General features: G+C 63.4%; 54 protein-coding genes and 1 other RNA gene (2 of these 55 running past the window's edge). 15 read left to right on the forward strand and 40 right to left on the reverse strand.

Annotated elements, in window-relative coordinates; translation table 11 throughout:
* A protein-coding gene (locus tag KIT02_RS05870; protein ID WP_297583471.1) for an acetolactate synthase 3 large subunit crosses the window boundary here: on the reverse strand, positions 1–377 show its beginning. It extends 1,393 nt beyond the left edge of the window; only the first 377 of its 1,770 coding nucleotides appear in the window; its start codon is at positions 375–377; its stop codon lies off the left edge, out of view.
* A gap of 380 nt (positions 378–757) precedes the next feature.
* On the opposite strand from KIT02_RS05870, the gene KIT02_RS05875 reads away from it, so the two are divergent.
* Complete coding sequence (locus KIT02_RS05875) at positions 758–2,257, forward strand: inorganic phosphate transporter (RefSeq protein ID WP_297583473.1); 1,500 nt, start codon at positions 758–760, stop codon at positions 2,255–2,257.
* Here the strand turns inward: KIT02_RS05875 and KIT02_RS05880 are convergent.
* From KIT02_RS05880 to KIT02_RS05895, 4 genes are all read right to left on the reverse strand, one after another.
* Positions 2,247–2,717, reverse strand: a complete 471-nt coding sequence (locus KIT02_RS05880; RefSeq protein WP_297583481.1) for an NUDIX hydrolase — start codon at positions 2,715–2,717, stop codon at positions 2,247–2,249. The genes KIT02_RS05875 and KIT02_RS05880 overlap by 11 nt on opposite strands.
* Before the next feature lie 107 nt (positions 2,718–2,824).
* Entirely contained in the window at positions 2,825–3,040 is a 216-nt protein-coding gene (locus tag KIT02_RS05885) for a cold-shock protein (protein ID WP_297583484.1), read from the reverse strand.
* A 287-nt stretch (positions 3,041–3,327) separates the two neighbouring features.
* The gene (locus KIT02_RS05890; RefSeq protein ID WP_297583487.1) at positions 3,328–3,603 is read right to left on the reverse strand and encodes a glycine zipper domain-containing protein; all 276 of its coding nucleotides are present in this window, start codon (positions 3,601–3,603) and stop codon (positions 3,328–3,330) included.
* Positions 3,604–3,667: 64 nt separating this feature from the next.
* On the reverse strand, positions 3,668–4,042 hold the full coding sequence (locus tag KIT02_RS05895) for a DUF423 domain-containing protein (RefSeq protein ID WP_297583490.1): 375 nt from the start codon (positions 4,040–4,042) through the stop codon (positions 3,668–3,670).
* A 74-nt stretch (positions 4,043–4,116) separates the two neighbouring features.
* Here KIT02_RS05895 and KIT02_RS05900 point away from each other — a divergent pair, with 74 nt between their 5' ends.
* Complete coding sequence (locus KIT02_RS05900; RefSeq protein ID WP_297583492.1) at positions 4,117–5,535, forward strand: MATE family efflux transporter; 1,419 nt, start codon at positions 4,117–4,119, stop codon at positions 5,533–5,535.
* Here the strand turns inward: KIT02_RS05900 and miaA are convergent.
* Positions 5,532–6,425, reverse strand: a complete 894-nt coding sequence (gene miaA / locus KIT02_RS05905; RefSeq protein ID WP_297583494.1) for a tRNA (adenosine(37)-N6)-dimethylallyltransferase MiaA — start codon at positions 6,423–6,425, stop codon at positions 5,532–5,534. The genes KIT02_RS05900 and miaA overlap by 4 nt on opposite strands.
* A 27-nt stretch (positions 6,426–6,452) precedes the next feature.
* Here miaA and serB point away from each other — a divergent pair, with 27 nt between their 5' ends.
* Positions 6,453–7,325 (forward strand): phosphoserine phosphatase SerB, encoded by an 873-nt coding sequence (gene serB, locus KIT02_RS05910; RefSeq protein WP_297585124.1) that lies wholly within the window; start codon positions 6,453–6,455, stop codon positions 7,323–7,325.
* Positions 7,326–7,469: 144 nt separating this feature from the next.
* Here the strand turns inward: serB and KIT02_RS05915 are convergent, their stop codons facing one another.
* From KIT02_RS05915 to KIT02_RS05925, 3 genes are all read right to left on the reverse strand, one after another.
* Positions 7,470–8,597, reverse strand: a complete 1,128-nt coding sequence (locus KIT02_RS05915; RefSeq protein WP_297583496.1) for an SPFH domain-containing protein — start codon at positions 8,595–8,597, stop codon at positions 7,470–7,472.
* A 2-nt stretch (positions 8,598–8,599) separates the two neighbouring features.
* The gene (hflK, locus tag KIT02_RS05920) at positions 8,600–9,694 is read right to left on the reverse strand and encodes an FtsH protease activity modulator HflK (protein WP_297583499.1); all 1,095 of its coding nucleotides are present in this window, start codon (positions 9,692–9,694) and stop codon (positions 8,600–8,602) included.
* A gap of 63 nt (positions 9,695–9,757) precedes the next feature.
* Positions 9,758–10,276 carry a dihydrofolate reductase gene (locus KIT02_RS05925; RefSeq protein WP_297583525.1) on the reverse strand — a complete coding sequence of 173 codons (519 nt, stop codon included), beginning with the start codon at positions 10,274–10,276 and terminating at the stop codon, positions 9,758–9,760.
* A 182-nt stretch (positions 10,277–10,458) separates the two neighbouring features.
* Between KIT02_RS05925 and KIT02_RS05930 the strand changes: the two genes are divergently transcribed.
* Entirely contained in the window at positions 10,459–10,788 is a 330-nt protein-coding gene (locus KIT02_RS05930) for a GIY-YIG nuclease family protein (protein ID WP_297583528.1), read from the forward strand.
* 105 nt (positions 10,789–10,893) lie between these two features.
* Here the strand turns inward: KIT02_RS05930 and KIT02_RS05935 are convergent, their stop codons facing one another.
* From KIT02_RS05935 to KIT02_RS05950, 4 genes are read right to left on the reverse strand one after another with little or no spacing between them, the layout of a single operon-like run.
* A complete protein-coding gene (locus KIT02_RS05935) occupies positions 10,894–11,382 on the reverse strand; it encodes a GNAT family N-acetyltransferase (RefSeq protein ID WP_297583531.1) in 489 nt (162 codons plus the stop codon).
* Entirely contained in the window at positions 11,379–12,431 is a 1,053-nt protein-coding gene (locus KIT02_RS05940; RefSeq protein WP_297583534.1) for a DUF4424 domain-containing protein, read from the reverse strand. The genes KIT02_RS05935 and KIT02_RS05940 overlap by 4 nt, the downstream gene beginning before the upstream one ends.
* A gap of 57 nt (positions 12,432–12,488) precedes the next feature.
* Complete coding sequence (locus KIT02_RS05945; RefSeq protein ID WP_297583536.1) at positions 12,489–12,809, reverse strand: hypothetical protein; 321 nt, start codon at positions 12,807–12,809, stop codon at positions 12,489–12,491.
* Entirely contained in the window at positions 12,806–13,600 is a 795-nt protein-coding gene (locus KIT02_RS05950; RefSeq protein WP_297583538.1) for a thymidylate synthase, read from the reverse strand. Before KIT02_RS05950 ends, KIT02_RS05945 begins: the two co-directional genes overlap by 4 nt.
* A gap of 153 nt (positions 13,601–13,753) precedes the next feature.
* Here KIT02_RS05950 and KIT02_RS05955 point away from each other — a divergent pair, with 153 nt between their 5' ends.
* Positions 13,754–13,993 carry a YdeI/OmpD-associated family protein gene (locus tag KIT02_RS05955; protein ID WP_297583540.1) on the forward strand — a complete coding sequence of 80 codons (240 nt, stop codon included), beginning with the start codon at positions 13,754–13,756 and terminating at the stop codon, positions 13,991–13,993.
* On the opposite strand, the gene KIT02_RS05960 is transcribed toward KIT02_RS05955, so the two are convergent.
* Positions 13,990–14,541 (reverse strand): hypothetical protein, encoded by a 552-nt coding sequence (locus KIT02_RS05960; protein ID WP_297583543.1) that lies wholly within the window; start codon positions 14,539–14,541, stop codon positions 13,990–13,992. The genes KIT02_RS05955 and KIT02_RS05960 overlap by 4 nt on opposite strands.
* A 48-nt stretch (positions 14,542–14,589) precedes the next feature.
* Positions 14,590–15,135, reverse strand: coding sequence for a thermonuclease family protein (locus KIT02_RS05965; RefSeq protein ID WP_297583545.1), 546 nt, complete (start codon positions 15,133–15,135; stop codon positions 14,590–14,592).
* 62 nt (positions 15,136–15,197) lie between these two features.
* Between KIT02_RS05965 and ssrA the strand changes: the two genes are divergently transcribed.
* The 3 genes from ssrA (at position 15,198) to KIT02_RS05980 (ending at position 16,360) form a co-directional block, all read left to right on the forward strand.
* Positions 15,198–15,555, forward strand: a transfer-messenger RNA (tmRNA) gene (ssrA, locus tag KIT02_RS05970).
* 109 nt (positions 15,556–15,664) lie between these two features.
* Positions 15,665–16,141 (forward strand): SspB family protein, encoded by a 477-nt coding sequence (locus tag KIT02_RS05975; protein ID WP_297583546.1) that lies wholly within the window; start codon positions 15,665–15,667, stop codon positions 16,139–16,141.
* A gap of 12 nt (positions 16,142–16,153) precedes the next feature.
* Positions 16,154–16,360, forward strand: coding sequence for a ribbon-helix-helix domain-containing protein (locus KIT02_RS05980; RefSeq protein WP_297583549.1), 207 nt, complete (start codon positions 16,154–16,156; stop codon positions 16,358–16,360).
* A gap of 372 nt (positions 16,361–16,732) precedes the next feature.
* Here the strand turns inward: KIT02_RS05980 and KIT02_RS05985 are convergent, their stop codons facing one another.
* The gene (locus KIT02_RS05985; RefSeq protein ID WP_297583551.1) at positions 16,733–20,362 is read right to left on the reverse strand and encodes an AsmA family protein; all 3,630 of its coding nucleotides are present in this window, start codon (positions 20,360–20,362) and stop codon (positions 16,733–16,735) included.
* Positions 20,363–20,625: 263 nt separating this feature from the next.
* Here KIT02_RS05985 and KIT02_RS05990 point away from each other — a divergent pair, with 263 nt between their 5' ends.
* Positions 20,626–22,959: a UvrD-helicase domain-containing protein gene (locus tag KIT02_RS05990; protein WP_297583554.1), complete on the forward strand. Its 2,334-nt coding sequence runs from the start codon at positions 20,626–20,628 to the stop codon at positions 22,957–22,959.
* Between the two features lie 16 nt (positions 22,960–22,975).
* Here KIT02_RS05990 and KIT02_RS05995 read toward each other — a convergent pair whose 3' ends face one another.
* A complete protein-coding gene (locus tag KIT02_RS05995) occupies positions 22,976–23,266 on the reverse strand; it encodes a putative quinol monooxygenase (protein WP_297583555.1) in 291 nt (96 codons plus the stop codon).
* A gap of 90 nt (positions 23,267–23,356) precedes the next feature.
* Between KIT02_RS05995 and KIT02_RS06000 the strand changes: the two genes are divergently transcribed.
* Complete coding sequence (locus KIT02_RS06000) at positions 23,357–24,226, forward strand: 50S ribosomal protein L11 methyltransferase (RefSeq protein WP_297583557.1); 870 nt, start codon at positions 23,357–23,359, stop codon at positions 24,224–24,226.
* Positions 24,227–24,423: 197 nt separating this feature from the next.
* On the opposite strand, the gene KIT02_RS06005 is transcribed toward KIT02_RS06000, so the two are convergent.
* Positions 24,424–24,555, reverse strand: coding sequence for a hypothetical protein (locus KIT02_RS06005; protein ID WP_280114011.1), 132 nt, complete (start codon positions 24,553–24,555; stop codon positions 24,424–24,426).
* Positions 24,556–24,674: 119 nt separating this feature from the next.
* Positions 24,675–24,809, reverse strand: coding sequence for a hypothetical protein (locus KIT02_RS06010; protein ID WP_297583559.1), 135 nt, complete (start codon positions 24,807–24,809; stop codon positions 24,675–24,677).
* Positions 24,810–24,929: 120 nt separating this feature from the next.
* Here KIT02_RS06010 and KIT02_RS06015 point away from each other — a divergent pair, with 120 nt between their 5' ends.
* A complete protein-coding gene (locus KIT02_RS06015; protein ID WP_297583562.1) occupies positions 24,930–26,753 on the forward strand; it encodes an aminopeptidase P family protein in 1,824 nt (607 codons plus the stop codon).
* A 73-nt stretch (positions 26,754–26,826) separates the two neighbouring features.
* Here KIT02_RS06015 and KIT02_RS06020 read toward each other — a convergent pair whose 3' ends face one another.
* The 6 genes from KIT02_RS06020 to ftsZ form a co-directional block, all read right to left on the reverse strand.
* Positions 26,827–28,104: a hypothetical protein gene (locus KIT02_RS06020; protein ID WP_297583564.1), complete on the reverse strand. Its 1,278-nt coding sequence runs from the start codon at positions 28,102–28,104 to the stop codon at positions 26,827–26,829.
* 18 nt (positions 28,105–28,122) lie between these two features.
* Positions 28,123–30,333: an NAD-dependent DNA ligase LigA gene (gene ligA, locus KIT02_RS06025; RefSeq protein WP_297583567.1), complete on the reverse strand. Its 2,211-nt coding sequence runs from the start codon at positions 30,331–30,333 to the stop codon at positions 28,123–28,125.
* A gap of 184 nt (positions 30,334–30,517) precedes the next feature.
* Positions 30,518–32,188, reverse strand: a complete 1,671-nt coding sequence (recN, locus tag KIT02_RS06030) for a DNA repair protein RecN (RefSeq protein ID WP_297583568.1) — start codon at positions 32,186–32,188, stop codon at positions 30,518–30,520.
* Positions 32,189–32,381: 193 nt separating this feature from the next.
* A complete protein-coding gene (locus KIT02_RS06035; RefSeq protein ID WP_297583569.1) occupies positions 32,382–33,227 on the reverse strand; it encodes an outer membrane protein assembly factor BamD in 846 nt (281 codons plus the stop codon).
* A gap of 90 nt (positions 33,228–33,317) precedes the next feature.
* Complete coding sequence (gene lpxC, locus KIT02_RS06040) at positions 33,318–34,274, reverse strand: UDP-3-O-acyl-N-acetylglucosamine deacetylase (RefSeq protein WP_297583572.1); 957 nt, start codon at positions 34,272–34,274, stop codon at positions 33,318–33,320.
* Positions 34,275–34,385: 111 nt separating this feature from the next.
* Entirely contained in the window at positions 34,386–36,044 is a 1,659-nt protein-coding gene (ftsZ, locus tag KIT02_RS06045; protein ID WP_297583575.1) for a cell division protein FtsZ, read from the reverse strand.
* A gap of 224 nt (positions 36,045–36,268) precedes the next feature.
* Between ftsZ and KIT02_RS06050 the strand changes: the two genes are divergently transcribed.
* Positions 36,269–36,730 (forward strand): VOC family protein, encoded by a 462-nt coding sequence (locus KIT02_RS06050; RefSeq protein ID WP_297583577.1) that lies wholly within the window; start codon positions 36,269–36,271, stop codon positions 36,728–36,730.
* Positions 36,731–36,907: 177 nt separating this feature from the next.
* Here the strand turns inward: KIT02_RS06050 and ftsA are convergent, their stop codons facing one another.
* The 13 genes from ftsA to rsmH form a co-directional block, all read right to left on the reverse strand.
* A complete protein-coding gene (gene ftsA, locus KIT02_RS06055; RefSeq protein WP_297583579.1) occupies positions 36,908–38,221 on the reverse strand; it encodes a cell division protein FtsA in 1,314 nt (437 codons plus the stop codon).
* The gene (locus KIT02_RS06060; RefSeq protein ID WP_297583581.1) at positions 38,218–39,096 is read right to left on the reverse strand and encodes a cell division protein FtsQ/DivIB; all 879 of its coding nucleotides are present in this window, start codon (positions 39,094–39,096) and stop codon (positions 38,218–38,220) included. Before KIT02_RS06060 ends, ftsA begins: the two co-directional genes overlap by 4 nt.
* Positions 39,084–40,004 (reverse strand): D-alanine--D-alanine ligase, encoded by a 921-nt coding sequence (locus KIT02_RS06065; protein WP_297583583.1) that lies wholly within the window; start codon positions 40,002–40,004, stop codon positions 39,084–39,086. The genes KIT02_RS06060 and KIT02_RS06065 overlap by 13 nt, the downstream gene beginning before the upstream one ends.
* Positions 40,001–41,419: a UDP-N-acetylmuramate--L-alanine ligase gene (gene murC, locus KIT02_RS06070; RefSeq protein WP_297583586.1), complete on the reverse strand. Its 1,419-nt coding sequence runs from the start codon at positions 41,417–41,419 to the stop codon at positions 40,001–40,003. Before murC ends, KIT02_RS06065 begins: the two co-directional genes overlap by 4 nt.
* 3 nt (positions 41,420–41,422) lie before the next feature.
* Positions 41,423–42,538, reverse strand: a complete 1,116-nt coding sequence (gene murG / locus KIT02_RS06075; protein ID WP_297583590.1) for an undecaprenyldiphospho-muramoylpentapeptide beta-N-acetylglucosaminyltransferase — start codon at positions 42,536–42,538, stop codon at positions 41,423–41,425.
* A complete protein-coding gene (locus tag KIT02_RS06080; RefSeq protein WP_297583593.1) occupies positions 42,535–43,695 on the reverse strand; it encodes a putative peptidoglycan glycosyltransferase FtsW in 1,161 nt (386 codons plus the stop codon). Before KIT02_RS06080 ends, murG begins: the two co-directional genes overlap by 4 nt.
* A 189-nt stretch (positions 43,696–43,884) precedes the next feature.
* Positions 43,885–44,673: a DUF4394 domain-containing protein gene (locus tag KIT02_RS06085; RefSeq protein WP_366520588.1), complete on the reverse strand. Its 789-nt coding sequence runs from the start codon at positions 44,671–44,673 to the stop codon at positions 43,885–43,887.
* A 143-nt stretch (positions 44,674–44,816) separates the two neighbouring features.
* Complete coding sequence (gene mraY, locus KIT02_RS06090) at positions 44,817–45,902, reverse strand: phospho-N-acetylmuramoyl-pentapeptide-transferase (protein ID WP_297583596.1); 1,086 nt, start codon at positions 45,900–45,902, stop codon at positions 44,817–44,819.
* Positions 45,903–45,929: 27 nt separating this feature from the next.
* Complete coding sequence (murF, locus tag KIT02_RS06095) at positions 45,930–47,324, reverse strand: UDP-N-acetylmuramoyl-tripeptide--D-alanyl-D-alanine ligase (RefSeq protein ID WP_297583600.1); 1,395 nt, start codon at positions 47,322–47,324, stop codon at positions 45,930–45,932.
* Positions 47,325–47,333: 9 nt separating this feature from the next.
* A complete protein-coding gene (locus KIT02_RS06100; RefSeq protein WP_297583603.1) occupies positions 47,334–48,776 on the reverse strand; it encodes a UDP-N-acetylmuramoyl-L-alanyl-D-glutamate--2,6-diaminopimelate ligase in 1,443 nt (480 codons plus the stop codon).
* 3 nt (positions 48,777–48,779) lie between these two features.
* Positions 48,780–50,516 carry a penicillin-binding protein 2 gene (locus tag KIT02_RS06105; protein ID WP_297583606.1) on the reverse strand — a complete coding sequence of 579 codons (1,737 nt, stop codon included), beginning with the start codon at positions 50,514–50,516 and terminating at the stop codon, positions 48,780–48,782.
* Positions 50,516–50,899, reverse strand: coding sequence for a hypothetical protein (locus tag KIT02_RS06110; protein WP_297583609.1), 384 nt, complete (start codon positions 50,897–50,899; stop codon positions 50,516–50,518). The genes KIT02_RS06105 and KIT02_RS06110 overlap by 1 nt, the downstream gene beginning before the upstream one ends.
* Positions 50,896–51,897 carry a 16S rRNA (cytosine(1402)-N(4))-methyltransferase RsmH gene (gene rsmH / locus KIT02_RS06115; RefSeq protein ID WP_297583612.1) on the reverse strand — a complete coding sequence of 334 codons (1,002 nt, stop codon included), beginning with the start codon at positions 51,895–51,897 and terminating at the stop codon, positions 50,896–50,898. The genes KIT02_RS06110 and rsmH overlap by 4 nt, the downstream gene beginning before the upstream one ends.
* Before the next feature lie 202 nt (positions 51,898–52,099).
* Here rsmH and KIT02_RS06120 point away from each other — a divergent pair, with 202 nt between their 5' ends.
* Genes KIT02_RS06120 through KIT02_RS06130 form a run of 3 tightly spaced genes read left to right on the forward strand, consistent with a single transcriptional unit; the run spans position 52,100 to position 55,080 of the window.
* Positions 52,100–53,602 carry an ATP-binding protein gene (locus KIT02_RS06120; protein ID WP_297583615.1) on the forward strand — a complete coding sequence of 501 codons (1,503 nt, stop codon included), beginning with the start codon at positions 52,100–52,102 and terminating at the stop codon, positions 53,600–53,602.
* Positions 53,599–54,042, forward strand: coding sequence for a response regulator (locus KIT02_RS06125; RefSeq protein WP_297583620.1), 444 nt, complete (start codon positions 53,599–53,601; stop codon positions 54,040–54,042). Before KIT02_RS06120 ends, KIT02_RS06125 begins: the two co-directional genes overlap by 4 nt.
* A 6-nt stretch (positions 54,043–54,048) precedes the next feature.
* Positions 54,049–55,080, forward strand: a complete 1,032-nt coding sequence (locus tag KIT02_RS06130) for a histidine kinase dimerization/phosphoacceptor domain -containing protein (protein WP_297583624.1) — start codon at positions 54,049–54,051, stop codon at positions 55,078–55,080.
* Here the strand turns inward: KIT02_RS06130 and KIT02_RS06135 are convergent.
* Together KIT02_RS06135 and KIT02_RS06140 are read right to left on the reverse strand one after the other, a co-directional pair.
* Positions 55,032–56,066 (reverse strand): NAD(P)-dependent alcohol dehydrogenase, encoded by a 1,035-nt coding sequence (locus KIT02_RS06135; protein WP_297583626.1) that lies wholly within the window; start codon positions 56,064–56,066, stop codon positions 55,032–55,034. The genes KIT02_RS06130 and KIT02_RS06135 overlap by 49 nt on opposite strands.
* 72 nt (positions 56,067–56,138) lie before the next feature.
* A protein-coding gene (locus tag KIT02_RS06140) for a helix-turn-helix transcriptional regulator (protein ID WP_297583629.1) crosses the window boundary here: on the reverse strand, positions 56,139–56,184 show its 3' portion. Its footprint extends 191 nt past the window's final position; the window shows 46 of its 237 coding nt (coding positions 192–237); its start codon lies off the right edge, out of view; its stop codon occupies positions 56,139–56,141.

The following is a 56,184-nucleotide window of genomic DNA, read 5'->3' on the forward strand; positions in this document are numbered from 1 at the left end:
CACGAGCGGGTGATGCCGACCGTGTCGCATTCCTGGAAGCCGTCAGTGCCGATGAGGGTGGTCGGCACCTGTGCGGTGATGCAGACCAGGGGAATGGAGTCGAGGAGTGCGTCGGTCAGCCCGGTCACCGCATTGGTCGCGCCCGGACCGGATGTCACCAGCACCACGCCCGGCTTTCCGGTGGAGCGGGCATAGCCCTCTGCCATATGCGTGGCGCCCTGTTCGTGGCGCACGAGGATGTGCTGGACGAAGTCCTGCTGGAACATGGCATCGTAGATCGGCAGGGCTGCGCCGCCGGGATAGCCAAAGATATGTTCAACACCCTGATCCGTCAGCGCCTGGATCACCATTTCCGCGCCGGTCATTTTCTCGGCCATTTGCGCTCTTCCTACTCCTCGGGCCCGCCGTACCGGGCGTTACGTTCTTTCAGCCTTAAAACCGCTTTGCCGGAAAAAAGGCAATAAAAAAGGCCCCGTTTGGGACCTGTTTTCGGCGCACCAGCTTTCGCGCGGGGTTTTACCCCACGTTGCCGATGCGCCTACCTACTACGAGAATGAGTGCCCGCACGGGACCTCTCCACAAAATTAGACGCGGCATTGATAGAGACATTCGACCGCTCAAGTCAAGCCGAAGCGGCCATGGCGCGCAAAACGGACACATATTGGGCCGGTCTATTGCCCGGAAACGGGGTTTGGGGGTGGCATTCGGCGCAGGGAATGTTACACGCCTGCGACGCCAACTGTGACACTGTGATGACATGAGCAAAAGCACCCTGGACAAGGACCTCCAGCAGGTTACCGGCATCGAGGATGCGACCCATGACCTGTCGCGCCGCTTCGCGGCTCCGGGCATTGCCCTGGTCTTCCTGCTCCTGGCTGCCGTCTGGGGCGGGTTTGCCACGACCGGTGGCCCGGGCACCTATGTCATCGTCATCGGCGCGGCAATCGCCGGCTATATGGCTCTCAATGTCGGCGCCAATGACGTCGCCAACAATATGGGTCCCGCCGTCGGTTCCCGGGCCATCTCGATGGGCGGCGCACTCATTATCGCCGCCATTTTCGAGGCGGCCGGAGCCCTCTTGGCCGGCGGCGATGTGGTCAACACCGTGGCCCGCGACCTCCTGGTGTCCCATGAAATCGAAAGCCGCACCTTCATCATTGTCATGATGTCTGCACTGCTGGCCTCGGCCCTGTGGGTGAACCTGGCGACCTTCATCGGCGCTCCGGTGTCCACGACCCATGCGGTGGTGGGTGGCGTGGTCGGCGCCGGTGTGGCCGCGCTGGGTATCGGCATCGTCAACTGGCCGACCATCGGCGCAATCGCCGCCAGTTGGGTGATATCTCCTGTCCTTGGGGGTGTCTTCGCTGCAGCTTTCCTCGCTGTCATTCAGACCACGATCACCAACCGGCTCGACAAGATTTCCGCGGCACGGATATGGGTGCCCATTTTCGTCGCGGTCATGACCGGGGTGTTTGCAAGTTATCTCGCCACCAAGGGCCTGAGCCGCATCTGGAAGCCCGGCCCGGCCATCACCGTGGTCCTGGCCATCGCGTGTGGCGCCCTGGGCTGGGTCGTGGCGATGCCATGGGTGCGCCAGCAGTCAAAGCACATGGAGAACCGCAAGAAGCATGTGGCCATGCTGTTCCGTTTGCCGCTGATCATCTCGGCGGCCCTGTTGTCCTTCGCCCACGGCGCCAACGACGTGGCCAATGCGGTCGGCCCATTCGCCGCTATCGTCAGCGCCCTGACGACCGGCCATAGCGACGTCGCCGGCATCACCCTGCCCCTTTGGGTACTGGCCATCGGCGCCATCGGCATCTCGCTGGGTCTAGGCCTGTTCGGACCGCGCCTCATCCGCACCGTGGGTGAGCAGATCACCAAGCTCAACGAAATCCGCGCCTTCTGCGCAGCCCTGTCCGCGGCAATAACCGTGCTCGTGGCCTCGGCGCTGGGCATGCCGGTCTCCTCGACCCATATCGCGGTGGGCGCCGTATTCGGCGTGGGCTTCCTGCGCGAATACGTTTCGCGGCGCGACATGGAAGGCTCGGCCGTACCTGTCAATGCGCGTTTCGTGGATCCCGGTCAGCTCAACGCCACGCCCGAAGACGCGCTGTCCAGCGCCCGCAAGGTGGAGCGCCGGTTGCTGGTGCGGCGTCACCACGTCTATTCGATCGCAGCAGCCTGGGTGGTGACCGTGCCGGCCTCCGCCGCTCTTGCGGGGGTGCTGTTCCTGGTGCTGCGGCTGTTTATTGGCTGACAGCCATTCCAAGGTGGGCATGCAGCCGGTTGGCCAGCCGCGCCATTGATCGGTCTGCGAGCAGACGGTGCGCTTCCGACAGGGTCACCCAATGGCGCATGCGCTCGTTCTGTTCGAGCCAGCTGTCATGCTGCTGCGTCACCTTGAGCGGAAACAGATCCACGTCGACAAGCGTCACGCCGTCATTACCGATGCTGGCGCGATAGGAACCCACCGCATTGGGGTCGATCTCGCCTGAAACGCCCGCTTCTTCGATAGCCTCCAGAGCCGCGCTTTCCCACGCGGTCATTCCCGATTCCACCGCACCCTTGGGAAAAATCCACTTGCCGCTGCGCCGCGACGTTACCAGCAGGATGGCCAGGCGCCCTTCGACGATCGCATAGGGGATCGCTCCCGCCTGCCGCAGGGTGTCGGGTGTTTCAACCCTCGGACTCCAGTGCTTGAGGAACTCGCGGACCATATGGGACTCCCGTTTCGTCCAGCCTGTTTTGCATGGGGGCCACCGGCTGTAAACCGCCCAAAAAGAAAGGGCCCGGAGGCCCTTTCCATACCAGCTATGCGCCGGGATTAGCTCAGCAGGGTCAGTTCCGCAGCCGAAACCTTGCCGTCGCGGCCGGTCTGCAGCTCGAAGCTGACCTTGTCGCCTTCGTACAGGCCCTGCAGGCCCGAGCGCTGGACAGCCGAAATATGGACGAACGCATCCTTCTCGCCGTTGTCGGGAGAAATGAAGCCGTAGCCCTTGGTCGTGTTGAAGAATTTCACAGTGCCGGTGATTGCGGCCATGACTGGTCCTCTTGGTCTGTTGTGCCGAAAATCGGCGGAAGGGTTTGTCCTGGTTGTGCAAGCCAGGACTTACGATTCACGAGATCAGGAGGTAGCCAAGTTTCCGGGATACCGGTCGTCAGATAGCGCAAGACTAGTGGCACGTATGGCCCATATATTGCCGTTTGTCCGAGGATTTTCAAGGCACTTCAATGCCATGAAAAAGAACACCCGGCTGGGGGCAGCCGGGTGTCTGGCGCCTGGGGGCGCTTGGCCGCAGGGGGCGCTGCGGCATTCAAATGTTGCGCTTAGCCCTGCGGGCACAAAGCGATGTAGCGCGTGCCATCCGCACGCTGGTAGACGCAGCGGTCAGGGCTGCCTTCAACCCGGCCGAGAATGTCGCCAGCAGCTGCGCCGGCAACGGCACCGATACCAGCGCCGACGGCCGTGCCAACCAGGTTACCGCCGGTTGCCGCAGCGCCGACCACAGCACCGCCAACGGCACCCACGGTCGCACCCTGCTGGGTGGTCGTGCAGGCTGCAAGGGAAAGAGCGGTAGCGGCGATGATCAGGATCTTGTGCATGTATTCCTCCAACGAGATGCTGCCGGATGAAATGCACTGGCCCGCTAATGGTTCCGATCAATTTTTAGTCTTTGTTAATTCGATCCTCGGGCATCGCCACAAGCGCACCGGCTGCGAGGCCAAGCCAGGCAAGGATCATCAGCCCGCCGCCCAGCGGCGCGGCTCCCGGGAACAGAGGATGTCCGAGCCATTCCCGCATCCCCAGATCGCCGGCAAACACCGCCGTTCCAAGCGCCAGGAGCAGCCCCGCGACCCCGTACCACCGCGACCGGGCATGAAGACCCAGGGCCAGCAGCGCCGGGCCGTGCGACAGGCAGATCGCAGCAATCGACACCAGATTTCGGGCATCACCGCCATGTGAGGCCGCAGCCGCGGCGGCGACACCGGCCGCGCCAGTTAGTCCGGCCGCCAGCAGGATCATCCGTCGGACTATGGTCATGTCTTGCTCCAGTGCCATGCTTTCCCCCAGCCGCAAACTGCACTAGACGATGCAGGCGAGTGTGAGAAACAACCATGAGTGACAATGCCGCGTCCCCAGCCGGGATGCCACCCAATGTGCTGCCGCCGGGAAGCTGGCGTCGAGAGCTTGCGGCCACTTTTCATCTGGCCTGGCCACTGGTTGTCGCCCAGGTCGCGCAGAATGCCCTGCAGGCGACCGACGTGATCATGATGGGCTGGCTTGGACCGGAATCGCTGGCGGCCGGCACGCTCGCAAACACCTTTCTCATGCCATTTTTCCTCCTCGGAGTCGGCATTGTCGGGGCCGTGGCGCCCCTGACCGCTCAGGCGCGCGGTGCGCGCAATATCAAGGCCGTCCGCCGGATCGTGCGGCAGGGATTTTGGGCCGCAATCCTGCTTGGCGCCCTCCTCGCGCCGATTGTGCTGCAGATCAGGACGGTGTTCGGTTGGCTGGGCCAGGACCCGTTTCTGGCGGCCCGCGCGGAGGAATATGTACAGATTGGCGTGCTGATGCTGTGGCCGGCCCTCGGCGTCATCGTCCTGCGGTCCCTGCTCTCGTCGTTCGATTCCACGCGCGTCATCCTGCTGATTACCATTGGCGGCGTTATCCTGAATGCCTGCGCCAATTACCTGCTGATGTTTGGCCATTTCGGCCTGCCGCGGCTGGAACTGCGCGGTGCGGCCATCGCCACCGTGCTGACCAACTTTGCCATGCTTGCGGCCTTCCTGACCTTCGTGCTGCGGCATCGCCGGTTCCGCCGGTTCAACATTCTCATCCGCTTCTGGAAGCCGGATTGGCAGCGGTTTCGGGAGATTTTTCGCATCGGCACGCCGATCGGCCTCACGGTGCTGGCCGAGGTCGGCCTGTTTACGGCGGCTGCCCTGCTCATGGGGCGCCTCGGCACCGATGAAGTTGCCGCCCATGCCATTGCCCTGCAATGTGCTTCGCTGGCTTTCATGGTACCGCTGGGGCTTGGCATCGCCGCAACCGTGCGGGTCGGCTTCGCCTATGGACGGCGCGACGCCGACGGCATTCGGCTTGCGGGCTGGACCGCTTTTGCCATCGGCACCGGGTTCATGGCGATTTCCGCCCTGGCTTTTCTGGTATTCGGCCCGGCCATTGTCACGGTGTTCCTCGATCCGCAGAAGCCGGAAAACCTGCATGCCCTGGCCCTGGCTGCGTCCTACCTCGCCATCGCTGGGGTGTTCCAGCTGGTCGATGGCGCCCAGGTCGTTGCCGCCCATGCGCTCCGCGGCCTCAGTGATACCGCCATCCCCATGCTTATGGCCATCTTCGGCTATTGGCTGGTTGGCCTGCCGGTTGCCTATGTCCTTGGTTTCATTTTTGAAATGCGCGGCGTCGGCATCTGGCTGGGGCTCGCGAGCGGCCTCGCCTTTGTCGCCCTGCTCCTCGTCACCCGCTTCGCCATGCGCGAAAAGCTGGGCCTATTGCCGAAGGCGATGGCGCCTTAGATCGGAGCGCCACCAAGGCCCAACCGGGGCCAGCCAGCCATGCGATTGCGGAACCAGGTGCGCTGCCGCTTGGCATATTGGTGCGTGGCGGTGACCGAAAGGGCAATTGCCTCTTCACGGCTGATCACTCCATCCAGCCAATCCGCAATTTCCCGTACGCCAATCGCCTTGAGCGCCGGCAGCGACGGATCGAGGTTCATCCGCTGCAAGGCCTCGACTTCTTCCACCGCGCCGTCCGAGAACATTGTTTCGAACCTTTTGGCGATACGGGAGCGAAGCATGTCCCTGTCTGGCCAGAGTACCATCCGCTCGGTGGCCCAGTTCTGCAAAAGCGCGGGCTGAACCTGCTGCTGAAAGTGCGAGAGCGGCTTTCCCGTGGCGCGCTTGACGGCGATGGCCCGCGTGACCCGCTGTGGATCGGCGACTTTGAGGCGGCTGGCTGTTTCCGGATCCTCCCTCTGCAACAGGGCCATGCGCCCGGCTTCGTCCATGCCATCCATTTCGAATTCTACCCGCGCAATCTCGGCCGGGGATATCTCCGGAACATCGGCGAATCCATTTGTCAGCGCCTCGAAGTAAAGCCCTGTTCCACCAACGAAAATGACCTCACGATCCGGCGCGACCTGATCCAGCAGCGACGCGACGGCGCGCACCCAGGCGCCGGTCGAAAAGCGTTCGCGCACCGATACGGTGCCGTAGAGGCAATGCTCGGCAGAAACCATATCCTGGGGCGATGGCCGCGCCGTGATCACCCGCAACGTGTCGTAAACCTGCATGGAATCGGCATTTATGATCACGCCGCCACTTGCACTTGCGCGCTTGAGGGCCAGCATCGACTTGCCGCTGGCAGTCGGACCCGCTATCAGCACAGCGCGCCTCTGGCCCGACATCAAATGTCCCCGAAAGTTGCTGCCGACATGCCCGTCCTATCCCTGATCGCCAATCCTGCCGATTCCGAGCTCGACCCGGCCCTTGCCGATGCGATCGTGGCCAAGGTAGGCGGCGAGCTGAACTGGCTCAACCCCGGCATCGCCTGCGATATCCTTGAACCGCGCGATCCTCAAGCCCTTGAAGCGGCACGCGATATTGCCCAGGGTCGCAAGGTGGACATCAACCTGGTGCCGACCGAGGACCGCCGCAAGCAAATCCTGGTGGCCGACATGGATTCCACCATGATCGAACAGGAATGCATCGACGAACTGGCCGCGGCGCTGGGTCTCAAGGATCAGGTCGCCGATATCACCGAACGCGCCATGCGCGGCGAACTGGATTTCGGCCAGGCACTGGACACACGGGTCGCGCTGCTCAAGGGGCTAGAGCGTTCAAAAATCGAGGAAATCCGGCGCGAGGCGATCACGCTGACGCCGGGTGGCCGGGCGCTGGTCAATACCATGAAGGCCTACGGCGCCTATACGTCGCTGGTCTCGGGCGGCTTCACCTTCTTTGCTGACTATATTGCCAAGCGGATCGGCTTCGACGAGGCCATCGCCAATGTCCTTGAGTTCGACGGCGACCGATTGGCCGGCACCGTGGCCAAGCCAATCGTCGACAAAAACACCAAGCGGGAGAGGCTGTTAGCGCTGTCTGTTGAACGGAGCGTGGATGTGTCCCGGACGCTCGCCGTGGGTGATGGCGCCAACGATCTCGACATGATTGCCATTGCCGGCTTCGGCGTCGCGCTCCATGCCAAACCAGCCGTGGCGGCCGCTGCCGGGCTGCGCATCGACCATGGCGACCTCACCGCCCTGCTCTACCTCCAGGGCTATTCCGAAGACGACTTCGTGCGCTGAATACGACCGCATGGTCTCGCGTTTCGCCCCTCGCGGGTAACGCACTGCTGACCTTTGCCACCGCGTATCGTGACATTTGCCCACAAAATGCGAAGGCCGGCGCGAAATCTCGCGCCGGCCTTCTCGTGTACGGATTGAACCTGATTACTGACCGCTGGCGGGAGTCGCCTCGTCAGCCGATTCAGGGGCCTCGGTTTCGGCCGGAGTGGCCTCCTCGACCGGAGCCGGAGTTTCGACACCCATGGTGGGCTCGAGCGTGGTGCCATCCTCGAGCGTGATGCTGGGCGGGGTGGCTTCCTCGATGCCGATGCCATCCAGAGCCGGCTCATCGGTCGTGCTCGGAACCTCGACAGACGCTGCCGGCGGCAGAGGCGTCGAGAAGTTCGTGCTGGCTTCGGGCAGCTGACCCTCGGAGCCGAAGTAGCGGAAGAAGGCGCTATCGGGCGAGAGGACCATGGTCGTGCCGGAATTCGGCAGGGCATTGCGGTAGGCTTCCATCGAGCGATAGAACTCGAAGAATTCCGGATCCTGACCATAGGCCGCAGCGTAGAGACGGTTGCGTTCGGCATCGCCCTGACCGCGGATGATTTCGGCATCGCGGGTCGCGGCGGCGACGATTTCAACGGCCTGACGATCGGCGATGGCGCGCAGGCTCTGGGCCTGTTCCTGACCACGGGCACGCAGCAGGGCTGCTTCAGCCAGACGCTCGGCGCGCATACGCTCGAAGGTCGTGGCCGAAACCTCGGCATCGAGGTCAGTCCGCAGGATGCGGACGTCGACAATGTCGAGGCCCAATTCTGCAAGGTCCGGACGGATCAGGTCACGGGTTTCCTGCATCATCTGGGTGCGCTCGTCGGACAGGGCGTCGGTGAACTCCCGCAGACCATAGACCTGGCGAAGCGCGGCATCGAGGCTGGCCCCGATACGATCCTCGGCCACCGACAACGAACCGGTGGCGCGTTCGCGGAACAGCCGGGCATCGGAGATGCGATAGGTCAGGAAAGCATCGACCTGGTAGAAGGCGTTGCCCGAAACCTGCACGCGCATATTGGCGATGTCGTAGCGCAGCAGGCGATCATCGACGATCTGCACGCTGTCGACCACATCGGTCGGGATCTTGAAGTAAAGACCCGGTTCGGTGCGGATATCGGTGATCTGGCCAAAGCGCATGACAATGGCCTGCTCGCGTTCGTCCACGATGTAGATCGAGGAGAAGAACACGTAGATGGCGGCGACGATGACGGCACCGATGATAAAGAGACGGTTTGTCATGGTCAGTTCCCCGTCGAGCTGGTTGCGCGCGAACGCAGTTCAGGCAGCGGCAGGTATGGCACGACGCCAGACCCATTCGCACCGCTCTCGACCAGGACCTTTTCAGAACCGCCCAGCACCTCTTCCATGGTTTCCAGGAACATGCGCTGACGGGTAACGCCCGGCGAATTGACATATTCGGCATAGACCGAATTGAAGCGCTCGGCCTCACCGGTTGCTTCCTGCACCACGCGGTTGGTGTAGGCGGCTGCCTCTTCGCGCAGGGCCGCGGCACGGCCACGCGCATCACCCAGAAGGGTGTTGGCATAGGAGCGGGCTTCTTCCTGGAGGCGCGTTTCGTCCTGGCGGGCACGCTGCACTTCGTTGAAGGCGTCGATGACTTCAGACGGCGGGCTGGCGTTCTCGATCAGGATCTGGCTGACGGTGACGCCCAGGCCATAGGCCTGCAGGGTCGACTGCGTGATCCGCAGCACATCGGCCTGAATGCCGGCGCGGTCATCGGAATAGACTTCCTGGGCAGGACGGCGGCCGACCACTTCGCGCATGGCGCTTTCAGCGGCATAGCGGACCATCGAATCCTGGTCGCGGACGTTGAAGATATAGGCGGTCGGATCGCTGATGAACCAGAAGACCGAGAACTGCACATTGACGATGTTCTGGTCGCCCGACAGCATCAGGCCTTCATTGCCCGAGGAGGCGCGCGAACTGGTCGTGGCGACGCCGATCTGCGTCTGGTTGACCGTGGTGACGACGCGCTCGACCGTTTCGACCGGCCACAGCATGAAGTGCAGGCCCGGACCGGACAGTTCCGGCTTGGGCTTACCGAAGCGCAGCTCGACGCCGACTTCCTGCGGGTTGATCGTATAGACCGAATTGACGCCCCAGAAGGCAAGGAGCGCGAGCACGCCACCGACGATGGCCCACCGGCCACCGGGGACGCCACCGCGGAACTGATCCCGGCCCCTGTTCAGAATGTCTTCCAAATTGGGAGTATTTCCACTCGGACGGCGCGGGCCGCCGCCACCTCCCCCCGGTGCCTGGCCCCAGGGGCCGCCATTGTTGCGGCCGCCTCCACCACCATTATTCTCCCAAGGCATCGCATTCCTTTCGGTGTCTAAGAGAAATCGTTGCAGTCATATATAAGGAAGGCGGAGCCGCGATCAATGCGCGGAGCCGTGATCCCGTTCGTACACTTTGATGGTGTAGGCCGCCGGGTCGCGCTCGGAGGGGGTGACCTCGGGCGAAGCCACCACCCGCCAGATTCCGGGGTCGATCGGGGGGAAAAGGACATTGCCTTCCGGTGCCATGTCCACATGGGTGATGTAGAGCCGGTCTGCCACGGCCATGGCCTGCGCGTATATGTCGCCGCCTCCGATGACCATGATCTCATCGACCCCACCCTCCCGCGCCAGCGCCTCTGCGGCCGCAATGCCCTCTTCGAGCGAATGGCGCACGATGACGCCTTCGGGCGCATAGCCCTCCTGGCGCGTGACCACGATATGCGGCCGGCCCGGCAACGGTCGCGGAAAGGTCTCGAACTGCTTGCGGCCCATGACCATGGGCTTGCCCATTGTGGTCTTCTTGAACCAGGCAAAATCGGACGGAATGTGCCAGGGCATGGTCCCATTGGCCCCGATGACATTATTGCGAGCGACGGCGGCTATAAGGGAAATGGGCATGGGGTTTCCGGTTTTCTTGAGTGGTAGCGCGCGAGGTTCGACAAAACCAGAGGTTCCCGCTTTCGCGGGAATGACACGGTGGAGGTGGGAATTTCGCGGTGGACGGGAAAAGTCCGAATTGATCCAGGGCAGATGCAAACACAGAGTCATTCCCGCGAAAGCGGGAACCTTTGGTTTGGACCATGTCATCCAGCTACTTCGTCTACATCCTCGCCAGCCGAAAGTTTGGCGCTCTCTATATTGGCGTGACCCGCGACCTGTTGCAGCGCGTGCAGATTCACCGGGACGAACTGCTGCCCGGTCACACCACACGCTATCATATCCATCTGCTGGTGCACTTCGAGGTCTTTGACGACCCGGAGCGGGCGATCCTCCGCGAGAAACAGTTGAAGAAATGGCGCCGGAGCTGGAAGATCGACCTGATTGAAACCGCCAATCCGGCCTGGGATGACCTTTATCCTGGACTGTTCAGCACGGGTGAAAACCAGAGGTTCCCGCTTTCGCGGGAATGACACGGTGGAGGTGGGAGTTTCGCGGTGGGATGGGAAAAGACCGAATTGATCCTGGGCAAGTACAAACACAGGGTTTCGCACGGCCGGACACGGCCCTCGCCGCCATCAACCCGCCAGTCGCGCCAGGGCTTCGCCTTCGACCCGCACCTTAGTCCATTCATCCTGCATCACCCCGCCCTGACTCTTGTAGAAGTCGATGCTCGGCTCGTTCCAGTCGAGGACCCACCATTCGAAGCGGCCGAGATTTTCGGTGATGCAACGGCGGGCGAGGTTGACGAGGAGGGCCTTGCCGATGCCCTTGCCGCGCATGACCGGGTCGACATAGAGGTCTTCGAGCCAGATGCCATGGCGCCCCTGGAAGGTGGAAAAGGTATAGAACCAGAGGGTGAAACCAACCGGTTTTCCGTTCCACTCGGCGATTTCGCAAAAGACCTTCGGGTGATCGCAGAACAGCTCGCGGGTGATGTCCGCCTCGGTGGCGACGACCTCGTGGGCGAGCTTTTCGTAGTCGGCAAGCGCGCGGACGAAGTCGAGAACCAGGCCGGCATCCGCGGCAAGCGCGGGCCGGATGGTCAGGGCCGTCTCAGAACTCATTCGTCGTACCAGTCGACCCGGTTGAGCAGCAGGATTTCGAGCTCCTGATCCCAGGGCGGATACCAGTCGTTCGCGGTCATTTCGAAAGTGGTGGGACCGATCTTTTTGACGTTTTCGCCGCAGAAGGACACGAGGCTATCGCTCGAGCCCTTGTCGACGGTCAGGGTAAAGGTGCCGATGGGTCCGGCCCAGTTGTTGCCGGTCGACCAGATGTAGGAAATCCATGACTCGGTGAAGGGATAATTGGTCCAGCCATCCTCTTCGATCGCCGTGCGCTCCACCGCGGCGATGAAGGCGTCGTCCATGCAGTATTTCTTCCGATATTCAGCCAGTTGCTCGGCCGAATAGTCGTCCTCCTCGCTGTGCGGCATGAACGAAGCGGCGACGGTGCCGCCGATGCTGGGGGTATAGGTATGGATGACCTCCGACGTGCCCGGCGGAAAGGTCGCCTCCCAGCTATAGGTCGAGCGCAGGGTCCAGATCGGCGCATAGTCGGTCTTGGGGCCCTCCCCATCGTCATAGTCCATGCCATAGACCATGCCGCGATGCCTGAGATCGGCGAGCGCCGTATCCGACAGACCGGCCAGCGCCGCATAGGTGGCTTCGCCGAAGGGAAGCAGCGGCACGCCCAGCTTGGTCAGCTGCTTGGTGTAGTCGATATTGTTCTTGAAGGCATATTGGTGGAGCTCGGCCGCGACCGGGGCGCCGTTGAACGTGGTCCTGAAATTGAAGATGTTGTTGGGGTCCGAAACGGCTTCGCCATTGTAGGCGGCCTCTTCCACCGGAATGGCCACCATGGACTCGGGGCTGCCCTCGATATCGGGCATGGGGAAGGCCACGAGAATGTGCTGGGGCTCGGAAGAGGTATTGTTGAACTCGTAAACGACCTTGATCTCGGTGGGCGAGACGAAGAGATGTTCGGAGGTCATGGAAATGGTGTCGTTGGTGACGAAGACCAGCCCGCCTGTGCCCAATTGCGCGGTCGTGTCATTGGCCAGTGCCGGCGCGGATACCATCGCCGCCAGCGCGGCCGCGTGAAACACCCTCATCGTTCCCTCCAAATGCCGGGCGCCCTGCACGGCGCCGCAAGGCTTATCTAGCCGGTTTCACGGCTTTTCCGAAAGATAGCCGAACCACTTTCTCTCAAGCGCGGCATCGAGATCGATGCCGGCATGGCGGGCATAGAGCAGGAGGAAGGCCAGAAGATCGGCGGCCTCGTCCTCCCGGGCCTCGGCGATTTCAGCCTCGGAGCGATCCTTGGTGCGGCCACGCTGGGTAAGGCGGAGATGCTCGGCGGTGAGCTCGCCTAGCTCTTCCTGCAGCTTGAACAGGAACCAGTCGGCATCCCGCTCGATGCGGTAGATATCGGCATAAATGTCCGAAACTTTTGCGGCAAGCGCGGTGAGTTCGTCCAGCGACCGGCTCATACCGCAATCGGCGCCTGGATGCGCGGGTGCGGATCATAGCCCTCGAAAGCGAAATCCTCGAACACAAAGTCCTCGATGCGCTTGCGGTCCGGGTTCATCACCAGCTTGGGCAGCGGCCGGGGCTCACGGGTCAATTGCAGCCGCGCCTGCTCGAAATGATTGCTGTAGAGGTGGGCATCGCCCAGCGTGTGGACGAAATCGCCGACCCCCAGATCGCAGACCTGCGCCACCATGTGGGTGAGCAGCGCATAGGAGGCGATGTTGAAGGGCACGCCCAGAAAACTGTCGGCAGAGCGCTGGTAGAGCTGGCAGCTCAGCTTGCCATCGGCAACATAGAACTGGAACAGCGCGTGGCAGGGCGGCAGGGCCATATTATCGACCTCGGCCGGGTTCCAGGCCGATACGATATGGCGGCGGCTGTCGGGGCGGGTTTTTATCGCCTCGATCACACCGGCGAGCTGATCGATATGGCGGCCATCGGGCGCCGGCCAGCTGCGCCATTGGCTGCCATAGACCGGGCCGAGATCGCCGTTGTCGTCGGCCCATTCGTCCCAGATGGACACGCCGCGCTCCTGCAGCCAGCGCACATTGGTCTCGCCGCGAATGAACCAGAGCAGTTCGTAGATGATCGATTTGAGATGCAGCTTCTTGGTGGTGACCAGCGGGAAGCCCTGCGAAAGATCGAAGCGCATCTGGTAGCCGAAAATGGAGCGCGTGCCGGTGCCGGTCCGATCGGACTTGTCGGTGCCGGTTTCCAGGATGTCCGAGAGAAGTTTCAAATAGGGCTGCATGGGGCCAAGCTACTGCGATTCGCGCCCGCACGCGCCCTGCCCCGCTATGGTTATGCAAAGTCTCGTGACGGTATCCTAATACCGGCACAATTGCTGCCAGACTGTGGCACCATGGCTGGGCGAGATTGGCGTGACACCATTTGGAGACCAAGGATGAGCCCTGCCCTTCGCCCCCTCCGCAAGCGCGAAGCCATGCCCGAATTCGTGCGGCTGGCGCTCGAAGAGCGTGGCCTGCGGGCCCGGTATGACGCCCGCCCGCCTTATCAGCGCAACGACTACCTCCTATGGATCAACAAGGTGAAGCGCGAGGAAACCAAGCGCAAGCATCTCGAACAGATGCTCGACGAACTCGAAGCGGGCGGGGTCTATATGGGGATTGATTGGAACGGCTAGGCGAGATCGGAGCGCAGGACCGTCTCGTCGCGCTCCCAGCTATGGCTTTGGTCGATATGGGCCAGTGACCAGGCAAAGACCTTCTGCATGGCACGCAGATCGCGGGCGGCGACGGCCTCCTCGAGCAATTCGTTGACCCGCATCTTGGCCGGCAGGTGACCTTCCGGGCCCAGCCGCTCGAATTCGACGCCGACTCCCTGCTCGACCCAGGCGCCGACCATGCCGGCAAATTCCTCGGACACGAGAAACGGTGACAAACGCAGGATGAGAAGGGTCACCGCGTCATGGTCGAGATGTTCGGAGCGGATGACGACGCCGCTGTTATTGGGGTGCCAGTCCTCGCCGAGGTCTTCGAGGAAGAACCAGCCGCAGTAAAAGCCGCGACAGACCGTCGGGCGGGCCTCGTAAACCGTGCAGCCCCGGCCTTCGGCGCAATGCGGGCACATGGTGTTGGCCGGCTTTTGCAGCTCTTGCGTGCGAATGGGCGGGAAGGCGCAGCAGGCGGTGCAGCCGTCGCAGCTTCTATCCTCCAGAACCGCAAGGGGCACGCTGATCCTCCACCGCTGCCTGAGATACAGCTAACCGCAAACCGGTGGTCAGCACCAGCTTTCGCGGCGCCCGCGCCATTCATGCGCCAGCCCTTCGGCCACCAGGATCGGACCAATCGAGCGGCCATCGCGCTCGACCAGGCGCAATTTGCGGCCATATTGGTCCTCATCCCGATCAATATGGGCCAGCGAGAACGGGCCCGCGCCCAGCAATTCGGCCAGGCGGCTGGTGGCGCGGCGCCCCAGGCTCGCCTCGGCGGCGCAGGATGGCTGGCCCACCTCGGGCGTGTTGATATCGGCAATGCGGTATTTGACCCCGTCCAGCCAGAAGGTGTCGCCATCGACCACGCAGGTGACACGCACCGATCCGGCGCAGACGGGGAAGCTGCGGGAATAGACCGGCGCTGTGGAAACGGCTTGCGGGGCGTCGAGCAGGCGGGTGGCAAAGCCGGTATCGCGCAGACCAATGGCGGCGACGCCGCCAATGCCGAAGGCCACGAGCAGCATGGGCACGAGCGGCCACTGATCGAAGCGCGACGCAGGCCGGCCACGCCGGCTGCGCCCCCGGACTGCCCAATATCTGCTGTCTGCCATGCCGCTCTCCCCGATGCGGGAAGATGGGCGATGCCGAATTAATGACCGGTGAATCCGCGACTGGGTTTGCAACCGGATGCCGGGTCACCTATATTGGAGATGCCCGCAAGGGCTATGGCGATAAACGGTCATTGTAATAAACCCATCGGACCCGGGGGCAGTACCCGGCGTCTCCACCATCTCCCCCCTGCCGGGAGGAGCCAATGGGGACGAAACAGGATCGACGAGGGCGTAAAGAGTGTGCTTTTGCTCGGTGAGGTACCACCGTTATCGGTCCGAAACTTATAGTTGCTAATGACAACAATAAGGCTCCGGTCGCTCTCGCCGCGTAAGCGGTGCTAGCACTGGGAATTAAAGTCCTCCGCTCCTAGCCGGGCGGCAGGCGGGGTTCGCAGGCACCTGGCAACAGAAGCCTGCACTTCACCCCAGCCCGGTGCCGATCCTCGCCTTTGTCCTTGAAATATTAGGGAACGTAGGGCTGATATGGGCCGTTCGGGATTCTATCCGAAGACTATGAGATGAGGGCACCATGGCCGAAGACCACATGCGATACGACATTCTCGCCCAGGAAGCCCTGCGCGGCGTCGTGCGCAAGGTTCTGGCAGAAGTCTCGCGCACCGGCCTGCCGGGCGAACACCACTTCTTCATCTCCTTCGCGACCCGCGCCCCCGGCGTCCGCATCAGCGAAGAATTGCTCAAGCAGTACGATCAGGAAATGACCATCGTGCTGCAGAACCAGTTCTGGGACCTCAAGGTGTCCGAGAGCACGTTCGAGGTCGGTCTCAGCTTCAACGGCCAGCCCGAAATGCTGGTGATCCCCTTTGCGGCGATCAAGGGCTTCTTCGATCCCTCCGTGCAGTTTGGCCTGCAGTTCGACCCGGCCACCGCCAACGCCGAATCCGCCGATGACAAGGCCGAGGCCGAAGAGGACGCAGCGCCCGAAGAGGGCAGCGCGCAGACCGGCGAAAAGGTCATCAGCCTCGACGCCTTCCGCAAGAAGCCCTGATCGACCAGGGGCATGGAAAAACGCTCGTTTTCCATTGCCGGTCATCGCACCTCCATCGCGCTTGAACCGCAATTCTGGGCCGGCTTCGAGGCCCTTGCGAGCGAACGCGGGCTGAGCCAGGCCGCATTGCTGCGACACATCGACGAAACGCGCGACACAATGAACCTGTCATCGGCCGTGCGCTTGGCGGTGCTGGCGTTTTATCGGGATGGGAATTAGACCACTTCACGCTAGGACAGAAACGACGGAGCGTTTCCCTTCTCCCCTGAGGGGAGAAGGTGGCGCGAAGCGCCGGATGAGGGGTTCACACTCACGGTTTTGCCGAGAGGCTTTCACCCCTCACCCCATCCCTCTCCCCTGAGGGGAGAGGGGGCGATGGAGGCGATGGTTCAGTTCAAGGGGGAAACGCTCTAGGTCAACGCTCAGGTAACCAGAGGCTCCCGCTTTCGCGGGAGTGACATCGTGGGAGAGTGACCTGGTTGGGGAGTGACTTGGTGGGGGAGTGACCTGCGGGGAATGACCTGTGGGGAAAGACTTGGGGGGAGTGCCCCGGTGGTCGCTCGACCGATTGGCCCCTGTGAGGCCGGTGCCTCAGGGAAAGAGTTGCAGCGGTTGATTGACGGGGTCGCCGATCGGCTGGTTGACGCCGGGCTGGAAGCCGAGATCCAGGGGGGTCAAAGGCTGATTGACGACCTCCTCCTCGGGCAGGGGCTGGGGATTGAGCAACTGCTCCTCCTCAAGCCGGCGCGCCTCTTCCTCGGCGCGGAGACGGGCGGCCTCCTCGGCCTGACGCAATTGCTCCTCGACCAGCCGGTTGCGCTCTTTAGCGGCGGCGCGCTGGCGCGCTTCTTCCGCAAGACGCAGAGCTTCGAGCCTGTCCACTTCCAGTTCATTGGCCCGCACCTGGATGGATGCGACGATTTCGGCCAGGTCGAGCGTGACCAAGGGCGCCAGGACCGTACCGGCCAGGCGGGCAATGATCCGCGCGCCATCGGGCTCGACCAGGCCCGTTGGGTCGGTAAAGCCGAAAGGCGTCAGGACAAAGCTGCCGTCCAGCCCCAGCGTGGGAAGGCTGAGGTTGAGATTGCCGGACAGGCGCCCGCCATCGCCCTCGACGATGAAATTGGCCATGCGCATGATGCCCTGGGCAATGGTGAACGTGCCCTGCGCCTGCTCGGCCTCGAACGCGCCCTGGGAGAGGGCCAACCCGATCAGGGTTTCCAGCGTCGTGTCATCCATGTCGAGCAGGTCGCCGAAACCGGCAATGGCCGGATAGACTTGCGGCGTCAGGCCTGACACGGTCATGTCAGCGATAGCGAGGTTCCCCTCGCCCGCGAGGCGCCGGACGACATCGGCGAGGCTGGCGCCGGTGCCTTCAAATTGCAGGCCCATGTCGACGCGGCCGCCCAGCCCATTGCTGGTCAGCGGCGCCGGGAGAGCCGACAGATCGACCCCGGACAGTGCGAGGCGGCCCGACACGGTGCGTTCCGGCAAAGGGCCGGCGCAGCACCTGGCCATGTCCAGCACCAGGCTTCCCGTCTCGCCTGTGGCGACGGAAAGGCCTTCGACGCCCAGTTTCTGCCGGTCCCAGACATAGCGGAAATCCGTGGCCCCGCCGACGGCCGAGCCCCCCATTGTCATTGCCCCGGCAGTAAACGAGACAGTGCCGCGCGAGCCATTGCTCTCCAGATCGTCGGCGAGCGGGCCTTCGGGGAAAACGCTTGCGCCGGTCCCGATCAACGCTTCATTGCCCAAAAGGGCCGAAGCGAGCGCAACGACGTCGACACTGTCCGCGCTCAGATTGCCCTCGAAGGCAGGCACGCCGCCGAGCAACTGCATGGAGAGATCGCCGGTGAACGGCACCTCTCCCGACACGCCGGAAATCGTCGTCAATTCGAGCGATCTCGTGCCATCGAAGGCCATGGCGGCGCTGCCGTCGAGCGCGCCAAGATCGGCGCCCCCTACCCCGGCCAGGCGCAGCAGCCCATGGCCGGCACCAAGCAGCACATCGATCGTGCCGTCGCCGCTGACAAGGCCATTGCCGGCCACGTCGAGCCGGCCGAAGAAACTCAGCGACTGCTCGCCCTGGCTGACCGACACGCGGCCATCAAAACCATCGTCTGCACCGCCCTCGAGGAAGAGGCTGGCAATCATGTTGCCGTCTCCAGCCATGACGGGCACCGGGCCCAGTCCCAACTGCGCCGACAGCGCGGCCGCATCTTCATCTTCGAGCGAGGCAATCAGCTTGAGATCGCCGGTGGCCAGCCCGAGCAGGCCGCTCGCCATTTCGGCTCGGAAATCCAGGGAAGCCGAGCCGGTCTCGCCGGCCAGGGTCAGCACCTGCCCCTCCCCGCCGGTCTGGTCGGTGAGGATGAACTGCAAATCGGCTGGAAAGGCACGGGCCAGGGCCTCCTGCCACACGAACGGCACTCCTGCCATTTCCTGGAGCAGCGCCAGGCCCTCTGAATCTGCAGTATCCACGGCGACCTGCCCGGATGCGGTAATGCGGGGCGCGGCCGGATCGCCGACGAATCGCAGACCGGTGTCGAGGGTGACACCGCCCCAGCCGCTGGTGGCGAGGCGCGACAGGCGAAGCATGTCCGGGGACCATTGCCCTTCAGCCACCAGATCAGCCGCAGCAAGACCCAGAATATCGGCACTGTCGGCGGTGAGCGAAAAGCTGCCATTGGGGAAGCTGGCGCCGAAACTGCCCCCGCCGATAACGGATGGGAGCAGAGCGCGGAGCGCCGCCATATGGGGCGCGTCGGCCTCGGACAGATTGAGGGTCGCGTCGAGCCGCGCTTCGTCGCCATAGCCAAGGCGCAGATCGAAGCGATGACGCTTGCCATCGAGGTTGAAAACGCCGTCACCAAAGCCGAGCGCGCCATTGGCCAGCAGAACCCGGGCACTGGCCGAACCCGGCATGTTGAACAGCGGATTGTCCTCGCTGGCGCGGCGCCACAATTGGGCGAGGGCATCAAGGCGGGCCGAACTGGCGCTCACCTGCCCGGAATAACCCACCACGCCTTCGTCATTGGAGACCGTACCCGACAGGCGCAGTTCGGTTTCGCCGGGCAGATCGGCGACGCCCTGTTCGATGGTCCAGGCCGAGCCATCGGTGGTGGCATCGAGCCGCACATTGCGCAGGGCAAAGCCACGCAGTCCGACCTCGGCCAGATCGATACCCAGGCGCCCGGGCAGCGGCGGGATGGGCGGCGCGGGAATTTCGGACAACATCCGCACGATTTCATAGGGCAATTCGGACGGTGTCTCGGTGGCCGCACGTGGCGGCAGCGAGAAGACACCGCCGGACACGACCGCATCGAAATCGCGCCGTTCGCCCAACTGGATCGAGGCCGCGCCGGTCAACCGCATACCGGCCCGGTTCTCGTCCGGATGCAGGGTATAGCCGTTGAAGACAACCCGGTCAGTGGACACAGTGACACTCGATTCGAGCACCATGTCGCCGCTGATGCCGTCAGCGGTTTCGGCAACCGGCGGGGTCTGACGATAGACCAGATTGCCCTCGAAGCGCGGGGCAGCGCCAAGCGTCAGAAGACCCTCGGCGGTGGTGGCATGGCGCCCGGCGGTTTCGCGTAGATAGATGGACACGCGGGTGCTGTCGGCGCTGTCCAGCGCGCCGGAATTGTAGCGCAGATCATAGCGCGACCCGTCATAGACGAGCCCGCCCTGGAACTGGAACGGGCCGGTGAAACTCGAGAGCCGCAAATCGCCATCGATATCGCCGAGCGACCAGGTCTGCTCGGCGCGCAAATCCTCGAGGCGCACAGAGCCATTCTCGATGCGCGCCTGCCCCAGGGCCAGGCCGGAACCGGCGCCATTGAAATCCACGGCGCTGCCGACAAGCCCGTTCTCGTCGATGACGAGATTGACCACGGGCTGGTGAAGGGTGAGCGCGGTGACATTGTAAATGTCGCGCAGAAATTCGAGCAACGAGAACTGCGCCTCAACTTCTGCAACGGTCGCCGCGGGCGCCTCGGTGCTGCCGACGATGACATCGCTGAACCGCAATTGCGGCTGCGGCAGCAGGGAAAACTCGATGGCGCCGTTGATGGTCACATCCGCGCCCAGGACACTGGTCGCCAGCGTCTCCATACGGTCGCGATAATCGTTCCACTGCACGAAGCGCGGAACGAGGAAGGCCGCCGTCAGGACCAGGATGGCGAGCACGCCAACAACGATATAGATGCGATTGAGCACTGTGCGCGAACTGCCCCGGCTGAAAACGGCGTGAGTGTAGGCACTTGCCAGCCCCGCGCAAGGCCGATGAGCCCGATTTGAGCACAGGAAAAGGGCCGCATACAGGCATCCCCACCCCGGTGGCGGGACGGTCTTGCAGCGACCGGGTTCTATACAGCCCCGCCCCCACTGCCTATATTGCGAAGAAGAACAAACCGAGATTCGTCAAGACCGGCGCCGAGACTGACCCCGACTTCAGGCGCTGGCGGAACTGCAAAGCGCGCATGGCCGACCCTGCTCCCCTGCCCCGCCCCCAAGCCGGGCCGATCACCAGCCAGCTCCGGCAACGCGAGCCGGACTATCTTGCCGGTCTCAATCCCGAGCAGCGTGAAGCCGTGCGCTCGATTGAGGGGCCGCTTCTGGTGCTGGCGGGCGCGGGCACCGGCAAGACGCGCGTGTTGACCACGCGCATCGCCCATATCCTCAACGAACGCAAAGCCTGGGGCAGCCAGATTCTCGCCGTGACCTTTACCAACAAGGCCGCCAGCGAGATGAAGAAGCGCATCCACGAACTGGTGCCCAGCCTCGACGGCCTGCCCTGGATGGGCACGTTTCACTCGATCTCCGCCCGCATCCTGCGCCAGCACGCAGAACTGGTGGATTTGAAGCCAAGCTTCACCATTCTCGACACCGACGACCAGATCCGCCTGATCAAGCAGCTTCTGGCAGCCGAGAATATCGACGAAAAGCGCTGGCCGGCGCGGCAATTCGCCGGGATGCTGGATGCCTGGAAGAACCGCGGCCTCCTGCCCAAGGACGTGCCGGCGGCCGATAGCGGCTTTTTCGCCAATGGCAAGGGCGGCAAGCTCTATCACGACTATCAGGCGCGCCTGAAAGTGCTGAACGCCGCCGATTTCGGCGACCTGCTGCTCGAATGTATCCGGCTCTTCCGCGAGAACCCGGAAGTGCTGGCCGAGTTTCATCGCAAGTTCAAATACATGCTGGTCGACGAATACCAGGACAGCAACACCGCCCAGTATCTGTGGCTGCGCCTGCTCGCCCAGGGAAAGCCGGCGCCGGAGGCCAATATCTGCGTCGTCGGCGACGACGACCAGTCGATCTATGGCTGGCGCGGCGCCGAGGTGGATAACATCCTGCGGTTCGAGAGCGATTTTCCCGGCGCCAAGGTGATCAAGCTCGAACGCAACTACCGTTCGACCGCCAATATATTGAAGGCCGCCTCGACGATCATCGCCTTCAACGAGGGGCGGCTGGGCAAGACGCTGTTCACCGACATTGCCGAGGCCGGCGAGCCGATCTCGTTCACGCAGGTCTATGACAGCGAAGAGGAAGCCCGCACCATCGGCGAGGAAGTCGAGCAGTTTCAGCGCCAGGGCGACGCGCTCAATTCCATGGCCATCCTGGTGCGCGCCTCGTTCCAGATGCGCGAGCTTGAAGAGCGCTTCATCACCCTTGGTCTCAATTATCGCGTCGTCGGCGGCCCGCGCTTTTATGAGCGCAAGGAAATCCGTGACGCGCTGGCCTATCTGCGGCTGGTGGCCCAGCCGGCCGACGACCTGGCCTTCGAGCGCATCATCAACGTGCCCAAGCGGGGGCTGGGCGACTCGACGGTCAACATGCTGACGGCGACGGCCCGGCACCAGCAGGTGCCGCTTTTGAGCGCCACCCGCATGATGGTGGAAACCGAGGACCTCAAACCCAAGCAGCGCAGCACGCTGCGGGCCCTGATCGGCCAGTTCGACGACTGGGCCTATCGCGCCGAGAGCCTGCCGCCCTATCAGCTGGTCGAGCAGATCCTCGAGGAAAGCGGCTATATGGACATGCTGGCGGCCGACAAATCCGTCGAGTCCCAGGGGCGCAAGGAAAACCTCAAGGAACTGAGCCGCGCCATGGAAGAGTTCGAAACCCTGGGCGGTTTCCTCGAACACATTTCGCTGGTCATGGATCGGGACAATGCCGATGCCAGCGACGCTGTCACCATCATGACGCTGCATTCGGCCAAGGGGCTGGAATTCAACACGGTCTTCCTGCCCGGCTGGGAAGACGGGACGTTCCCGAGCCAGCGATCCATGGACGAGAGCGGGCGGGCCGGGCTCGAGGAGGAGCGGCGGCTGGCCTATGTCGGGATCACGCGCGGGCGCAAGCGCGTGCGGATTTCCGCCGCGCAGAACCGGCGCATCCATGGCCTGTGGCAATCGGCCATTCCCAGCCGCTTCATCGACGAATTGCCGCCAGACGCCGTGGAAGTCACCGACCGCGGCTCGGCCTATGGCGGCTATGGCTATGGCGGCGGCGCGTCCAGCCGCTTCAACAAGGCCGACCCGTTCGAAAGCGTCTATGAAACGCCGGGCTGGCAGCGCGCCCGCGCCAACCAGGCCAGCCGCAAGGGCGGCGGGCCGCTGACCATCGAGGGGGAACTGGTCGCCCGTTCCGTCGATCTCGGCGGCCAATCGAGCGGTTACGCGCTCGGCGACCGGGTTTTTCACCTCAAATTCGGCTATGGCGAAGTGATGAGCATCGAGGGCAACAAGCTGACCATCGACTTCGAGAAAGCGGGCACCAAGAAGGTGCTGGAGAGCTTTGTGAAGAAGGGGTGAGGGTTAGCGGGGGCTCTTACAGTCCCTGCCCGCCCATGGGCTCGGTTTCGAACCTTTCGCCAAATCCGGCGATAATCGGCTTCGCCTTGGAGATGGTTTCGCGCACTGCCGGGATTTGCAATGATGCGGCGTGTAGCTCCTTGCTGTCCCAGACTTCAGTGATCCAGATGCCATCCTCGCTCGCCGGGTCACGGGCGATGATGTAGGACCGGCAGCCTTCCATCGGCACGGCCCCGTCCAGCATGATGGCGAGCAGATCATCCCGCCGCCCCGGTGCGGCCAATATCTTGCCGATCAATCCATACATGGTTGTCTCCTTATTTGCGGCGCATCCGGCGCCATTGACTTGTCTTGCAGTCCTGCGTCATTGGAAACTCGACCAGACCGAGGACAACCCATGTCAGTAGATCAGCTTTCCGTGTCGCTCACCAAGGAGCAGGCCTATGCGCTGGTCGATGCCGTGTCCGAACGCGACGACCTCGCGCTGACGGCCTCGGCGCACGAGATCGAGGACACCGGCGAATGGGTGTTCGAGGCGACCTGCGACAGCCCGCCCGATCTTGAATCATTTTCTGAGCTTGCCCGGCAAGTGCTTGGTGGCGACGTGACTTTTTCGGTCGAGGCTATCGACCCGGAAGTCAATTGGGTGGCCAAATCACTCGAAGGCCTGGCCCCGGTGATCGCCGGTGGCTTTTATGTCTATGGTGGCCATTCGACCGGGCCTGTGCCCGAAGGGCTGACGCCGATGCGCATCGAGGCCGCACAGGCCTTTGGCACCGGCCACCACGAGACCACCACCGGGTGCCTCGAAGCCATCGAAATGGTAATCCGCAAGCGCACCCCCTATCGCATGATCGACGTGGGCACCGGCACCGGTGTGCTCGCCATTGCGCTGGCCAAGCGGGTCGACGCCAAGATCCTGGCTACCGACATCGACCCGATTGCGGTGACGACGACCATCGAGAACGCGCGGGACAATGGGGTCGGCGAGCAGATCGACGCGGTGGAGGCCACCGGCCTCGATCATGCGGAAATCGTCGCTCGCGCGCCCTATGACCTGGTGGTCGCCAATATTCTGGCGGGACCGCTGACCGAACTGGCGCCCGGCATGGGCGGCATGACCCAGACGGGCGGCATCGCGATTCTGTCCGGCATTTTGAACACCCAGGCCGATGGCGTCATCGCCGCCTATCGCGAAGCCGGGTTCACGCTGGAGGATCACCTCAAGCGCAAGGACTGGACGACGCTGGTGCTGAAGAAGGGTTAGGCGGGGCGTTCCGGGGCGGCGGACGGGGTAACGGAGGTTCCCGCTTTCGCGGGAATGACACCGTGGGGAGCGGGAATGACTCGGTGGGGTGGAACGTGCTGCCGCAGGTGCCGACCCCGCCCGTGACACAGCCCAAAAAGAAATCCCCGAAGCGGGCTTCGGGGATTGCGGCTTGATCGTCAGCGTTGCGTGCTGCCTCAGGGGCGCTTGGTAACCGCGCCGATCAACTGATGCTGCATGCGATAGCTGACCTGGCGGGAGGCTTCGCGACCACGGGCGTCGATAAGGCCACCCAGTGCGTTGCGGAAACCGTTCTTGCTCTCAGTCATCTTTCACTCCATGCGACGAAGGGGAATGTCCGCTTCGTCAGGCTCGTCTCTAGGCTATTTTCTCGGCCCCGGTTAGGACCTCGGCGGCAAGCCAGCTATGCCGCTTTTGCAGACCATGATTAACGGCCATTCACCTTGTGCGACCGGTAGCCATGATCGCGCTCGAACTGGGCGATGTAGCGCTCAGCCTGGCGGGTGCGACCATCAACGATGGCATCGACCGCCCGCTGAAAGATATTCCTGTTCTTGTCCATTTTGCGTCTCCTGTTCCTGACCCATAAGATAGGATCATCCAGCGCGCGAACCAGCGCCAATTGATCACGCCAGCCATGCCAAAACTGCATTGCTAAGAATGCAGCGCGTCAGGACGATTTATGACCAAAACAGCCTTTGAACCCGCCAAATTCCAGAGCTTTGACGAAAAGTCCGACCCCGGCCAGGTCGCGCCACGCCTCAAATCGCTGAGATCTGCCATGCGCTCAGCGCAAGTCGATGCCTTTCTCATTCCGCGTGCCGACGCTCATCGCGGCGAGTCGGTACCGGCCAGCGAAGCGCGCCTGGCCTATGTCACCGGCTTTACCGGCTCGGCCGGCCTGGCCGTGATCGGCACCGGCTCGGCGGGCCTGTTCATCGACAGCCGCTACACCCTGCAGGCGCCGGCGCAGACCGACACCACGCTGATCACCGTGCACGAGGTCAATCAGGGTGGCATCAGCCCGGATGTGAAGCTTTATGTGCCCAAGGGCGGCAGGCTGGCCTATGACCCCTGGCTGCATACGCCCGGCGAGGTGCGCGACCTGACCGACAAGCTGGCGGGTCATGCCGAGGTCGTGCCGCACGCCAATCTCGTCGACGCCATCTGGACCGACCGGCCCGCCGCCCCGGTGAGCCCGATCGAGTTTCTCGGACACAACCGTTCCGGCCGGACCACCGAGGACAAGATCGGCTATCTGCGCGACGTTCTCGATGCCGAGGACGCCGATGCGGTGGTGTTCACCCTGCCCGAATCCATCTGCTGGCTGTTCAACATGCGCGGGCGCGACGTGCCCAATACCCCCTTCGTGCTGGGCTTTGCCATCGTGCCGAAAACGGGCCTGCCGACGCTGTTCCTGGACGACGCCAAGATCACCCCCGACCTGAAGCGCGCGCTCGATGGCCTGGCGGAGATTGCCCCCGGCAGCACGCTGGCTTCGGCACTGGAGGCGCTTGGCGGCAAGGGCCAGGCGGTTATCGTCGATCCGCAATCAGCTCCGGCCGCAATTGCCGAAACCCTGCGCGGCAAAGGCGCTCGCGTCATCGAAAAACGCGACCCGGTGCTGGGGCCCAAATCCCGCAAGAACGCGGTCGAACTGGCCGGGATGCGCGAAGCCCACAAGCTCGACGGCGTGGCACTGGCCAAGTTCCTCCACTGGTTCGACGGCGCAGCGCCAGGGGGCGAACTGACCGAAATCGGCATCGTGACGGCACTGGAATCGTTCCGGCGCGAGGAGGACAGCTGTGTCGACGCCAGTTTCGACACCATTTCCGGCGCGGGGCCGAACGGGGCCATTGTCCATTACCGCGTCACCAGCAAGACCGACCGCAAGCTCCATGCGGGCGAACTCATGCTGGTCGATAGCGGCGCGCAATATCTGTCGGGCACGACGGATATCACCCGGACCCTCTATACCGGCGCCGCGAGCGCCGAGCAGAAGGACCGCTATACCCGCGTGCTCAAGGGCATGATCGCCATTTCGACGGCCCGTTTTCCACTGGGCACAACCGGCGCGCAGATCGACGCGCTGGCCCGGCAGTTTCTCTGGCAGGCGGGCGTGACCTACAATCACGGCACCGGTCACGGCGTCGGCGCGTTCCTGGGTGTCCACGAGGGTCCGGTGGGGATCGCGCCGCGCTACACCGTGCCGCTCGAAGCGGGCAATGTGCTGTCCAATGAACCTGGCTATTACAAGACCGGCGAATATGGCATCCGCATTGAAAACCTGATCGTGGTGCGGGAGGCCGAGGGCTTCCCTGGCTATCTCGATTTCGAAACGCTGACCCTGGCGCCAATCGACACGCGGCTGATTGAGCGGAGCCTGATGACCCAGGCGGAAATTGATTGGCTCAACGAATTCCACGCGCGGGTGTGGACCGAAGTCGGTCCGCTGGTTTCCGGAGAGGTCAAAGCCTGGCTGCAGCAGGCCACGGCCGCACTCTGAGGCAAGCCGCAACAATGGCCGCACCCAAAAATGGGAGCGGCCATTGTTCAGTTTTCAGAATCGCTTGGGCTGATCAGTTGAACCAGACGATAAAGTTCGGCCAGTTGTCGCCAAAGACCGCGTTGCCGGCGGCAAAGCTGTCTTCGTCGGCGACGGCCCCATCGCGCAGGAAGGGCAAGGCCCCCTGCCCGGTGAACAGCATGACCAGATCGGTCTCGGTCGCCGTTTCGAAATAGGCCTTGAGGCTGAAACCCTGCTCGAAGCGCCAATGCGGGATCAGCAGTTCGCCATCGAGGATCAGATCGACCGTATCCAGCGTCTCCATCCAGGCGTCGACCACCTCCTGGGTGACCGCATGGTCTGGCACGATCGAGGTCTGGCCCGGCGAGGGGACGAGTTCGCGATTGTCGTCTGTTTCCAGTTGAATGGCCGCCCAGTTCTGGCGGGACAATTCCGTCACCGCCTTCATGCGCCCGAGCACGCCGGCCAGCCGCTCGCTGTCGGTCACCGGGAAGTCGGCGGTGTGAATGGCCGCAACCATGTCGGCGATGAAGGCATCACTGTCGCGATCCATCATCAGTGTGCCAGAGCCACGGGCATGATCCTGCATAGGCAGGTCGGCCTCGGGGAAAATCCGATGCATGGCCGCCTCGAAGAACTGGCTGAAATCGTGCGCCAGCAGGAAATCGAAGGGAATGGCCGTGACCTGGCTATAGCCGGCAAACCAGATTGCATCGGCCCGGTCGAAACCCACCGTGGTATCCGGGAGGGCCGCTTCGCCTTTGGTCTTGGTCTTGCCGGACGGCACCGGCGCATCGAAGGCGTCGAGGTCCCGCAGCAGCGCGGCCAGTGTTTCGGATTCGCCGAGCAGGCCGTCACCATCGAGGTCGATGCGCACGCGCAGCGGATCAATGGTCAGCACATATTCGCCGCCAACGGCCGCAACATCGAAGGCGGAGCGGGCCCTATCGAGGCCGGCGACAAACTCTTCGAGAATAGTGCGCAGCCCCTCATAGGTCAGCGGCTCCGGATCGGGATTGGCAGGTCTGTTGGGGGAGGTATCGGACTCCATGCCAAGCAGGAAAGCGGCGGCCGGCGTGCTCGGAGCGATGGCACCGTGGCGATAGAGCGCCTGCGCCAGGCTTTCGTAGCTGGAGATGGTTTCGATGAGCCCGAGACCGAAGCACGCCTCGGCCCGCAACTGGTCGCACCTGTCGCTATAATATTGACGCTCGGCCACGGCGCCGCCTGAATAGAGCAGATCGGGCAAGCGATCGCCCGCTTCATCGGCCTGCACGAGGCCGGGCGCCACAAGCAGCGCGGCAAGCGCCGCCAGATAAGATGCCTTCATTGCTCTCTCCCTCGGCGCCTATTTCCCGACGCGCACGAACCACTCGTCTTCGCTGATGACCTCGACCCCGAGATCCTGCGCGCTTTTCAGCTTCGACCCCGCGCCCGGACCGGCCACCAGGATGTCGGTCTTGGCCGAAACCGAGCCGGCAACCTTGGCACCAAGCCGCTCGGCCATAGCCTTGGCTTCCGATCGTGTCATTTTTTCGAGGGAGCCGGTGAAGACCACGGTCTTGCCGGCGACCTGGCTATCGGCGGAGATGGTGACCACATAGGGCTTTGGCTGCACCTGAACGAGGAGCGCACGCAGCGCCGCCACATTCTGCGCATTGGAGAAGAAACCGGTCAGCGCATCAACGACGGTGCCGCCGATGCCGTCGATGGACGGAAACACCGTCATCGGGTCTTCCGCCTCCGCCATTTCGGCACCCACCTCGATGAGGTGTTCAATGGTGCCGAAGTTGCGGGCCAGTGCTGCCCCGGTTGTCTCACCGATATGGCGGATGCCGAGGGCAAAGATGAAGCGGTCGAGCTCGGGCGTGCGCCGCGCATCGATAGCGGCAAACAGCTTGTCGAGCCCTTCATAATTGCGGTCCTCGACCGCCCGCACATTCTTACGGGCCTTGCCGCTGGCCGTCTCGCGCGCCCGCGCCTGCTCCTCTCGCCGCTCGGCCAGTGCCGTCTGCACCTCGGCCCGGCGATCCTTGAGGGTAAAGATATCGGCCGCCGTCTTGACCAGCCCCCTTGTGAAGAACAGCTCGATGTTTTCAGCGCCCAGGCCTTCGATATCGAGGGCGCCGCGCGACACGAAATGCTTGAGGCTCTCCACCGCCTGGGCCGCGCAGATCAATTCGCCCGTGCAGCGGCGGCGCGAATCCTCCTTGCCGGTCTTCTCGTTGATTTCCCGCGTCGCGGGCGAACCGCAGACCGGGCAGACATGCGGCATTTCATAGGGTTGCGCATCGGCCGGACGCTTGTCCTCCAACACGTCGACGATCTGCGGAATGACATCGCCGGCGCGCTGAATACGCACCGTATCGCCAATGCGGATATCCTTGCCGTCGCGAATGGGCAGACCGGTGCTGTCTTTGCCGGCAATGTAATCCTCGTTGTGGAGGGTGACATTGACGACGGTGACCCCGCCCACGCTGACCGGGTCGAGCCGGGCGACGGGGGCCAGCGTGCCGGTGCGGCCCACCTGAATTTCGATGTCGCGGACCTTGGTGGTGGCCTGTTCGGCCGGAAATTTGTGCGCAACGGCCCAGCGCGGCTCGCCAGTGACAAAGCCCCAGCGGCGCTGCAATTCGAGCTGATCGACCTTGTACACGACGCCATCGATGTCGTAGCCGAGCGAAGAGCGCTGCTCCTCGATCCGCCGGTAGTGGGCAATCAGCTCCTCGGCTGAAGTCGCCCGCTCCATCAACGGGCTGATGGCAAAACCCCATTCGGCAAATTTCTGAACCGATTCATATTGGGTTGGGGCCGGATCGGCCGTGGTTTGACCCCAGGCATAGGCAAAGAACCGCAGGTTGCGGCTGGCCGTAACAGACGGGTCCTTCTGCCGCAGGGAACCGGCGGCGGTATTGCGCGGATTGACGTAGTTCTGCCCGCCTGCTGCCGCCGACCGCTCCTTGAGCGCCTGGAACTCGGCATAGGTCATATAGACTTCGCCGCGAATTTCGATGACCTCGGGCCAGCCGGACCCCTTGAGGGTCTGCGGAATGTCCGCGATGGTCCGCAGATTGGCGGTGATGTCCTCGCCCACCGTGCCGTCGCCGCGCGTGGCGCCCTGCACGAAGACGCCGTTTTCGTAGCGCAGCGAGGCCGAGAGGCCATCGATTTTGGGCTCGGCGGTAAAGGCCAGTTCAAGTCCCTCATCGCGCTGGAAAAACCGGCGGCCCCGCTCGATGAAATCGAGCACATCCGCATCGGTATAGGCCTTGGCCAGGCTCAACATCGGCACGCCATGGCGCACCTTGGCAAAGCCTTCCGCGGGCGCCGCGCCGACCTTGCCGGTTGGGCTGTCGTCCCGAACCAATTCGGGGAAGGCCTCTTCGATCTGGGCATTGCGCAGCCGCAGCACATCGTAGTCAGCGTCGGAAATCTCCGGCGCGTCCTTCTGGTGATAGGCGGTGTCGGCGGCTGCGATGGCCCCGGCAAGCCGGGCGAGCTCGATCTCGGCTTCCTCGGCGGTAAGGTCTTCGACGGGCTTTTGGGAAAGGTCGGTCATTGAGTACTCACGAAAACCAAATCGTCGTAGACCTCATGGTGAGCTTGTCGAACCACGAGGTCGAGCGAGTGGAGGCCTGGATGCCACGACCTCGTCCTTCGACGCGCTCAGGATGAGGTCTACTGCGGCTTAGTTGACCTTAGGGGATTCCTAGCGACGCGGAAATGACGTTCGGGCCAGCGCGTTATCCCACCGCGCTCAGCAGTTTCTTGGCAGCAGCGCGCGCCTCGGCGGTGATTTCGGCGCCGGACAGCATGCGGGCCACTTCTTCCTGCCGGGCCTGTTTGTCGAGCGGGCGCACATGGGTTCTGACGAAGGCCCCCTCCTCCACCATCTGCTTTTCGATCAGCAGGTGCCGGCCGGCCACGGCGGCGACCTGCGGGGCATGAGTGACGGTCAGCACCTGCACCCGCTCGGCGAGCAGGCCGAGCCTGCGACCGATGGCGTCGGCGACCGCGCCGCCAACACCGGTGTCGATCTCGTCGAAGACCAGGACCGGTGCCGAGCCACGATCGGCCAGGACGACCTTGAGGGCCAGGAGGAACCGGCTGAGCTCGCCGCCCGAGGCAACCTTGAGCAAGGGCCCGGCCGCCGTGCCCGGATTGGTCTGGACGTGAAAGGCGATCTGGTCGAACCCGGTGGCCGCGACGCGCTCGCCATCGACCTGGTGATCGACGATGAAGCGGGCTGCGCCGAGCTTGAGGTCCGGCAATTCAGCTTCGACGGCCTTGCTCAAGGCCTTCGCGGCCTTCCGGCGTCCCGCCGACAGCGCCTCGGCAGCCTCGCGGTAGCGGGCGCGCGCCGTTGCCTCTTCGGCCTCCAGGCCCTTGAGCCGCGATTCGCCGCTTTGCAGGGTATCGAGATCCACCTGGTATTTTTCGACCACGACAAGGAGCCCATCGCAATCGGTCTGATGCTTTCGGGCTGCAGCCCGGAGGGCGAAGAGCCGCTCCTCGACCGCATCGAGTTCACCCGGATCGAAGGCCATCTCCCGCTTGATGTCCTCAAGCGCCTCGGTGGTGCGATCAAGGGTGACGAGAGACGCGTCGATCGCATCGACGATCGGCTGGAACAGCGTCGCGCCGCCGTCGATCTTGCGCATCAGCCGCCGCATGAGACCGGCAAGCGCCGGACTGGGTGCATTGGGGCCGTTGAGGATGTCGTCGATTTCGACAACATCGGAGGCCGCCTTTTCCGCTTGCTGCAATTGCTGCCGGCGTTCGGCAAGCTCTTCCTCTTCGCCGGCCACCGGCGCAAGCTTGCTCAATTCCTCGACGGTGTGGCGGGCATAGTCCTCGGCGGCGAGCGCCGTGGCCACCAGTTCGCGCTGTTCGGCAACCGCCTGCTGCGCCTCGACCAGTACGGCCCAGCACTCGCGCAGCGTGGCCGCTTCGCCGGTCAGCTCTCCAAAGGCGTCTAGCGAGGCGCGATGGGTCGCGGTATCGACGAGGGCCCTGTCATCGTGCTGGCCGTGGATTTCGACCACCTGGCTGCCCACTTTTTGCAGAAGGCTCGCCGAGACCGGCTGGTCATTGATGAAGGCGCGGGTGCGACCATCGGCGAACTGCACGCGGCGCAGGATGACGTCCTCGTCATCGGGAATGGCATTGTCGCGCAAGAGGGCACGCGCCGGATGATCGGCCGGCAATTCAAGCACAGCCACCACCTGGCCACTGTCCTGCCCCTGCCGCACCAGGGACGTATCGCCCCGGCCTCCCAGGGCCAGGGTCAAGGCGTCGAGCAGGATGGACTTGCCGGCGCCGGTTTCGCCGGTCAGCACGGTCATGCCGGGCCCCAGCGCCAGGTCGAGCTGATCGATTAGAACGATGTTACGGACGGACAGCGCGTTGAGCATGCGCGGAATTCCCGATTTGGATCGATGCTTGTCTATAGCACCTGTCGCCCGGACCGACGGATCGGCCTGGGCCCCGTCCACAGCTTAACTGGCCGGATCGGGATGGGAGCGATGATAGCAAAGTAGAACAAAATGGCAACAAAAAAGAAGGGGCCCCTTGCGGGACCCCTTGGTTCACTGCCATGCGATCCGGTCAGGACCGGTGCGCGGCCAGCCAGCTTCCCGAATTGAGGTTCGGGGCCAGGCCCTGCTTGCCCAGAAGTTCGAAGGCGCGCTGATACCATACGCTGGACGAATAGTTGTGACCGAGGACAGCGGCGGCCGAGGTGGCTTCACTGGTCAGGCCGAGGATCAGATAGGTCTCGGTCAGACGATAGAGCGCTTCCTCGATATGGGTCGAGGTCTGCCACTTTTCCACCACTTCGCGGAAGCGGTTGATGGCGGCGGCATACTGGCCATTGCCCTGATAGTAGCGGCCCACGGACATTTCCTTGCCGGCCAGCTGGTCATAGGCCACCAGGAGCTTGTCCTTGGCGTCCTTGGCGTGTTCGGACTGCGGATAGTTGTTGATCAGCAGGGTATAGGTGTCGATCGCATCGCGCGACAATTGCTGATCGCGGGTGATGTCTTTGATCTGGGCGAAATAGGCCGTGCCCTTGAGCCACAGCACATAGGCGGTTTCCGAGCTGCGCGGATAGAGCGCCAGGAACCGGTCGGCCGACAGAATTGCTTCTTCGAGCTTGCCGCCGCGATAATTGGCATAGACCTGCATGAGCTTGCCCTTTTCGGCCAGCGGATCACGCGGGTGCTGGCGCTCGAGCTGCTCAAGCTTCTTGATGGCGGTCTGGTAATACTGGCGGTCCATGTCGTCCAGCGCACCCTGGTAAAGGGAGGCGGCCGGCACGATGGGCTCTTCCTTGAGCTTTGGCGGGCCAAACCAGCCGCTGCCTGCGCAGGCGGTCAGCACGGTGGCGAAAAGGCCAATTACGGCAATCCGGACTGCCTGGCGGGAATACTGGATCACAACGTCAAGGTTCACGAACAGCACCGATCTTAGTTCTACCGCAAAGTTGCGGGGTAGTTTTCAATTGGATCAAAACTGTGGCCAAGCGTGCCCCGATCCAGAGGATCAGCGCACGGACCGCAGATAGTGATTGACCTCAAGACCCGCAGGCTGGTCATCGAAAGCCTCGAATTCCAGCGGCAGATCTTCTGCCCCGACTATTTCATAGTTGGCGTCGCTGGAAAAGAGACCCGAAAGCACATGGGCGTTAAGGGCATGGCCACCCTTGTAGGACCGGAACTTGCCCCAGATGGGCAAGCCGCCCAGGGACAGATCGCCGATGGCATCGAGCAGCTTGTGGCGGACGAACTCGTCTTCGTAGCGCAGACCACCCGGATTGAGGATGCGATCCTCATGCAGGGTGATGGAATTGTCGAGGCTGGAGCCGAGCGCATAGCCGGCCTGGCGCAGGATCTTGGCATCGCGGACAAAACCGAAGGTCCGGGCGCGCGAGACGTCTTCGAAATAGCGACGGGGCGTCCAGTCGAACATCATGCGCTGCCGGCCGATGACCTTTGAGTCGAAATCGATCTCGAGGTCCAGGGCGCGGCCGTTATAGGGCTCGAGCGCCGCAAAGGCGTCATTGTTACGCACGGTCACCGAGCGCAGAATCTTGAGGAATTTCTTGGGCGCCGGCTGCGTTTCGAGGCCGACTTCCAGAATGGCGACGGCGAAGGGATAGGCGCTGCCATCCATGATCGGACATTCGGCGGCATCGAGGGTGATCAGCGCATTGTCGACGCCCATGCCGCTGAGGGCCGAGGTCACGTGCTCGATGGTCGCGGCGCTGACACTGCCGCCAAGGTCGAGCGTGGTGCACAGCGTGGTGCGGCTGACGCGGGAAAAGTGCACCGAAACCGGCTCGGTATAGGTGCCATTGCCCAGATCGCGGCGGATTAGGAAGCCCTTGTCCGGGGCCGCAGGCCCGATGACCAGGGTAACAGGCTGGGCACTGTGCACCCCATAGCCGGCAAAGCTGATCTCACCGGCAAGGGTGCGCTGGCGCGTCGATAGTTTGTTCATCAGACAACAATACTCCGGACGAGCCCCGCACGCTCACGAAACTGTTAGCGAAAAAAAGCTCGGTGCGGAAGCCGCACCGAGCGAGGTTTTATCGGAAAGATTGACCGGGGCTTAACCGTGCTTGCGCAGGAAGGCCGGAATCTCGAGATGATCCTTTTGCTGCGGAGCCGCCTGGCTGCGGCCCTGGCTGTCGAGCGAACCGCGGGCGCCTTCACTGGCGGGCGGGACACGCGAAGTCCTTGCGCCACCGGCCTCAATGGCATTGCGGGCGGCGTAGTCATCGGCCATCTGCACACCCGGCTCGGCGCGCTGCTCGGCCTGTGCCTGACCCAGGTTCAGGCCGACATTGGAGGCCAGACGCTTGAACAGGGCCCGGGCATTGCGGGGTTCGGCGTCCTGCCGTTCCTGAGCGTCCTGTGACCTGCGCGCAACAACCGGAAGCTCCTCGGTGCGCGGCATGCGGCGCTGACCATCGGGACGCGCGGCGTGCGAGGGCACATAGACACTTGGGATGGGCTGCTCTTCCATGAGCGGGGCCTCTTCAGGCTCCTGAACAGCTTCCGCCGCGGGAACATAGGGCTCAACCAGGATACCGTCGTCTTCCTGGGCGTAGCTCGGCGCGGGACGCTGGCTGGCAAAGGCCTGCGCCACGGCTTCTTCGACCTGGTGCTCGATCTCCTGAACTTCGGCCGTCGGAGCTTCGATCTGGACCGGCTGACGAATGGTCTCGGCTGGAACGTGGCGCTTCACCGACAGCGGCGTGCGCGAGGCGTGCGGCTTGGCCGGCTCCATGGCCTGCACCATGGTCGCGTCGGTGCCGGTGGCCACGACGGACACGCGAATGGTGCCGTTGAGGTTCGGATCGTAGGTGGCGCCCAGGATGATGTTGCAATCCACGTCCACTTCCTCGCGGATGCGGCTGGCGGCTTCATCGACTTCATAAAGGGTCAGGTCGGGACCACCGGTGATGGAGATCAGCAGACCCCGCGCGCCCTGCATGGACACATCGTCGAGCAGCGGATTGGCAATGGCGGCTTCAGCAGCGTGGCGGGCACGATCTTCGCCCGAGGCCTCGCCGGTGCCCATCATGGCCTTGCCCATGCCGCGCATGACGGCGCGAACGTCGGCAAAGTCGAGGTTGATCAGGCCTTCCTTGACCATGAGGTCGGTAATGCAGGCGACGCCCGAGAACAGCACCTGGTCAGCCATCGCAAAGGCGTCGGCGAAGGTGGTCTTTTCATTGGCCACGCGGAACAGGTTCTGGTTGGGAATGACGATCAGCGTATCGACATGGCGATGCAGTTCGTCGATGCCGTCTTCGGCCAGACGCGCACGGCGATTGCCTTCGAAATTGAACGGCTTGGTGACCACGCCAACCGTCAGGATGCCCTGCTCGCGGGCAGCGCGCGCCACGACCGGCGCCGCGCCGGTTCCGGTGCCGCCGCCCATGCCGGCGGTGATGAATACCATGTGAGAGCCGGAGAGGTGATCGTTGATCTCATCCCAGCTTTCTTCGGCCGCAGCACGGCCAACTTCGGGGTGCGAACCTGCGCCAAGGCCCTCGGTGACGCCCACGCCAAGCTGGATGATACGCTGCGCCTTGCTCAGCGCCAGCGCCTGGGCATCGGTATTGGCAACAACGAAATCGACGCCGTCCAATCCGGACTCGATCATATTGTTGACGGCGTTGCCGCCTGCCCCGCCCGTACCGAAGACGGTGATGCGTGGCTTGAGTTCCTGAATATCCGGGATCGTGAGGTTGATTGTCATAGGTGGCCCCATAGTGGCGTGGTTGGTTAAGATTTACCCGCCCAAACGTTAACCCCACCCTAACAAGTGCACCGATCCGGTTAACTTTCGCGCAAAATGCGAACCAGCCAATCTGCCTGTTCAGCCCCCGTTAACCACGTCGGATCGCCCGGAAATCCACACCCTATTGACAGTAACCAAATAGCTATATAGCGTATTGGTTATTGATAAAACGGAGATCACAAATGTCAAAGATCATGACCTGCCTCTGGTTCGACGACCGCATCGATGCGGCCATTGAATTCTACACATCGACCTTTCGCAGCGCGAAGGTGATCGAACTTGTTCGCCACGCCCCCGACCAGCCGGCATTTACCGCCGTGATCGAACTGGAAGGGCACCGGTTCATGCTGCTCAACGGCGGGCCGCGATTTACCTTCACCGAAGCCGTCAGCTTCGTCATCGACTGCGATGGCCAGGAAGAGGTCGACTATTTCTGGAGCCGGCTCACCAGCGATGGCGGCGAGGAAAGCATGTGCGCCTGGTGCAAGGACAAGTTCGGCCTGAGCTGGCAGGTCGTCCCGAGACAACTGACTGCCGCGCTGACAGGGCCCGACAGGGACGGCGCCAACCGCGCCATACAAGCCATGCTGCAGATGCGCAAGATCGATATTGCAGCGATCGAGAAGGCTTATGCGGGGACGTAAGGCACCAGACGCAAATCATCCGCGCGCTGCCCTCGGGCTTGACCCGAGGGCTATTTCAGTCCGGCAAGATCGGTCATCTGCCCATCCTGAGCCTGCCCAAGCACGAGGTCGGCAACATTGGCGCCGCGACCTCGTGGTTCGACAGGCTCACCATGAGGTCGACGAGATTGCCGGTGTTTAGAAGCTTGAGCGCAGCCAGGTGCCGACGCGGGCGATATAGCCGTCGGTCCCGGTGAGCTTGCGGCTGCCGCGGGGCTCGACATATTCCTGAGCGCAGACCTGCGGATAGACGAGCATGCCCGCCATGGTGGCAAAGGCAGCGCCGCGGGCGATTTCCGGCAGGCCGGCAATGCCCATCGGCCTTCCATTGCGCACGTTCCGCGCCAGGGTGCGGCGGGCGACTTCCGGCAGGCCGGTCATTTCGCTGGCGCCGCCGGTCAAAACGAAACGGCGACCACACACGTCCATCATGCCGGTGGCCTGCATCCGATCCCGGATGGCGGTGAGAATTTCCTCGATGCGCGGGCGCATGATGCGGGTCAGCACGGCGCGGGACACCTGCCCCGGCGCTTCGTCGTGGCTGGCCCCGACCGGCTGGATGCCAATCATCTCGCGCTCATCGGATTGGCCGGGCAGCACCGAACCGTGCAGGGTTTTCAGGCGCTCGGCATCGTCGACGCTGACCGACAACTGACGGGCAATGTCGAGGGTCAGGTGATGCCCGCCAATGGCTATGGCATCGGCATAGACCAGGTGGCCGTCGTTGAAGACCGAAACCGTCGTGGTCGCGCCGCCAAAGTCGATGCAGGCGACGCCCAGCTGGGCCTCGTCGTCGACCAGGGTCGACAGGCCTGAAGCATAGGGCGTGGCAACCAGTGCTTCGATCTGCAGGTGGCAGCGATGCAGCACCAGTTCCAAATTGCGCATGGCCAGAGTTTCGGCACTGATGACGGCAACATCAACGCCAAGCTTGTCGCCCACCATGCCCTTGGGATCGCGGATGCCCTTCTGGCCGTCCAAGGCGTAACCGATCGGTAACGCATGAATGATGGACCGTTCGGGACGAACCGATCGGGAATTGACGGCCTTGAGCACTTTGACGATGTCGGCCTTTTCAACTTCCTGCCCGTCGAGCGATACGGCGGCCGAAAAGGTCTCGGACCCGAGCCGGCCGGCGGTGACGTTGACCAGAACCGATTCCAGCGTCAGGCCCGCAGCGCGCTCGGCCATGCCGACGACGGAGCGGATGGCGTGTTCGGCCTTTTCGATATCGGTGACAACGCCGCTCTTGACCCCATTGGCCGGCCCATAGCCGAAACCGATGACCTGGGCCTGGTGGGTGCGCCCGCGCAGCGCCTTGCCCTCGCCCCGCGGATTGAGCCGGGCGATAACGCAGCAGATCTTGGTCGACCCGATATCGAGCACCGCCACGAGGGTAGCTTTGCCGGGCTGGACCGGCCGCAGCCGGGAGGTCATCGCGTCAGTCATCATGATTCTTCGGCGTCTTCGGGCTTGTTGGGGCGAACCGCCACTACCGTATCGACGCGCAGGTCGATAACGGAAATGTCGCGGTCGAGAAGCTGGTACTCGGTCTGGTAGGAAAGCAGATGCCGGAGGGCCTGCGCGACACCCTGCTCAGGCAGCTGCACCCGCAGGCCGGTATCATAGATCATGTCCCAGCGCCGGTCGGCGATGCGGGACAGGGCGATCATACCATCCTGCAATTGCGGATAGGTGTTGAGCGCCCGGATCATCACCAGGGCATCGTCGGCAGCCCCATCGCCGATCACCAGCGGCAGGTCGCCATAGGCGCCGCGATCTTCCCCGATCTGTGTCCCCTGCCCGTCGATCACGAAGGTAATGCCATCGACCCGCCAGCGCGCGACTGGCACTTTTTCGGTGATCACTACGGCCACATCGCCCGGATAGGTCTTGCGCACGCTGACGCTGTCGACGGCCGGCAATTCGGCAATGCGCAGGCGGGCCGCCTCGACGTCGAAGGCCGTGGTCGGCGTATCGGGCGAAATGCCCAATGCGTCGAAAATATCCTGCTCGGCGGTGAGGGTCTGACCGGTAATCGAAATCTTACCGATGGCGAGCCCCGCCTCGGCAAAACCGCCCTGCATCAGGGCGCCGACAGTATTGGCGAGTTCACCGGCAGGCTCGCGCACCTGATAGGCCACGCCGCCGGCGGCGAGCACCGCCAGGACCAGCAGGCTGCGGCGAATGATGCGGGCATGAAGCAGCCAGGCCCGCGAGAAGCGATTGGCCAGCCGCCGCTTGGGCGCGCTGACCGGAACAGGCAGCGCACGCGGATCGACCATCCGCGCACCGGCGAGAAAGGCCTCGCTCTTTACCTGTTGCAACTCGCGTCCTCCACCATCCAGGAGACCAGATCTTCAAAGCTGTGCCCGACATGGGCGGCCTGCTCCGGCGCCAGCGATGTCGGTGTCATGCCCGGCTGGGTGTTGATCTCCAGGCAGACAAGTTCGCCATCCTCGCCCGCCGCGTCATTGTAGCGGAAGTCCGTCCGCGTAATGCCACGGCAGCCCAGCGCCAAATGGGCAGCCAGGCTAAGCTTTTGCACTTTGTCGTAAATTTTAGGTTTAACCTCGGCGGGGATGATGTGCCTGGACCCGCCGGTCGCGTACTTGGCTTCGTAATTGTAGAAGTTGAGGTCGGTGACGATCTCGGTCACCGGCAAAGCCACGTCGCCCATGACCGCGCAGGTCAGTTCGCGGCCCGGGATATAGCGCTCCACCATCAGGTCCTCACCGCCGGTCCAGTCCTCGCCGAGGATTTCCTGCGGCGGGTGGGACTGATCGGACTTGACGATGATGACGCCGAAACTCGACCCATCGGCGATGGGCTTGACCACATAGGGTGGCGTCATGACGTGGGCGCGTCCGACCTCGGCCCGGCTGGCAACCACATGGTCGGTGACCGGAATGCCGGCCGCCTTGAGCATGATCTTGGCCTGGTGCTTGTCCATGGCCAGCGCCGAGGCGAGGACGCCGGAATGGGTATAGGGAATGCGCAGGAATTCGAGGACGCCCTGAATGGTGCCATCCTCCCCGAAGCGGCCATGCAGCGCATTGAAGGCGACATCGGGCGACACCTCGCGCAGGCGTTCGGCGATGTCGTAGCCAACATCGACTTCTGTGACGCGATAACCGGCCCGGCGCAGGGCCTCGGCGCAACCCTTGCCGGTGCTGAGAGAGACCGGGCGCTCATTGGAAAGCCCGCCCATGAGGACGGCGACGTGCTTGCTCACTTGGTGACCTCGCCCATCAAAGCTTCCAGCTCGCCCGGAAGCGCAGCGGCCCATTGGGTGATGTTGCCGGCACCGAGGCACACGACATAGTCCCCATCCTCGACCCGGCTGGCGAGCAGCGGCGCGAGCGCTTCGGGACGGTCGATGACGCGGGCGTCGCGGTGGCCCCGGGCCCGGATGCGGTTGACCAGTTCCTCGTGCGTGACGCCGGCAATCGGCTGTTCACCGGCAGCGTAGATCGGCGCGACGATGACCGTGTCGGCATCGTTGAAACAGGCGGCGAAATCATCGAAGAGGTCGTGGACGCGACTATAGCGGTGCGGCTGCACCACGGCGACCACGTCGCGGCGGGCCGACTGGCGCGCGGCGCGGAGTACGGCCGAAATCTCCACCGGGTGGTGGCCGTAATCGTCGATCACGGTGACGCCGGCAACCTCGCCCGTCTTGGTGAAGCGCCGCTTGACGCCGGTGAAACCCTTGAGGCCCTTGCGAATGGACTCGGCGGGCACATGAAGCTGGTCGGCCACGGCAATGGCGGCGGTGGCATTGAGCGCGTTGTGGACGCCGGGCATCGGCAGTTCGAGCCCGTCGATCCGCAACTGCGTCTGGCGGATGCGATCCCGGATCTCGACGGCGAAATGCTGAACGCCATCCTTGTTTTCGAGATCCACCAGCCGGACATCGGCCTGCGGATTGCGCCCATAGGTGATGACGCGGCGATCGCGGATTTCCCCGACCAGCGCCTGCACGATGGGATGATCAAGGCACATGACGGCAAAGCCGTAGAAGGGCACGTTTTCGACGAACTGGTGGAAGGCCCGCTTCACGCCCTCAAAATCACCATAGTGATCGAGGTGCTCGGCATCGATATTGGTCACCACGGCAACGTCGGCCGGCAGCTTGACGAAGGTGCCATCGCTTTCGTCGGCTTCCACCACCATCCATTCGCCACCGCCCAGGCGGGCATTGGTGCCATAGGCATTGATGATGCCGCCATTGATGACGGTGGGATCGAGATTGCCGGCGTCGAGAAGGGTGGCGACCAAGGTCGTGGTCGTGGTCTTGCCATGGGTACCGCCAATGGCGATTGCGGTCTTGAAGCGCATGATCTCGGCCAGCATTTCCGCACGGCGGACAATGGGCAGCGCCTTGGCGCGCGCGGCGACGAGTTCGGGATTGTCCTTGCGGATCGCGGAGGACACGACCACGACTTCGGCATGGCCCAGATTGTCCCCGCTCTGGCCAATGGCGACCTTGATGCCCATGTCGAGCAGACGCTGGACATTCGGATTGAGGGCGGCATCCGAACCCTGCACGACATAACCCTGGTTGTGCAGGATTTCGGCGATGCCGCTCATGCCGATACCGCCGATCCCGATGAAATGCACCGGCCCGATATTGCGTGGCATCTTCATGGGTCAGGTTCTCCCTTTAGTCTGTGCTGGCACGCCGGCGAGCCGTTCGGCCTCGTCGGCCAGGTTCGCAACGGCATTGGGTTGCCCCAGTTTCCGAGCCGCCGCTGCGGCTCGCCCCAGCCCATCCGGATCGGTGAGCAGGGCCTCGAGGCGAGTGGCAAGTGATTGCGGTGAAAGCGTGGCCTGCTCTTCCATCCAGCCGCCACCGCCCTCCTGCATGAACAGCGCATTGTGCTTCTGGTCGGAATCGAGTGCGCCGGGCAGTGGAATGAGGATGGACGGGCGGCCGATGACAGCCAGCTCGGCAATGGTGGAGGCCCCTGCCCGGCCGATCACCAGATGGGCATCGGCAATCCGCTCCGGCAGGTCGGGGATGAAGGCCGCCAGCTCCACATTGATCCGGCCCTGGCGATAACTCTCGGCAACCCGGTCGATATCTTCATTGCGCGATTGCTGCACGATCTGCAGCCGATGGCGCACGGACTCTGGCAGGAGGGCAATGGCGGGCGGCACCACATCGGACAGGACGCGGGCGCCCTGGCTGCCGCCGGTGATCACCAGCCGGATCGGCCCGGATGCATCGAGATATGGATAAGGCTTGCCGGCCACATCCCGCACGCGATCACGCACCGGATTGCCCGTCAGCACCTTTTCGAGCCGGGGAAAATCATCCGCGAAACGGACGGCGGGAAAACTCATGGCCAACAGGTCGGCAAAGCGGGCCATGGCCCTGTTGGCCCGGCCCATGACCGCGTTCTGCTCGTGCAGGATGCCCGGGATACCGAGCAGATTGGCCGCGATGAACGGCGGCACGATGGGATAACCGCCAAAGCCGATCACCGCATCGGGCCGGATCTTGCGCAATTTCCCCCAGGCCACACCGACGCCCCGCAGGATGGTGAGACCCGCACCGGCCATTTTGAGCGGATTGCCGCCCGAGGGCGTGGCCGACGGCACGATATGCACCTGGCGGGCCGGAAAATCGGCACCGTAATTTGCGGCGCGATGTTCGGTCATCAGCTCGACGGCGTGGCCGCGGCGGATAAGTTCCTGCGCCAGCGCCATGGCCGGGAAGAGGTGCCCGCCCGATCCGCCGGCCATAAGGACAAATGTTTTCATTCGGCGGGGGCTACCACGGCACTGCGATAGGAGGGAAGGCCCGTGGCCATGCGTTCTTCCGGCTTGGTGCGGGTCAGCGCCAGCATCAGGCCCATGCCGAAGGCCACCGCCAGCATGGAGGTGCCGCCATAGGACACGAATGGCAGGGTCATGCCCTTGGCCGGGATGAGGTTGAGGTTCACCGCCAGGTTGATGCCCGACTGCATTGCGAACTGCACCGCGATGGTGGACGCCGCGAGACGGGCAAACAGGCTGGTCTGGCGCTGCGCCGCCAGCATGGCGCGGATACAGATGAAGCCGATCAGGGCAACCAGGGCCATGCAGAACAGGATGCCGAACTCGCCGGCCGCCGCAGAGAAGACAAAGTCGGCATGGGCGTCCGGGATCAGGCGATTGGCCATGGATTCACCCGGGCCCCGTCCGAACCACCCGCCTTCCATGAGCGACTGCAGGGCGCGGTCGACCTGATAGGTATTGCCATCCTCGGGATTGACGAAGGAATCGATACGGCGCGCGAAGTGTGGGAAGAAGGTATAGGCGCCGAACAGCAACGCTCCGGCGGCGCCACCCATGCCGATGATGATCCACCAGGAAATGCCTGAAAAGAACAACAGGACCGCCCAGGTCGCCATGACCAGCGCCGTCTGGCCCAGGTCCGGCTGCAGCAGCAGCGCGCCGACAATCGAGAACATCAAAAGCGTGGCGATGATCCGGCCCGGCACATTGCGGTGGATCATGAATTCCGAGAACAGCCAGGCGCCGATCACAGCGAAGGCCGGCTTGACGAATTCGGTCGGCTGCACCGACCAGCCGACAATCGAAATCCAGCGCCGCGCACCCTTGACCTCGGTGCCGAAGCGCAGGGTCGCCCAAAGCAGGACCAGCATCACGATCAGCGTACCCAGCGCCGCAAAACGGGCCTGCCGGTGGGTCAGCAGCGAGGTCACCAGCATGACGGGTATGGCCAACAGGCAGAACATGGCATGGCGAATGACGAAGTACCATTCATTGAGCCCGATGCGCTCCGCCACGGGTGGACTGGCGCCGAAACTGAGCACCATGCCACAGGCCAGGAGCAGGATCAGGGCGCTGAGCAGTTCGCGGTCGATCGACCACCACCACTCGGCCACAGGCGTCTTCTTATCGCGGGAGAACATAGGGGCTGGACCGGTACTCGATACAAATCGAGCCAAATTGTAGCGCCCCGATGGTTACCGATTTGCCAAGGCTTTTGCGTTTTGCGACTCGGAAGCGGACAGAAAAATGCCCGGGCACGAGGCCCGGGCAAGTTCACACGCAACATGGAGAGAGTGGCCTCCGGCGCGCCGGAGACCGGTCCTGCGGTCTTACGGCAGGATGGCGATGTCGGTGATGGAGCCGTCGACGCCCTCGATCGCGCCCCAGGCCTCGGCGGCACCGGTTTCGAGATCGACGGTGTGCAGCACATTGTCGACCACGAGGAAGGCAGTGTTGGTCAGGTCTTCGGTAGCCTGAATGTCGAAGGCATAGCTGGAGCCGCCGTCGACGCCGAGCTTGCCGATGGCCTTGAGCGTACCATCATTGGGCGAGACCTGCTGGATCAGCGCCACAATGGTCGAGTCGATGTCGTACATCGCGGTGGCTTCGGGCTTGCCGATGGAGTTGATATAGGCCGCGGCGACAATGGCGGGGGCTTCACCCTCGTGCATGTCACCGGCTTCATAGGCGAGAGAGCCGTCGACGGTCACCATGCCATCGTCGACATTGACGCGATGATTGGTGCCATCGAGGCCCATCAGGCGCAGGCGGTCGGCCATAGGGTTGAAGTCGACAATGGCGCCTTCATAGCTCGAGAGCTTTTCGGACAGGGTCGACTTGACGGTGGCGGCGCCGCTGGCAGTGTCGATGGTGACCACGTCGCCATTCAGGGTCACGCCATAGAGCATGTTGTCGGCGGGGCGAACGTCGATACCGGCAAGGCTGTCGACGCCGGTGACTTCAACCGTGCCGGAAACTGCGCGGGTTTCGGTGTCGAACATGACGAGCATGTTGCCGTCCACGAGGCCAACGGCGGAAGCGGCAAAGGCGGAGCCGGCCATGGTCGAAGCGGTGGCGACGGTCAGGGCAATGAGGGAAAGGCGGGCGGTAGCAATCACGTTAAGTCTCCTCGTATTGAGTTGCGCGAGGCAAGCTCAGAAAATGGCGGGGACGATGGCTATCGTCGGGACCAGGTACGAAAAGATTGCCAAATAGTTTCGCCCCGGCAGGTGCCGGGGCGATCACGTGGGCGTTACCGGTTTTAGCGGAGTTTCAGGCTTGAGAGGCCAATAAGGGCCAGCACGAAGGAAATAATCCAGAACCGGATCACCACCTGGCTTTCGGTCCAGCCCAGATGCTCGAAATGGTGGTGGATCGGCGCCATGCGGAACACGCGTTTGCCCGTGAGCCGGAATGACGCGACCTGCACGATGACCGATACGGTTTCGAGGACGAACAGGCCGCCGATAATGCCCAGGACGATCTCGTGCTTGGTGGCCACGGCAATGGTGCCAAGAGCGCCGCCGAGGGCGAGCGAGCCGGTATCGCCCATGAAAATCTGCGCCGGCGGGGCATTGAACCACAGAAAGCCAAGGCCTGCGCCGATCAGCGCTCCACAGACGACCGCAAGCTCAGCCGTGCCCGGCACGCCATTGAGCAACAGGTAATCGGCATAGGTCTGCGAGCCGACGAGATAGGCGATGAGCCCGAAACAGGCCGCAGCAACCATGACCGGCACGATGGCCAACCCATCCAGCCCGTCGGTGAGGTTCACCGAATTGCCCGCGGCCACGACCACGAAGCCGCCGAACAGGATGTAGAAATAGCCCAGGTTGACCGCCAGATCCTTGACGAAGGGAAAGAGCAGCGAGGTGCCATAGGCGCCCTGCGCCAGTTGCGAGATGGCAAAGGCCGCAATGCCCCCGATCATGGCCTCGAGCAGCAGGCGCTGCTTGGAGCCGAAACCGGTATGGCTCATGCGCTTGACCTTGAGATAGTCGTCGTAAAAGCCGATGGCGCCGAAGCCGATGGTGACGAAGAGCACCACCCAGACATAGCCATTGGTCAGGTTCGACCACAGCAGCGTCGAGATGACGGCCCCCGACAGGATCATCAGCCCGCCCATGGTGGGCGTGCCTTTCTTGGTCAGAAGGTGCCCGGCCGGGCCGTCTTCACGAATGGGCTGGCCCCTGCCCTGCTTGACGCGCAGCAGCGCGATCATGCCCGGACCAAACAGGAAGACGAAGAACAGTGCCGTTACCACGGCCCCGGCGGTGCGGAACGTGATGTAGCGGAAGACGTTGAAGGCGGCGAGTGTATCGCCCATCTGGCCGAGGAAGTAGAGCATTCGTTTCCGCTATTCTAATTGGGTTCGTCAGCCTTGCCCGAAGCGCGCGGCAATGGCCGTGACGATACGCGCGAGCCCCACGCCATTCGACCCTTTGACCATAACAGCATCGCCATAGGCAAGATCGTCGACAATCAAGTTCTCAGCTTCTGCGGCCGTCTGTGAATGACTGGCCACGATATCGGGCGGCAGGGCGGCGGCCAGTGCGGCCATATGCCGGCCAACCAGATGCACACGCTCGGCGCCGGAAGCGCCAACGGCGCCTGCCAGCCCCGCATGCATGGCGGCAGAGGCTTCGCCCAGCTCCAGCATGTCCCCAAGGACCACAACCTTGCGGCCCTCCGGACGAAGCGCCTGCACGACGTCAAGCGCCGCCGTCATCGAAGCGGCATTGGCATTGTAGCTCTCGTCAATGAGCAGCAGGGGCCGCTCGTTGGGCCCCAGAACCGTCCGCTGCCCGCGGCCGGCCTGCGCACCGAAGCTCGCAAGTGCACGCACCGCGACTTCTGGCTCGATTCCGGCAAGATGGGCGACGGCCAGGGCAGCGGTGGCATTAGCCAGCATGTGCCGCCCCGGCACCGACAGGGTCAAAGCCTGGGATTGACCATTGAACTGAATATTGGCCCTGCTGCCATCGGGGCCGGCTTCAGCTTCGCTGATGAACCAATCGACACCGCGCGCAAAGCCATAGGTGATCACATTGGCCACGCCCGCCGCCTTGGCGGCATCGAGCAGGATGCCAATCTGCGGATGATCGCCGTTGAGAACCGCCGTGCCGCCCGGCTCCAGACCATCAAAAATCTCGGCCTTGGCCAGCGCGATATTTTCGAGGCTGCCGAGTTTTTCGAGGTGCGCGGGGGCGATGGTGGTGATGACGGCCACGTGCGGGCGCACCAATTGGCTCAGCGGCCGGATTTCGTCTGGGGCGCTCATGCCCATCTCGAACACGCCGAACTGCGCGGTTTCGGGCATGCGGGCCAGCATCAGCGGCACGCCCCAGTGATTGTTAAAACTCTTGATCGAGGCATGGGTAGCCCCGGCAGCCTCGAACACCACGCGCAGCGCTTCCTTGGTGGTGGTCTTGCCCACGCTGCCGGTGACCCCGACAATGAAGGCCCGGCTGCGCTGGCGGGCCGCCCGCGCCAGAGCGCCAAGGCCGGTCAATGCGTCACCCACCACGATGCGGCCCGGCCCATCGTCGCGCCCATCGGACACAAGGGCGGCGGCCGCGCCATTGGCGAGGGCTGTATCGACAAAGTCATGCCCGTCGAAACGGTCGCCCTTGATGGCGACGAACAGGGCATCCGGACCCAGTTCGCGACTGTCGATGGAAATCGAGTTGATGGTCGTGGCCGTCACTTCGGAAGCCCGGCCGCCCGTGGCGTCGAGAACGGCGTCGATGGTGTAGAGCGGCAGGGTCATACGCCGCCCCTAACCCTTGATGGCCGCCGCGACTTCCTCATGGTCGGAAAAGTGGTGCTTGGTGGTGCCGATGATCTGGTAGGTCTCGTGGCCCTTGCCGGCGACGAGCAGAACATCGCCCGGCTGCAGCGACTTGACGGCCTCGATGATGGCCTGCTTGCGATCAGCAACTTCCTGCGCCCCCTTGGCCCCCGCGAGCACTTCTGCGCGGATTGCGGCAGCATCTTCCGTGCGCGGATTGTCGTCGGTCACGATGACGACATCGGCAAGGTCACTGGCAATTTCGCCCATTTGAGGGCGCTTGCCCTTGTCGCGATCGCCGCCGCACCCGAAAACAACGCGCAGCTTGCCCTTGGCATAGGGCCGCAGCGTCGCCAGTGCCATGCGCAGGGCTTCGGGCTTGTGCGAGTAATCCACAAAAATAGCCGCGCCATTGTGCTCGGCCACCAGTTCCAGACGGCCGCGCGCGCCTACGAGTTCGGGAAGCGCGGCAAAGGCATCGGCCTTGTCAACACCAGAGGACATAGCCAGGGCCGCGGCCACAAGGGCGTTGGACACCTGGAATTCGCCCGGAATCTTGAGGTGGAAATTGACCTTCTCGCCGATGTGACGCACCTCGACGCGCTGGCCATAGCCTTCCGGCTTGATGGACAGAATTTCGATGTAGGCGCCTTCCCGGCCCACCGTCAGCAAGGTGGCGCTGGCCGAAAGGGCGGCGAACATGAACTGTTCATGCTCGGGATCGTCGACATTGACGATGGCGGCGCCGCCATCGACCAGAAGGTCGGTGAACAGACGCAGCTTGGCATTGCGGTACTCGTCCATGTCGGCGTGATAGTCGAGATGGTCGCGGCTGAGATTGGTGAAGGCGACGGCCTCGAAGTGAATGCCGTCGAGGCGCCGCTGATCCAGACCATGACTGGAAGCCTCCAGCGCCACGTGATCGATGCCCTGCGCCTTGAGCGCCCGCATGGCCTGATGCAGCGTGCGTGAATCTGGCGTCGTCAGGGCCCCATCGATGGTGCGCTTGCCTGTCTGGATGCCGAGGGTGCCGATGCTGGCGCCCGGAACGCCGGCGTGATCCCAGATCTGCCGGACGAAGGACGCGACCGAAGTTTTGCCATTGGTGCCGGTCACCGCGACCTGGATTTCCGGCTGCGGCTCGAACACGCGGGATGCGGCGCGGGCATAGGCGGCCCGCACATCCTTGACGACGATTACCGGCACACCGGGATCGCCGGGCGGGGCAAGATCGGTGACCACGGCAAGGGCACCGCGCTCCACGGCGTCGGTGACGAACTGATTGCCGTGCACCTTGGCCCCCGGCAGGGCAAAGAAGATATCGCCCGGCTCGATCCGGCGGCTATCCGAATTCAGCCCGAATACCGCGCCAAGCCCCTTCTTGGGACGGGCGCCGGAGCCTTCGAGAAGCTGGGTTACGCTGAGTGACACCGGTCAGAATCCTTCTGGATAGAGTTGCCGCACTTCGGCAGGCACGATCTGCTGGTCGAGCATTTCACTGAAATCGGGGGCAATGCCGAGCATGGGCGCGACGCGCTGAACGATGCGCCCGGTAATCGTGCCGGCATTCCAGCCGGCCGTGGTGCCCGATTGCGGATTTTCGGCCTTGGGCTCATCGACCATGATGACCATGGCATAGCGCGGATTGTCGAGCGGAAAGGCCGAAGCGAAGAAGTTGGTGACCTTGCTGGACGAATAGCGGCCATCCACCACCTTTTCGGCGGTGCCGGTCTTGCCACCCACGCGATAGCCCAGGGCGGCCTTGTTCATCTGCGAGCCGGAGCCGCCGGTCGAAATGGCATTGAGGCGCATCAGGTAGCGCAGATATTCGCTGGTCCTGGGCTGCAAGACGCGCTCATAAAGCGGCTCCGCTTCGGCGGCGCTGCGCTTGTAGAGGGTCGGCGCGATGTAATTGCCGCCATTGGCGAAGGCGGCGTAGGCCGTGACCATGTGCAGCGGCGAAACGGACAAGCCGTGCCCGAAAGACGCCGTGGCCGCACCGACCTCGGAAAAGTCCTTGGGCACGCTGGGAACGCGCATTTCCGGCAGCTCGAACTGCACACGCTCGTCAAACTTCATGCGGCTGAGAAAGGCCCGGTAACTGTCCTTGCCCATGGCCTGCATGACCCGGATCGTGCCGATATTGGACGAGTACTTATAGACTTCCGGCAGCGCCAGGATGCGGTGCTTGCCGTGGAAATCGTCGATCGTATAGCGCCCGAAGCGGATGCCGTAGCGCGCGTCGAACTGATCTGTGATGCGAACCGCGCCTGCATCCAGCGCCCCGGCCATGGTCACCGTCTTGAAGATGGAGCCCGGCTCGAAAATGCCCGAGGTGATGCGGTTGAACGTGTCCTTGACCAGGGCGGTCGCGGGTTCGTTCGGATTGAAATCCGGCAGCGAGGCCAGGGCAATGACTTCGCCGGTGTGAATATCGAGCATCACGCCCGCCGCGGCGATCGCCTGATACCGGGTCATGGCATCGACAAGCTGTTCGTGCATGACATGCTGCACGCGCATGTCGACACTCAGCTCGACCGGGGTCAGCGCATTGCCGCGCGCCAGGCCCAGTTCCTGCAGCAGCGCGACGGACTCGCTGTCCATATGGCGCTCGATGCCGGAAATGCCCTGATTGTCGACATTGGTGGAGCCGAGAATGTGCGCGGCCTCGTTCATGCCGGGATAGAAGCGCTTGGACTCGGTGATGAAGTCGATGCCGGGAATGCCCAGACGCATCACCGCATCCTGGATTGCCGGGGTCAGTTCGCGCTGCACCCAGACAAAGCCCCGGTCCCCGGTCAGCCGGTTGCGCAGCCAGGCCTCGTCGAGATTGGGCAGCACGGTCCGCAACTTGCTGACGGCCTCCTCGACATCGACAATGCGGCGCGGCTCGGCAAACAGGGATGGCACGCGGATATCGACGGCCATTTCAAGGCCATTGCGATCGAGAATGGGCGGCCGGGTGGCGGTGATGACATCGCGCGCCTGCCCCTCGATGGTCTGGTCGGATTCCACCATGCCCAATTGCACAAGGCGTCCGCCCACGAGGCCAAAACCGATGACCAGGGCCAGCATCATCCAGCGGATGCGCGCCTGGGTCAGGTTTCCGCGCTGCTTGCGGGCGCCGTCCAGGGCAATGGTCGGGGTGAAGTCGTCTCCGATAACGGCCATTATTCGATGCCCTCGAGTTCCAGAATGGCATCGATGGGATCGATGCCGTCGGCAATCGCCTCGAACAGGGCGTCCATGGCGGCCGTATCGGGCCGCGCCGGCCGCATGGGCAGATCGGCGAAGGCCCCAAACTGGGCTTGCGCCACTGGCGCCACGGCCAGTTCGGCCTGGTGCCGCTTGATGATCGGAGCGACATGACCGGGCTGATTGAGCACCGCCCAATCCGCCTTCAGCAGCGACAACTGCCCTTCCTGGTCCGAAATCTTGGCCGACAGCGCCGTACGTTCGGAGGCGGTGCCTTCGATCGAGAATTTGAGCGTATAGACGCCTGCGAGCATCGCCACCGACGTACAGATCAGGAAAATATTGATGCTGCGGATCATGCGGCACCCCTAACAACCGGCACGCCAAGTCCCTCGGGTCGGACCGGGCGCGCATCCAATGCGGTTCGCACGGCACTGCGCAGCACTGCCGAACGGGCGCGCGGATTGCGTCCCAACTCCGCCGAACCGGCCTTCACCGCCTTGGCCACGGGGTGCCACCGGCGTGGTTCGGCGGCCGCCTGCGGCAGATGTCGCGACGCCTGGACGGCACCCTTGTCGGGATCGAAGAAGCGCTTGACGATGCGGTCCTCAAGCGAATGGAAGCTGACGACGGCCAGCCGGCCGCCCTCGCCCAGCAGTCGTTCGGCAGCAAAAAGTCCCTCGACCAACTGGTCGAACTCGCCGTTGACGGCAATCCGCAGGGCCTGGAAGGAGCGGGTCGCGGGATGGGCATCACCCGGCTTGCGGCCGATGGCCTTTTCGATAATGCGGGCCAGTTGCAAGGTGGTTGCAATTGGGCCGTCGGCACGCGCCGCCACAATGAACTGGGCGATGCGGCGCGATTTGCGCTCCTCGCCAAAGGCATAGAGCAGGTTGGCGAGATCGTCTTGTGGCAAGGTATTGACCAGGTCCGCAGCACTTTCACCGGCGCGGCTCATGCGCATGTCGAGCGGACCATCTCGCATGAACGAGAAACCGCGATCGGCCTCGTCGAGCTGCATCGAGGACACCCCGATATCCAGCACGACGGCATGGATGGGGCCGAAATCGGCGGCCAGCGTATCGAGTTCGGAAAAAGTGCCGGCAACGAAATTGAACCGGTCGGGGAAATCGGCTTTGAGCGCTGTGACATGGGGCGCCACCGACGGGTCGCGGTCAATGCCTATGACATGCGCGCCAGCCTCAAGCAGTGCCCGCGAATAGCCGCCTGCCCCGAATGTTCCATCAACGATGCGGCTTTCGGCCACCGGCATGAGGCCGGACAGCACTTCGTCCAGCAGCACCGGCACATGTGGCCCGTCCGCCGCCGCTGTTTCTGGCAGGGATGGTTTGCCCATATCCGCCACAACTCCACTCCCGGCGCTGGACGCCGGTTACATAAACCCGAACCGGATATTGCATAACGACCTTTAAGATATTGTTTCCCATGACGCCGCCGGCACCGGTCCGGGGGCCTCCGCGAAAATGCCGGTGAATTAATCTATGCATATTGCTCTGGGGAGCAGATCGGGCCATGAAGTTGTCTGACCTGGGGGAAATATGCCGATATCCAGCAAGACCTTGGTGCGTTCGACCGCACTGCTGTTGCTCGTGGGCCTATTGGCCCTTGTCGGCATTGTCGGCACGACGATCTGGCTGGTCGAACGCACCCAACTTTACTTCAACGAAGTGATCGAAGCCCGCGAGGCCCGTTCTGCGGCGGTGGACCTGCGGGCCATGGTGCAGGACGCCATTGCCAGCGAGCGCGGCTATATCATCACCCAGGACAACAAATATCTGGAGCCCTATCTGGCGGCCGTTCCGCAGATCGACGAAACCCTGGCGCGCCTTGAATCCGTGCTCCTGCCCTACCCGCAAGCCGCCGAACCCATGCAGCAATTGCGTGAGGACATCACGTTCAAGCTGAGCGAAATGGCCCGCATCGTCGATCTGGTTCAGGGCGGACAGCGCGCTGAGGCCGCCGAGATCATCCGGACCGACACCGGCAAGGAAGCGATGGACCGGGCCAATACCTTCTTTGCCGGCCTGATTTCCGCCGCCGATATGCGCCTCGAACAAGGTGCTGACGACCAGCGCTCGACGGCCAACCTCTTGCGCATTGTCTCGGTAGTCGGCGCCCTGGTGATTTTCGGAGTGGTGGGCGGGGCCATCGTGGTGGCCCTGAAATACACCCAGGAAATCGCCAATGCGCGGCGGGAGGTCGAGGAGGCCAATCTTGGCCTCGAAGCGCGTGTTCTCGAACGCACGGCCGACCTGGGCAAGGCCAATGAGGAAATCCAGCGCTTTGCCTATATCGTGACTCACGACCTGCGTGCGCCGCTGGTGAACATCATGGGCTTTACCAGCGAGCTCGAAACCGGGGTCGAGGCGGTGAAGGCCTATATGGAAGGCCAGCCCGACAGCGCCGATCCAGAAGACCTCGAGGGCCAGCAGGCGCGCCTCGCCGCCACCGAGGACCTGCCCGAGGCTGTGACCTTCATCCGTGCCGCCACACGCAAGATGGATGGCCTGATCAATGCCATCCTGAAAATTTCGCGCGAAGGCCGGCGCCAGTTGAAGCCGGAAAAGGTCAACCTGGCCGAAGTCGCCGAAAACAGCGCTGCCGCCGTCCAGCACCAGGTCGCCGAGAGCGACGGCGCGGTCGAGACCGACATCCGCGTGCCCAACATCATCACGGACAAGCTCTCCATCGAGCAGGTCCTTGGCAATATGCTGGACAATGCCGTGAAATATCGTGACCCTGAGCGACCATTGCGCATTGCCATTCGCGGCAGGCACACGACAGGGAACCGGGTCGTTCTCGAGATCGAGGACAATGGCCGGGGCATCGCCGATACCGACCATGAGCGGGTATTCGAGCTGTTCCGCCGGTCCGGCTCGCAAACTCAACCGGGTGAGGGCATCGGGCTTGCCCATGTCCGCACCATGGTGCGCAGCCTTGGTGGAGATGTGACACTCAGATCCAAGCTTGGCGAGGGCACCACCTTTGTCATAAACCTGCCGCGCGACCTTCGCGGCTATATGGGGAGTACAGGCGCATGAACGACGGCCGTCCGGTGACCATCATCATGGTCGAAGACGATGAGGGCCATGCCCGTCTCATCGAGAAAAACATCCGCCGCGCCGGAGTCGGCAATGAAATCGTGCCCTTTGCCAATGGCACCGATGCGCTGGCCTACCTGCTGGGACCGGATGGTTCTGGCGCAGTCAACAAGGGCCGTCAGCTCCTCGTGCTGCTCGACCTCAACCTGCCCGACATGACCGGCATCGACATCCTGGAAAAGGTCAAGGCCAACGAGCATACGCGCCGCTCGCCGGTCGTGGTGCTGACCACCACCGACGATCAGCGGGAAATCCAGCGCTGCTATGACCTCGGCGCCAATGTCTACATCACCAAGCCCGTCGACTATGAAGGCTTTGCCAACGCCATCCGGCAGTTGGGGCTGTTCTTCTCGGTGATGCAGGTTCCGGAGGCGGACTGACCCGGCATGCCCAACCGCACCCCGCATGTCCTCTATATTGACGACGATCCAGGCCTGGCCCGCCTGATCGAGAAAGCCATGCAGCGGCGCGGCTATCTGTTCTCCCATGCGGAGACGGCTGAGGCGGGGCTCGACCTCATGCGCAAGGGCGGCATCGACGTTGTTGCCCTCGATCACTACCTGCCGACCGGCACCGGGCTGGACGTGCTCAATGGCATGGAAGGGATCGAGGATCGCCCCTCGGTTGTTTACTGCACCGGTTCGGCCGAGACGGCGGTGGCCATTGCCGCGCTGAAGGCCGGCGCGACGGATTTCGTGCAGAAGACGCTCGATGCCGACTTCATGGAACTGCTGCTGGCGGCCATCGATCATGCTATAGATCGGGTGAAGCTCAACCGCGCCAAGGCCAAGGCCGAGCGCGACACCCAGGAGGCCCGCGAGCGCGCCGAGATGCTGCTCGGCGAGGTCAATCACCGGGTTGCCAATTCCCTGGCCATGGTCGCTGCCCTTGTCGGCCTGCAGGCCAATGCGGTCGAGGATCCCGAGGCCAAGCGGGCGCTCAGCGAGACGCAGGCCCGTATCCAGGCCATCGCCGGTGTGCACCGGCATCTCTACACCTCAGATGACGTCCGCTCGGTGCAGGTCGGGGATTATCTCAATGGCCTGATCGCCGACATCGAGAACTCCATCCAGTCCCAGGGACACACCGCGAGCATCAGGGTCAAGGTCGAACCCTTCAACCTGCCGACCGAGAAGGTGGCTTCCCTGGGCGTGATCGTGACCGAACTGGTCACCAATGCCATCAAATATGCCTATGCCGAGCGCGATCCCGGCGAAGTCCGCGTTCACATGTCGCGCGCATCCGGTGAGGTCCACCTGGCGGTCGAGGACGACGGCATCGGCTGGGCGGGTACAGGCAAGCCCAAGGGCACCGGCCTCGGCAGCCGCATCGTCAAGGCCATGGCCATGAGCCTCGACGCCCGGGTCAATTATGGCGAGGGGCCCGGTACCAAGGTCATCGTGACCTTCCCGGCCTGAGCGGCCTCGGCCACCGGCATGAGCACCAGAACGTCCCCTGCCTTGGTTTCGCCTTCGACATAGCGGTGCGCATCGGCAATCTCGGCCAGCGAAAAGACCCGGTCCGTGACCGGCCGAATCGCGCCCTTGGCCAGGAGCTCATTGAGGATGCGTAGATCGGCAAGCTTTTCGGCGACCGGGCGCAGGCCTGTTGTTGCCAGCCGGCCGCGCCGCCCATGCTTCTGCCCGCCCCGCAGCATCAATCCCATGATGGCCCATGACGGCACCGTCGTAAGATAAATGCCACCGGGCTTCAGCGCCTGCCGTGATGCCGCAAAGCTCGACTTGCCGACAGCGTCGAAGATCACGTCATAGGCGTCCCGCGCAAGGGTGAAATCGGCCTCTTGCCGGTCGATGAAATGGTCCGCGCCCAGCTGCAGCGCAAGCTCGCGATGACGCCCAGAGGCCACGGCCGTCACCTCGGCACCGAAATATCGCGCCAGTTGAACCGCTGCCGCCCCAATGCTGCCGCCGGCGCCGTTGATCAGCACGCGATCCCCGGCCTTTACTCTGGCCTCGTCGCGGATGAACGGCATGGCCGTGAGGTAGCCATAGCTGAGCCCGCCCAGCCCCAGAAAATCCTGCCCTTCCGGCACCGGCACGATGGCGGCATCCTCGCTCACGCAAACAAACTCCGCCATGCCGCCAAGCGCGACACCCACCGAACCGTGCACCCGCTGCCCGACGGCAAACCGGGTGACGCCTTCACCGATAGCCGCCACGACGCCGGCTATGTTGTCCCCGAGAACATCTGCCTTGGGCCGCCACAGACCGCCAAAAAACCGGACGATGAACGGATCGGCCTTGCGGAAGGCGCAGTCGGCCAGGGTGACCGTGCTCGCATGGACTGCGATCAGCACCTCCCCCGGTCCCGGAACCGGCTGGTCCCGCTCTTTGACGGTGATGACATCCGGCCCGCCATAGCGGTCTTGCGTCGCGACTTTCATTTTCTTCTCCCGGGCGAGCGCCACCGGCCGGCGAAAGCGCCGACGGCAAGGGCACTGATTGGATGGATCGATCTAGTCCGAACCCGAACCCTGCGGGCTCCATTGGAAAACGTCTTCA

It is taken from the genome of Devosia sp., from assembly GCF_025809055.1.
Taxonomy (GTDB): domain Bacteria; phylum Pseudomonadota; class Alphaproteobacteria; order Rhizobiales; family Devosiaceae; genus Devosia.

Bases quoted from the DNA above. Each gene is read 5' to 3' on its own strand.
- KIT02_RS05875 (WP_297583473.1), top strand. From the start codon at position 758: ATGAGCAAAAGCACCCTGGACAAGGACCTCCAGCAGGTTACCGGCATC.
- KIT02_RS05880 (WP_297583481.1), bottom strand. From the start codon at position 2,717: ATGGTCCGCGAGTTCCTCAAGCACTGGAGTCCGAGGGTTGAAACACCC.
- KIT02_RS05885 (WP_297583484.1), bottom strand. From the start codon at position 3,040: ATGGCCGCAATCACCGGCACTGTGAAATTCTTCAACACGACCAAGGGC.
- KIT02_RS05890 (WP_297583487.1), bottom strand. From the start codon at position 3,603: ATGCACAAGATCCTGATCATCGCCGCTACCGCTCTTTCCCTTGCAGCC.
- KIT02_RS05895 (WP_297583490.1), bottom strand. From the start codon at position 4,042: ATGACCATAGTCCGACGGATGATCCTGCTGGCGGCCGGACTAACTGGC.
- KIT02_RS05900 (WP_297583492.1), top strand. From the start codon at position 4,117: ATGAGTGACAATGCCGCGTCCCCAGCCGGGATGCCACCCAATGTGCTG.
- miaA (WP_297583494.1), bottom strand. From the start codon at position 6,425: ATGTCGGGCCAGAGGCGCGCTGTGCTGATAGCGGGTCCGACTGCCAGC.
- serB (WP_297585124.1), top strand. From the start codon at position 6,453: ATGCCCGTCCTATCCCTGATCGCCAATCCTGCCGATTCCGAGCTCGAC.
- KIT02_RS05915 (WP_297583496.1), bottom strand. From the start codon at position 8,597: ATGACAAACCGTCTCTTTATCATCGGTGCCGTCATCGTCGCCGCCATC.
- hflK (WP_297583499.1), bottom strand. From the start codon at position 9,694: ATGCCTTGGGAGAATAATGGTGGTGGAGGCGGCCGCAACAATGGCGGC.
- KIT02_RS05925 (WP_297583525.1), bottom strand. From the start codon at position 10,276: ATGCCCATTTCCCTTATAGCCGCCGTCGCTCGCAATAATGTCATCGGG.
- KIT02_RS05930 (WP_297583528.1), top strand. From the start codon at position 10,459: ATGTCATCCAGCTACTTCGTCTACATCCTCGCCAGCCGAAAGTTTGGC.
- KIT02_RS05935 (WP_297583531.1), bottom strand. From the start codon at position 11,382: ATGAGTTCTGAGACGGCCCTGACCATCCGGCCCGCGCTTGCCGCGGAT.
- KIT02_RS05940 (WP_297583534.1), bottom strand. From the start codon at position 12,431: ATGAGGGTGTTTCACGCGGCCGCGCTGGCGGCGATGGTATCCGCGCCG.
- KIT02_RS05945 (WP_297583536.1), bottom strand. From the start codon at position 12,809: ATGAGCCGGTCGCTGGACGAACTCACCGCGCTTGCCGCAAAAGTTTCG.
- KIT02_RS05950 (WP_297583538.1), bottom strand. From the start codon at position 13,600: ATGCAGCCCTATTTGAAACTTCTCTCGGACATCCTGGAAACCGGCACC.
- KIT02_RS05955 (WP_297583540.1), top strand. From the start codon at position 13,754: ATGAGCCCTGCCCTTCGCCCCCTCCGCAAGCGCGAAGCCATGCCCGAA.
- KIT02_RS05965 (WP_297583545.1), bottom strand. From the start codon at position 15,135: ATGGCAGACAGCAGATATTGGGCAGTCCGGGGGCGCAGCCGGCGTGGC.
- KIT02_RS05975 (WP_297583546.1), top strand. From the start codon at position 15,665: ATGGCCGAAGACCACATGCGATACGACATTCTCGCCCAGGAAGCCCTG.
- KIT02_RS05980 (WP_297583549.1), top strand. From the start codon at position 16,154: ATGGAAAAACGCTCGTTTTCCATTGCCGGTCATCGCACCTCCATCGCG.
- KIT02_RS05990 (WP_297583554.1), top strand. From the start codon at position 20,626: ATGGCCGACCCTGCTCCCCTGCCCCGCCCCCAAGCCGGGCCGATCACC.
- KIT02_RS05995 (WP_297583555.1), bottom strand. From the start codon at position 23,266: ATGTATGGATTGATCGGCAAGATATTGGCCGCACCGGGGCGGCGGGAT.
- KIT02_RS06000 (WP_297583557.1), top strand. From the start codon at position 23,357: ATGTCAGTAGATCAGCTTTCCGTGTCGCTCACCAAGGAGCAGGCCTAT.
- KIT02_RS06005 (WP_280114011.1), bottom strand. From the start codon at position 24,555: ATGACTGAGAGCAAGAACGGTTTCCGCAACGCACTGGGTGGCCTTATC.
- KIT02_RS06010 (WP_297583559.1), bottom strand. From the start codon at position 24,809: ATGGACAAGAACAGGAATATCTTTCAGCGGGCGGTCGATGCCATCGTT.
- KIT02_RS06015 (WP_297583562.1), top strand. From the start codon at position 24,930: ATGACCAAAACAGCCTTTGAACCCGCCAAATTCCAGAGCTTTGACGAA.
- KIT02_RS06020 (WP_297583564.1), bottom strand. From the start codon at position 28,104: ATGAAGGCATCTTATCTGGCGGCGCTTGCCGCGCTGCTTGTGGCGCCC.
- ligA (WP_297583567.1), bottom strand. From the start codon at position 30,333: ATGACCGACCTTTCCCAAAAGCCCGTCGAAGACCTTACCGCCGAGGAA.
- recN (WP_297583568.1), bottom strand. From the start codon at position 32,188: ATGCTCAACGCGCTGTCCGTCCGTAACATCGTTCTAATCGATCAGCTC.
- lpxC (WP_297583572.1), bottom strand. From the start codon at position 34,274: ATGAACAAACTATCGACGCGCCAGCGCACCCTTGCCGGTGAGATCAGC.
- ftsZ (WP_297583575.1), bottom strand. From the start codon at position 36,044: ATGACAATCAACCTCACGATCCCGGATATTCAGGAACTCAAGCCACGC.
- KIT02_RS06050 (WP_297583577.1), top strand. From the start codon at position 36,269: ATGTCAAAGATCATGACCTGCCTCTGGTTCGACGACCGCATCGATGCG.
- ftsA (WP_297583579.1), bottom strand. From the start codon at position 38,221: ATGATGACTGACGCGATGACCTCCCGGCTGCGGCCGGTCCAGCCCGGC.
- murC (WP_297583586.1), bottom strand. From the start codon at position 41,419: ATGAAGATGCCACGCAATATCGGGCCGGTGCATTTCATCGGGATCGGC.
- murG (WP_297583590.1), bottom strand. From the start codon at position 42,538: ATGAAAACATTTGTCCTTATGGCCGGCGGATCGGGCGGGCACCTCTTC.
- KIT02_RS06080 (WP_297583593.1), bottom strand. From the start codon at position 43,695: ATGTTCTCCCGCGATAAGAAGACGCCTGTGGCCGAGTGGTGGTGGTCG.
- mraY (WP_297583596.1), bottom strand. From the start codon at position 45,902: ATGCTCTACTTCCTCGGCCAGATGGGCGATACACTCGCCGCCTTCAAC.
- murF (WP_297583600.1), bottom strand. From the start codon at position 47,324: ATGACCCTGCCGCTCTACACCATCGACGCCGTTCTCGACGCCACGGGC.
- KIT02_RS06105 (WP_297583606.1), bottom strand. From the start codon at position 50,516: ATGGCCGTTATCGGAGACGACTTCACCCCGACCATTGCCCTGGACGGC.
- KIT02_RS06110 (WP_297583609.1), bottom strand. From the start codon at position 50,899: ATGATCCGCAGCATCAATATTTTCCTGATCTGTACGTCGGTGGCGATG.
- rsmH (WP_297583612.1), bottom strand. From the start codon at position 51,897: ATGGGCAAACCATCCCTGCCAGAAACAGCGGCGGCGGACGGGCCACAT.
- KIT02_RS06120 (WP_297583615.1), top strand. From the start codon at position 52,100: ATGCCGATATCCAGCAAGACCTTGGTGCGTTCGACCGCACTGCTGTTG.
- KIT02_RS06125 (WP_297583620.1), top strand. From the start codon at position 53,599: ATGAACGACGGCCGTCCGGTGACCATCATCATGGTCGAAGACGATGAG.
- KIT02_RS06130 (WP_297583624.1), top strand. From the start codon at position 54,049: ATGCCCAACCGCACCCCGCATGTCCTCTATATTGACGACGATCCAGGC.
- KIT02_RS06135 (WP_297583626.1), bottom strand. From the start codon at position 56,066: ATGAAAGTCGCGACGCAAGACCGCTATGGCGGGCCGGATGTCATCACC.